This is a genomic window from Paenibacillus sp. ISL-20, from assembly GCF_018613005.1.
In the GTDB taxonomy this organism is placed as follows: domain Bacteria; phylum Bacillota; class Bacilli; order Paenibacillales; family Paenibacillaceae; genus Paenibacillus_AQ.
Window position 1 is genome coordinate 1 of record NZ_JAGGRD010000028.1, and the last position, 57,671, is coordinate 57,671.

Here is a 57,671-nt window from a genome sequence, read left to right on the forward strand (position 1 = left end):
GTTGTGGTGACTCCATTTTACGCGAATCTTCCATGGGCCGTTCTTTTTCTGTCGCACTTCATATTACAATCCGTCTAATAAAAAAGAATCATCCCTTATATGGAGGAAGATTCTGAATTAGCTGCATTTTATGAACGGTTCTCCAAAATCACAAGCCAAAAATTATTGCCATTGCTATTCAACTAACAAAGCCTTATCCCAGGCCTGTTTAAATTGAGAACCAAATCTTCGAATGGATTCTTTGTTGGCTGTTAACTGAAAATCCTGCTCAGATCCGTAAAATCGCAGCTGATAGATCCCTTTTCGTTCCATTGGTTCCCAACTCAGCTGGTATAAATGTTTTTCAAAAGACATAAATAAGCCATCTAATTTAAAACCATTTAAATACTCAAGCGGAAATTCAGCAGTTACCGAAACAAAATTCCGGATTGTCAAATTCGTCCACCCAAAATTCAAATCATACATGATTCGGTTAGCCTTATAAAACTTAAAATTAATCTGGCATCCTTCATCCTCACCAGGAATACGAGATATTAACGCGAACGCTGCCCGAGTTCTCTTCTCTTCGTGGTCACTTAGAGTTGCCATTTACGAACCTCCTTCGTTATCCACTTACCATATTTACCTAATCTACTTACTTTATATGAAAGCTGGCTAATAATCCACAAGCCCAATTTGATCAAATTCATTGATTGAACTGTTGAATGTCGGGGATGAAACAGAGATCACATTCATCCCTCACTATCTGCCCCCAATAACAAAAACCCCTCACGCCTTACGGCGCAAGGGATTCCTCTATTAATACATCGTAATGTACTGATCGCGTTCCCATTGGTGAACTTGCGTTCTATACATGTCCCATTCGATTTCTTTCAGCTCGTAGAAGTGAGCCAGCGCATGATCCCCGAGTGCATCGGAAATGACTTCGCTGCGGATCAACTCGTTAATAGCTTCTTTCAGGTTTGCTGGCAAGCTAGGGATGCCTTCCTCAATACGCTCTTCTTCCGTCATCACATAGATGTTGCGGTCGATTGGAGCCGGGAGCGACAGCTCACGCTTCACGCCGTCCAAACCTGCTTTCAGCATGACAGCCAGAGCCAGATACGGGTTAGCCGCCGGATCCGGGTTACGCACTTCAATACGCGTGCTAAGGCCACGGGATGCAGGAATTCGAATCATTGGGCTGCGATTACTTGCAGACCATGCTACGTAGCAAGGTGCTTCGTAACCAGGCACGAGACGCTTGTACGAGTTCACCGTTGGGTTCGTGATCGCAGCAAACGCGCGTGCATGCTTAAGAATACCCGCCATATAGTTACGCGCCGTTACGCTCAAGCCAAGCTCATCACTCTCGTCAACAAACGCGTTCTCGCTGCCTTTGAAGAGCGATTGGTTACAGTGCATACCGGAGCCGTTCACGCCGAATAGCGGTTTCGGCATAAATGTTGCAATCAGTCCATGCTGACGAGCGATCGTCTTAACTACCAATTTAAATGTTTGAATCTGGTCTGCTGCTTTGATCGCATCGGCATACTTGAAATCGATTTCGTGCTGACCAGGAGCAACCTCATGGTGAGAAGCTTCGATTTCAAAGCCCATCTCTTCCAGTGTCAGTACGATATCGCGGCGGCAGTTCTCGCCGAGATCCGTAGGCGCGAGGTCAAAGTATCCACCTTGGTCATTGAGCTCCATCGTCGGGTTGCCTTTTTCATCGGTTTTGAACAGGAAGAATTCAGGCTCGGGACCGACATTCATGGAAGTGAAGCCCATTTCTTCGGCTTCTTTCAGCGCTCTCTTCAGAATGCCGCGCGGATCTCCTGCAAACTGAGTGCCGTCAGGCATGTAGACATCACAGATCAAGCGTGCAACACGATCCTCTGATACCCAAGGGAAGATCATGAAGGTATCCAGGTCCGGGTACAGGTACATATCGGATTCTTCGATCCGTACATAACCTTCGATGGACGAACCGTCGAACATCATTTTATTATCAAGCGCTTTAGGCAGCTGGCTTACAGGAATCTCAACATTTTTAATCGTTCCAAGCAAATCTGTAAATTGCAAGCGGATAAATCGAACATTTTCTTCTTTGGCAATACGTAGAATGTCCTCTCTGGTATAACTCACTTTATCCTCTCCTTTTTAAATAAAAAAACTAGATTTTAATGAAGAATTACAGCATGGCAATCCTTATTTATTAAAAAACCGGGATAATTCCCCTTGAATCAATGAAACCTGACCCGGTCTTCTAGCGGTAATCAATTCCTGCTTCAGCAAACGTCGCAACTGGGACTCCGACATCTCACGGCGTCTGTTCTCGGTATCAGGAGTAATGACAGTAGCCTCTTCAGACTCTTTCGTGACAGGATTCATTACCTGCTTAATGCCGGCGATATTAACACCTTTTTCAATCAAAGCCTTAATCTCTAGCAGTCGCTCCACATCATTGAAGGAAAACAGGCGTTGGTTGCCCGACGTACGGGCTGGGACAATTAAGTTATGCTGCTCATAATAGCGAATTTGTCTGGCAGATAAATCCGTAAGCTTCATAACAATGCCTATCGGAAATAATGCCATATTCCTCCGAATCTCATCACCCATATCTCATCAACCTTCCAAGTGGTCTATTCTGATCCTATTGTACATTTCCTGATCAACCACGTCAACCGCATGTAAGGATAACTCACAACAATTTACGATCTTTCATGCTTTGGAGGGCCATAAGCACACCATATTTAACATGAGAGTAGGTCAAGCCGCCTTGCATGTACCCGATATAAGGTGATCGGATTGGCGCATCCGCGGATAATTCGAGGCTTCCTCCCTGGATGAACGTACCTGCCGCCATAATTACAGGATGTTCGTATCCAGGCATATCCCAAGGCTCAGGCACCACATGACTGTCGACTGCCGCAGCCCGCTGAATCCCTTGTACAAAAGCGATCAGATGATCCGCTCCGGTAAACGATACCGCCTGAATCAAATCGGTCCGCTCATCCTGCCAGCCCGGCTTGGTTGTGAACCCCACCGCCTCAAACATCGCGGCGGCATAAATGCTGCCCTTGACCGCTTGTCCAACCGCGGATGGTGCCAGGAATAATCCCTGATAGATGCCTCTGGTCGTTCCCAGCATAGCCCCCACTTCTCGTCCGATGCCGGGAGCAGTCAGCCGATAGGCTGCCTTATCCACATAGGCCGCTTTACCGCATATGTAGCCGCCGGTTTCGGCAATGCCGCCGCCAGGGTTTTTGATAAGCGACCCCGCCATCAGATCAACGCCAACCTCCGTCGGTTCCAATCGCTCCGTAAACTCACCGTAACAGTTATCAACGAAAATGATCAAATCCGGGCGAATGGACCGAATCCGGCTTACCATGTCACCAATCTGGGATACCGTGAACGAAGAACGCCAATCATATCCACGAGAACGCTGGATACCAATAACCTTGGTTGAAGACGTGATTGCCTTCTCTACCCGCTCCCAATCTACATCCCCTTGTTCTGTTAGCGCAACCTCCTGATAACCGATTCCAAAATCTCGAAGGGACCCGGTGCCGTCCCCGGGTTCGCCAATCACTTTATGGAGGGTGTCATACGGACGCCCCGAAATATACAACAGCTCATCTCCTGGTCTTAACACACCAAACAATGCGGTTGAGATCGTATGGGTACCGGAAGCAAAATGCGGCCTTACCAGGGCAGATTCGGCTCCAAATACGTCTGCGTAGACTTCATCCAGCACTTCACGGCCGCGATCATTGTATGCATACCCGGTGGAAGCCGCAAAATGAAAATCACTTACCTGAAACTTCTGGAAAGCATCGATCACCTTCCACTGATTAAAATCAACGATATTATCGATCTCCCGTAAACGATGCCCGATTTTGGACTCAATCTCACTGCTCAATTCAAGTATATCTTGCGAAAATCTTGCCATGACCAACTGCTCTCTCCTCTTTTACACATGATGTCTCACATCTTAACACATATTTTTATTTCATAGAACTCGCAATGCTTGAGCACCCTGAACACGCAATATAAGCCCCATACAGGGGCTTACACTACGATTCTTATTGAAACCTAAGATCCGTTCTGAACGTAATCATGAAGCAAATAACCCATTTTCTCATAATCCGCTTTATTGATTCGCACCTCGTAGAGGATATCATTCTCATCAAAAGACTGCTCCAGCACGTCTCCGACACGGTATACAACCGAGTTCAGGTCACCGCGGTCAGCCGGAATCCGGAACGTCACGTTCCCTCCGGAGAGCTGATCCTGAATCGCTTCACGAACCATTTCCAAATCCTGATCTTGATAAGCACTAATCTTTAATTGACCATCCCCGGTAGGCAGCATCTCCAGCTGAACCGGTTCACATGCGTCCTTCTTGTTAAACAGAACGATCTGCGGTTTATCCGCCGCCCCCAGATCCTGAAGTATGGATTGAACGACAGCCATCTGTTCGTCCCGCATCGGGGAAGAAGCATCTACGACATGAAGAATCAGATCGGCTTCGTTGGCTTCTTCCAGCGTCGCACGGAACGCAGCTACCAGATCATGAGGAAGGTTCTGTATAAATCCAACGGTATCCGTTAGCACAACTTCCTTGCCGCTAGGCAGCTCCAACACACGCGAAGTGGGGTCCAGCGTAGCAAATAATTGATCTTGGATATAAACATCTGCGGCCGTTAACCGGTTTAACAATGTTGACTTGCCGGCATTGGTATAACCGACTAGAGCAACCTGTACGGCACCGCTCTTCTTCCGCCGCTCCCGATGGAGCGTACGATGCCGAGTAACTTCATCCAGCTGCCGCTTCAGGTCGCTGATTCTGTCACGAATATGCCGGCGGTCGGTTTCGAGTTTACTTTCCCCTGGTCCACGTGTCCCGATCCCCGCCCCGAGCCTGGACAGATTCTTACCATGTCCCGACAACCGCGGGAGCAAATAAGTAAGCTGTGCTAACTCCACCTGGATAATCCCCTCACGGGTCTTCGCACGTTGAGCGAAAATATCCAGTATCAATTGAGTACGGTCGATAATTTTCACATCGAGTGATTCTTCCAGATTTCGTACTTGTGCGCCGGATAATTCCTGATCGAATATGGCTGTTGTTGCGCCCAACCCATCAATCGCCATGCGCAGCTCTTCGACCTTCCCTTTGCCGATAAACCACTTGGAATCCGGAACTTCGCGATTCTGCGTAATGACATCCAGCACCTCCACTCCAGCGGTTTCAGCTAGCTGAACCAGCTCCTGCAGCGAGTGTTCCGGATTAATTCCTGTACGTTTAACTGCATCCGTCACCAAACTGACCAAAACGGCTTTATCTTCGATCTCTGTCCGGGTATCATGCGTTATATTTGTCATATAGCCAACTCCTCTATCATTACGTCTCCTAATTTAACTAACCGCTGCTGCCTGCAATAAACATTATGATCCAAAGAAAGCAGCGTTACCCCTTCATTATGTTCGAAGACAAGCTTAAAATCATTGTATTTTTCCGTTTAACTTAAAGTCCTCCGGCCGCAGGGTCATAAGCTCAAGCTTGCCGGGGTTTCCGGTTACGTACTGATTTAGCAGCCGAACCGATTGATTCCTTATCGATTTCTCGATGACATTCCGTACATAACGCGCATTACTGAAGGCGTGCAGTCCGTGATCCTTCTCCATCTGCAGGTGTTCCTTGAGCTTGCTCAGCGACTGCGGCATCAAGATATAATCCCTCTCCTTTGCCATCAGCTCCGAAATCTGTATCAATTGATCCAGATTGTAATCCGGGAAGTCCATCTGGATTGGAAATCGGGAATACAGGCCGGGATTCGAATCCATAAAAAAATCAATCTCATCGCTATAGCCTGCCAGAATAAGAATGAACTGGTTTCTATGATCCTCCATCGCCTTAACCAGCGTATCGATCGCTTCCTTGCCAAAATCCTTCTCACCGCCGCGCGCCAAACTGTAAGCCTCGTCGATGAACAGAATTCCTCCAAGCGCTTTTTTGACCAGTTCTCTGGTCTTTTGTGCCGTGTGACCGATATATTCACCTACGAGATCCGCCCGTTCCACTTCGATCAGGTGACCCTTATTAAGCACGCCCATCTTCTGAAACAGCTTTGCCACGATACGGGCGACTGTGGTTTTCCCAGTTCCGGGATTTCCTTTAAAAATCATATGGTACACATGACCACCACTTAATAAGCCTGCCTCCGAACGCATCTGAGCCACTTGAAGCAGAGCATAGATTTCAAATACCAGGTCTTTGATTTGTTCGAGACCTACCAGTTGATCCAGCTCTTTCTGTATTTCCTGGAATAGACTGTGCTGGGAAACAGGGTTTGGCGAAGGGGCCGGTTCGCGTTCCGGAACCGCACTGCTGATGAGTGGAGGTTCCGCGCTGCGGAGCACGACATTAATCTGCCTGGATGGCCGTCCTTCAGATCGGCCGTTAGCGGCCGTTACACGCCCGTTCATTGCTCCTCACCTCTTTACCAAAGGGCTGACTATCTATTCCAATGTATTCTATTTACAGCCTGCTTATTAGAAGTTTCGTCCTCATAGGACACCCATGGCGATCAACAGCCGATCGGCCGTCCATTTCGTATAAGCCAGCACTTCTCTAGACTTGTGTTTAGCCATCGGCAAAACGGCAGATTCCGTCAGCGACATAGAAGGATGATCGTAACCAAGGGTTGTTGCAACCTCCATCGCTCTCGTCCCGTGATAGTCATGGGTTATTATAATGGCGGTGTTCCACCCATGCTCCTCCATAATCGCTTGGCTGAAGAGCAAATTCTCGTAAGTGCTCGTTGCTTCGTTCTCCAGGAAGATCCGTTCCTCCGGTACGCCCGCGTCAACCAAGAAATTTCGCATTCCTTCGGCTTCGGTATATGGATACCCCGGCTTATCGAGGCCGCCAGAAACGATGAAGGTATCAAAACGGCCTGCATGGTATTCAACTAGCGCATGCTCGAGCCGCTCGCGAAGCCCCGGACTTGGCTGATCTCCCCACATGGAAGCGCCCAGGATAATGCCGACATCCGCTTTCTCCGACGGACTGCTGACGGCACTTTCGATCTTCCAATATGCATAACCTGACCATAGCACTCCAAGAACAACGAGAGAGAGCAGGGTAATCATCCCTCGCCGATACCATGCTCTCTTCTTCGTGCCTGTTTGAGACAGACTCTTATGTATTTCCTGACGCATTATTTCTTCCTCCTGAACTCTCCATTATGAAATAACTGGTCGCGATGCTTCAGAGACATCATAAAGTAAGGGAATTCATGCGCGTCGATGGCCCGAAGCAGATTCCGTGCGGTTACCTTGGCCAGCCTGTAGTCATCCCGAGTAATGTCATTCCGCCCTAGGGCATCCTCAAGCTCATCTTCATCCAGCAAGAACACTTCACCATTCTTGACGACCACAACGTCCAAATACAGATCGTCAAACCAAGGGACACCCTGATCTGTTACCCCTTGTTTCTTGCAAATATCGATGTACCATTGAACAATATTTCGTTTGTCATCAAACATGGCGGTCACGATGAAATGGCTGTCCTTCGGATAATACTGCAGCCATGAATAGCCTTTGTCCGCGATTCGGTAAGTATGACGGCCATACGTCTTCCATAACGGTTCTTTCAGGCCATATATGGTATATAACGTGAGATACCCTGTAAACTGCTCACATTCCACATACCGGGAAGTGAAGTGCCGGCGGGTGATACGGCGCCAATTCGCCCGATCTCCGAATTTACGTTTCATGGAACTTTTCCTCCCCATTCGTATTCCCAGCTTACCACATTTGGGTATCACACTCAAAACAAAGAAGCCTCCGCAATCATGCGGAGGCTCTCAAGTTCATTATGGACTATCTTGGAACTCGTCAGAACCATCAACCGGATCTGACGGATCCACAATGGTTCCCGGTACCGTAGGAATATTGCCCGAATCAGTGTCGGTTCCTCCAGTGCCTGTGTCACCATGGTTAGATCCATCTCCTGAGTCATCAGATCCATTGCCAGGATTTTGACCATCTTGGCCATTCCCGGTTCCGTTTCCATTGTCAGGAGGGTTCGTTCCATTACCATTACCATTACCATTACCATTACCATTACCATTACCATTACCGTTACCATTACCATTGCCTGTGCCTTCACCATTCCCATTGCCTGTCTCGCCATTACCGTTGCCATTTCCGTTCCCGTTGCCATTCTCATTCCCAGGAGGGAACTCATTGCCTGCTCCGTTGTCACCTTCATCAACCGGAGGCGGTTCCTGGATGTCCCCCGGATCGGGTTCGAGATCCTCAGGTGGCAATTCCTCGGAAACGGCCACAATCTGCAGGATGTTCGAAGGTGCCGACTCCTGGCTCGTTGACGGGTCTATAGCGGTCACATAATAATCATAGGTCAATCCCTCCATTGCGCTCAAATCCTCTATGGATGTACCATTCAAGGCATCGAGAATCGGGGTGTATTCCGATTCCGACGTTTCCTTACGGTACACGCGGTATTGCACGTTGCCCTGAACCGGATTCCAGCTCAGTGATACGGTCTGAGTCTCCCCATTATAGGAGCCCGTCAAACCGCTGACTGCGGTTAACGTCGTTTCTTCAACAGGCGGCTTTACCGGCTCGGTACTCGGGAAGCTCTTCGCTTCATAGCCTTGAACCGCCTTCTCCATCACTTTGCCCCATAAGGAAGCTGAGATCGAACTGCTTCGTTTCAGCAGATGCTGCCGGTCTGGGTTATCATAACCCATCCACACAGCTGCGGTTAACTCCGGCGTATATCCGACAAACCATACGTCGCGGTTTGAGCTGACGCCTTTATAGCCGCTCTGCGTGGTTCCGGTCTTACCGGCTACCGGACGACTGATCCGGGCATTTCTACCCGTTCCGTCCTCTACAACGCGCTTCATCATGTCTGTCATTTGCGAAGCCGTCGAAGCGCTCATCACGCGCTTCCCTTTGCTGCCTTTGTTCTCATGCACAACCTTGCCTTTGTTATCTTTAATCTGCTTGATTGCAAAAGCCTCTTTGAATTCTCCGCCATTAGCAAAGGCGCTGAAAGCTTGTGCCATCTCGAATGTGTTCGTACCGGTATCCATGCCGCCGAGAGCCAGGGATAAGTTCGCATCGCCTTCGGTCATCTTGATGCCAAGACTCTGAGCGAACTCGAATCCGGTTTTTACGCCGATTTGGTTCAACAGCCATACGGCCGGAATGTTCTCGGAACGCTGAATCGCTTCCGGCATACCAATCGTCTCCGAATATCCGTGCAGGTTATTTGGGCAATAATTGGTGCCAAAACATTGCGATTTATTACTTAATCTGGAGTCCTTCGTAAACTTTCCGGATTCCAGCGCCGGTGCATACGATACAATCGGCTTCAAGGCGGATCCCGGCTGACGACGGCTGTCGGTAGCCCGGCTGAACCCTCCGCGCGTATATTCCCGTCCACCGGACATGGCTACGATCCCACCGGTTTCCTGGTTAATGATGACCATAGAACCTTCAACCGGCACGTCGTCTGGACCTTTTTCAAAGTTTTCCGGATTCTTGAACTCTTCTTCCATTGCCGTCTGGGCATTCACGTCCATCGTTGTGTAAATCTGATAACCGCCAATATTAACATCGTCCTCGGTGAGGCCCCATTTTTCTTCGGCTTCTTCCATTACATAGTCGATAAACGCTGTATATTTCTGTTGTCTCTCAGGCGGTGTATACGCATAGTCCACTTTCTTGGCTTTCGCCGCCTCTTCGGCCGTTATATAACCCTGCTGTTCCATCAAAGTCAATACCACCGCACGACGCTCTTTGGAGAGCTCAGGGTTCTTGAGCGGATTATATCGGGACGGTCCCTTCGGCATTGCCGCCAGTGTTGCTATTTCCCATATCTCCAGTTTTTTCAGATTCGATTTGCCGAAATAACGCTCGGATGCGGCTTTGATGCCGTAATAAGGTCCCCCGAAGTTAATCCGGTTCAAGTACATCTCAATAATTTCCTGTTTACTGTGTTTACGTTCAAGCGCCAGCGCGATCGACATTTCAGTCGCCTTCCGGAAGAATGTTTTATCCCTTGTCAGGAATATGTTCTTCGCCAGCTGCTGCGTGATCGTACTTCCGCCTTCGACCATGGAACGGGCCATGACATCCTTTACCGCTGCGCGGCCGATCGACCACATGTCTACGCCGTTGTGCTCCATGAACCGTTTATCTTCTGTTGCAATAAATGCTTGTACCAATAGCTCCGGTATATCCTCGTACTTCACAGGATCACTCTTCTGGAGGGACAGTTCGCCCATCAGCGTGCCATTACGGTCATATACCTTGGAAGTACCGTAAGCGGTCAGCTTATCCTGATTCTGCTCCAGCAGCTTTTCACCGCTGATCAAGATGAACAAATAACCTGCAAGCGCACAGAAGATCGCAATGACGGCCGTAAAAAACAATGCCCATGCAATTCGCTTTCCTTTGCCTTTTTTCTTCTTCGCATTCGGTTTCGTGGTTTTGGATGTCTTCGGGTTGTCTTTGTTTTTGTTCAACCGTGACATCTGATTATCTTTTCCAGCCATTTGTCCCCCTCCTTACTCCCTTGCGGGATCAAGCCTTCTGACTCAAGTCATGCCTCGGAAAGAAAAGAACAACCTTCTCAGGTTGCTCTCTGCACTCCTTATAAGCTAAACGAATTATAAGCCAAAAAGTTTCAAATTAATCATTTACGGTACGATTCTGCTCTTTATGAATCCATTCTAAAATCTATTGTTCGCTGCTGTTATCCTGCATCAGGGACACATTACGCTGCGGCATGAACGTGGAGATAGCATGCTTGTACACCATTTGCTGACGGCCGTCGCTGTCAATCACGATGGTAAAATTGTCAAAAGCTTTGATCGTTCCACGGATCTGAAAGCCGTTTGTAAGGTATACCGTGGCCGGGATGTTCTCTTTGCGCAGTTGGTTCAAGAACGTGTCTTGGATGTTAATGGACTTGTTCATTAGCCGTACCCCCAATGGTTCATTTAGATTGTTTTGAAAATATATTCAAGATTTCAGTGAAACTTTCCTGCTATTATAGCACGGATTTTTTGATAGTTCGCAGAAAAATTTCCCGAGTCGGTGACGTCTACCCACTCGATGTCCTTCATGTGGCGAAACCAAGATAGCTGCCGCTTAGCGAAACGGCGTGTATCGCGCTTAAGCAGCACGACGGCCTCCTCGTAGCTGAACTCCCCGCTAAGGTACGAAACGATTTCCTTGTAACCCAGCCCTTGCATGGATACAAGCCCCGGAGCGAACCCTTTGTTCATGAGCGCCGCCACCTCATCAACAAGTCCCTGGCTCAGCATAAGATCAATTCGCTCTTCAATACGGTTATATAGCATTTGCCTGTCCATTGTCAAACCGACCAAGCATAAGTCATAGGGAGATTCCTTGGTTTGAGGTGCCAGTTGGGTCGAAAGTGGGACGCCTGTCACATGAAATACTTCCATAGCACGAACGACCCGGCGTAGGTCATTAGGGTGAAGCCGCTCGGCCGTTTCAGGATCAATCTCGGCCAATTTTTGATGCAGAGCCTCGGCTCCATGCTCGTTGGCATAGCGGAACTGCTCTTCCCGAAAAACTTCATCCGCTCCCGTCTCGCTAAACTGATAGCCGTAACACACCGACTCCACGTAAAGCCCGGTTCCGCCAACAATAAAAGGAAGTTTCCCCCGCTGCGTGATCTCCGTAATGAGCCTCTGGCTCTGCTCCTGAAATTCGGCTACCGAATAGGGGTGATCGGGCTCGTGAATATCAATGAGATAGTGGGGAACACCTTCCATTTCCTCCACGGAAATTTTGGCCGTTCCGATATCCATGCCCCGGTATACCTGCATCGAATCGCCGGAGATAATCTCACACCCCAATTCCTTCGCGATTTCAATGCTCATTTTGGTTTTACCTACAGCTGTTGGTCCGATGAGAACGAGCAGTTTCGGTTTGGTTTCATCTGTCAATGGAAATCACTCCGTACGTTATTTTCGATTTTCCCCGTTCAGGCAATGTAAAGCCAAGCCGCTCAAACTCTCCACTGGATCGCGCTTCCTTCATCACGACGGTTTTGCGCGCGACCCTGACCGCTTCTCTCACACTTTCCATTTCCAGCGGCTCCCCATTTGCATAATGTCTTAGAGGATGGATCGAAGCCGATTCGGTGATCGGTTCACGGAACATCGGATCAAAATAAACAATGTCTACGCTCCGGTCCGGCAGCGACTTCAAATAATCCAGGTGATGGCTGTGCCTGACCTCGATTCGCCTCATCGCCTGATCACTGGCCTCCAAATGGCTTTCATAGGTCCGCAGCCCTTCTTTCAGCAGCGCATACAGGGGCAGTGAGCTCTCCAGGGCAGTGATCCGGCTGTTCACCCCGCCCTTGCCTGCGAATACCAGGGAGTCGGCTCCAAGCCCCGCCGTACAATCCAGCACGGAATCCCCTTCCTCCATACCGGAAGCCTCCAGCATGGGATCGGGTTTTCCGTTCAGCACGCGTTTCAATCGGACAAACCCCATACTCGGATGAAATTCCATGACCGCCCCGCCCGGTCCGCTTAGACGTACATGTCCGTTCAGTACGATCAGCACGTCATCGTCTCCGAACCTGCGGGCTAATTTCCGCAATGAATGACCGCCGCGCTGGACATAACGGCAGCCGATTTCCTGGGCTAAACTTCTCGCGCGCTCCACAATGTCCGGCGCTTCCGCTTCTCCAGTTGTTATAATCATGAAGGTCCTCCTTGCTGTTACATCACGCGCTTAAACATTTTCTCCAAATCATAAGCTGAGAACGAAACCACGATCGGTCGTCCATGCGGACATGTGTATGGCTGCCGGCAGGTGCCTAAACGCTGTATCAGCGTCATCGCCTCCTGCTCCGTCAGCTTCTGATTGGCTTTGATGGAAGCCTTGCAGGAACACATGATTGACGAGGTTTCTCTCAGCTTGGCGATATCGATATTACGTTCGCTCAGCACCCATTCAGCCATCTCTTCGATAATGGCCTTCTCGTCGCCCTTAGGGAACCAGAACGGATGGGAACGAACCAGGAAGGTATGGCCGCCAAAAAACTCCATATAAACGCCAACCTTCTCAAACCAATGCAGCCGTTCCTTCACCTTCTCCGATTCCGAGGGCGTGAATTCCAGCGTAATCGGCAGCAGCAGCTCCTGGGATGCGTCTGCCGGGTTGCCAAACTGTTCGTAGTAATACTCGTAGTTAATCCGCTCATGCGCGGCATGCTGATCAATCAGGTACAGCCCGGTATCATTCTGCGCTATGAGATAGGTGCCGTGATGCTGGCCGATAAGCGTAAGCTCCGGAAATGGCGGAATCTCGGGAGCCGGTCCTGAGGCCGCCTGCAGCCACTCCTTCGTTATGGCAGGAATTCCGGCATTCCCCCTGGTCTCATTGCGGTAATCACTGCGATAAGAAGAAGAAGCTGCCGTTTCACGCATTTGCGAGGTGGCAGCTGTTCCTGCTGCTCCGGCCCCATAAGTCTGCTTGATATTGGACTCAGACTGGGTGAAGACCTGCCCTTCCGGCCATGTCGACGCAGGCGGCGCATGGAGAGGCATGTTTCCACCAGTGGAAGGCTCGCCGCTTCCTGGGATCGCGCTATCCCGTTCATTACCGCTGCCGATCGCCGAGGCACGACCTTGCGCAGAAGAAAATTGCAGCTGTTCCTGGATATAGGCGTTGTCGCTTTTGCCAATATTTTGTTTGGCCGGGCGAGGAATTAGGATTTCCTGCTGCAGCACCTTGCGAATCTCTTCCTCCACAAAAGCGAACAGCTCCTGCTCTTTGCTGAACCGCACCTCCAGCTTGGATGGATGCACATTCACATCGATCAACGAGGGGTGCATGGACAGTTGAATGACAACGAGCGGAAACCGGTTGATCGGCAGCAGCGTATGATAACCTCTCAAAATCGCCTGCATTAAGCCGTAGTTCCGGACATACCGCCCGTTAATGATGAGCGACATGCCGTTACGGTTTGCCCGGGTATAATCCGGACGGCTGATATATCCGCTTAACGTATAATCCATATTCTCTGCTTCAAACGGCAGCATCGCTTTGGCCGATTGAGTACCGTATATGGCCGCAATGACCTGAAGGGGATCGCCGTTGCCCAGCGTCTGCAGCAGCGAGTTTCCATTGTGCTTGAGCGTAAAGGCAATATCCGGCCGGGAGAGGGCCAGACGATACAGATAGTCGGATATGTGCCCCAGCTCCGTTTGGATTGTTTTCATATATTTCAGCCTTGCCGGCGTATTGAAGAACAATTCCTTCACGAGGAAATCCGTTCCTCTGGGTGCGGCCGTCTCTTCGTTCACGCGCAGATGACCGCCTTCGATCTCGATCACACGTCCGCGCCCATCCTGAGCATTGGAGGTAACCAGCCGCACCTTGGATACAGCCGCAATGGATGGCAGGGCTTCGCCCCTGAATCCAAGACTGGTGATTTGGAACAAATCGCGGCCTTCAGCGATTTTGCTTGTTGCATGACGATAAAAAGCCGTCTCGCAATCCTCCGGATCAATGCCGGCACCGTTATCCGTTACGCGAATGCTGTCCAGTCCGCCTTCTTCAACCGTTACGTCAATCTTGGTGCTCCCGGCATCAATGGCGTTCTCAACTAGCTCCTTCACAACGGAGGCAGGTCGCTCCACCACCTCACCGGCAGCAATCTGGTTTGCAATATGCTCGTCCAAAATCCGAATAATCCCCATCATTCCTACCTCCGTTTCATTTCATTCCTATGCTAAATCACATATCCTTTGCTTGAAGCTTCAGGTCATTCAGGAACTGCATGGCCTGAAGCGGCGTCATATTCATCACGTCCGCGCCCTTAACAGCATCAATGAGGCTCTTGATTGCAGGATCTTGAGAGGCTTCCTGCGGCATCGGGTGCTGATCCTTACCAGGCTTAGCACTCGATTCAGGCACTTCCTCCTCGCCAAAAATGGAGAGCTGTACCACGCCGCCTTTCTGGTCAGCACCGCCCAAGCCTTCAGTATACAGCGTTGTATCTTCTCGATGCTCATACACAGCTTCCGGTCCGCTTCGTCTTTCATCGGACGGAGGTGCGGCAGTTGGCTGCTCGCGCTGCATCACAGCCCCTTGCTCTGATGCCACCGCGGCCAGCGAAGCCATCTCCAGGCCCTGCAGCAGCCCATAGGCGCGGTCAATGATACTGCCGGGCAAGCCGGCCAATCTCGCGCAGTAAATGCCGTAGCTGCTGTCGGCCGCCCCAGGGATCAGCTTACGGAGGAAATGCACTTTATCTCCGCTTTCCTGAACCGCCATGGAATAGTTTTTGAGACCGCCAAGGCTTTCTTGAAGATGAGCAAGCTCATGGAAATGCGTCGAAACCAATGCCTTGCAGCCGATATGATCATGCACATACTCAATCACGGCTTGCGCGATTGCCATGCCTTCACTCGTCGACGTACCGCGTCCAAGCTCATCAATGATGATCAGGCTGCGGGGCGTTGCTTTTTCCGTCATGACCTGGATATCCGCCATCTCCACCATGAAGGTACTCTGGCCGCCGATCAGATCGTCGGCCGCCCCGATGCGGGTAAAGATACGATCGACCAGCGGGATAACCGCACGCTCTGCCGGGACAAAACAGCCCATCTGGGCCAAAATCGATAATAAGGCAACCTGGCGCATGTACGTGCTTTTTCCAGCCATATTCGGACCGGTAATAAGCAGGATCGAGGAGCCGTCCTTGCGCAAATCCGTTCCGTTCGCGATAAACGATGAATCCTTCATGACGGCTTCCACGACAGGATGACGACCGCCTTCAACGATATAATCATAACCTTCGCTCAGTTCCGGCTTCACGAACCGGTATTCCGCACTGACCGCAGCCAACGATTGGTAGACGTCAATCTCGGCAATCCGCTCAGCGAGCTTCTGCAGCCTGCTCACTTGGGTATTCAGCTTGTCCCTGAGCTCGGTAAAGAGGGCGTACTCCAAGTCCACCATCTTCTCCTGCGCCTCCAGGATCAGACCTTCCTTCTCCTTCAGCTCGGGTGTGACATAACGCTCCGCGTTCGCCAGCGTCTGCTTGCGTTCGTACCGGCCTTCCGGTAGGGACGACAGATTGGACTTGGTCACCTCGATATAATAGCCAAACACCTTGTTGTAGCCGATCTTCAGCGACTTGATCCCCGTAGCCGCGCGTTCCTTCGCTTCCAGCTCCGCGATCCATCGTTTGCCGCTGGTGCTCGCTTCACGAAATTCATCCAGCCGCTCGTGATAGCCCGGCTTGATGATGCCTCCGTCACGCACGGACACCGGCGGTTCATCAACAATCGCATTCTCGATCAGTTCACACAAATCGTCACAAATATCCGTATCCGCTGCCACCCGGCGGAGCGTCTCGGAAGCCGACTGGGCACACAGCTCTTTCAGGGAAGGAATTTGTCTTAATGACAACTTGAGCGCGTTCAAATCCCGTCCGTTCGCGCTGCCGAACGCAATCCGACCGACCAACCGTTCCAGATCGTATATCTCTTTAAGCGCCATCCGCAGATCTTCACGCAATATGTACTGGTTATACAAATGCTCGACAGCCTCCAGCCGCTCTTCAATCCGGCTCCTAGACAGCAGCGGTTTATCGATTCTCCGCCGCAGGAGTCTGGCTCCCATCGAGGTTTCCGTGCGATCCAGAAGCCACAGGAGCGAACCTTTCTTTGAACGCTCACGAACTGTCTCAACCAGCTCCAGGTTGCGTCTGGTGAATGGATCCAGAACCATGTATTGTCCCGGTTCATAGGAAGCAATCTGTGTCAGCTGTCCCAGTGACCGCTTCTGCGTCTCGCTTAAATACGAGATCAGCAGGGATATGCAGGCTCTTCGCTCCTCTTCCAGGCGGGCCCAGGCCGGTTCTCCGAATTGGGTACGAACCAATGCGTCCTCCCTACGATCCCATGCCGTATAAACGATGTTGCGGCTGCCTGGAAGAGCCTGAGATGAAATGATATCAAGAAGCGCTGTGTCCCCTATGATCTCGGAAGGTTCATAGAGACCAATCTCATCCCTCAGCCATTCCTCCGAAGATGGGACCGATGTCACATAAAGCTCGCCGGTTGACAGATCGCATGCCGATAAAGACATCAAGCCACCGGCTTCCGTCACACACACCATGTAATTGTTCGATTTGTCGTGCATGACTTTGCCGTCCATGATGGTCCCCGGCGTGACGACCCGGACGATTTCCCGCCGCACCATGCCTTTGGTGACCGAAGCATCCTCCATCTGTTCGCAGATGGCGACTTTGTACCCTTTCTCTATCAACCGCTGGATATAACCCTCCGCTGAATGATAAGGCACTCCGCACATCGGGATTTTCTCTGCACCGCCGCCTTCGCGGCCGGTCAGCGTAATCTCCAATTCCTTCGATGCGAGGATCGCATCATCAAAAAACATTTCGTAAAAATCGCCTAAGCGGAAAAAAAGAAACGCATCGCGCGCTTGTTCTTTGACCTTCAAATATTGTTCAATCATCGGCGTATATTTAGCCATGACGTACCTCCATTACCTTCTAGCTTGACCTCCATTATAACAGAAATTGACCGCAAGGCATCACGGCTTGAGTGGAATATTCCACAGCGGCCTGATATCTCTGCTCTCATCCCATGTACGCCCCGCCTCCATGTGCGCAAGAGCCAGTTCGATTTCACGAGCAAAGTCCGAATATTCCGGCAGTGCTGACAAATCCCTGTACCAGCCTGCAATACATTCTTGAAGCACGGACTTGTCACCTTCGTAATAGGCGCGATGGTAACGTTCCGTATTGAATGGCCTCGCTAGCAAGCGGTCGCTGTACCGAGCTGCCAGATAGGCAACATAGAGTGACACCTTCGCGACAAGCGGCGAAACGAGAAAGCTGGGAAGCGTACGGTATTCAAACCCGCCATACGGCTGTCTCCGAAAATCCCCCAGATAACCATAACGGGGCCTGCGAAGATGCCCCTTGGGGTCTTCCAGCAGCGCCAGCGGCAGAGCCAGATAATTATCCAGGGTCTGAAGAAGAGACAGGGAGAGCGGTACTCCGCTGAAATGAATATGGCCGCCTAACGGGAACTCACCATAAGGCAGAGCTCCTGCCCTCCATGTTAGTGAATGATCGGTAATCAGGCTCTGGGCTTGACGCAGAGCTCTTTGCATTTCAATCATTAACTCCTTCGGCTTTGCTCTCGGTAACGGCCTCAGCTCGGCAATGGGGTAAATGACCTCACCCCGATAACGAACGGCGTCACTACCGACCGATCCGCCACGCTCCATAAATTCGGATGCATACACAATGTCTCCGTTATCCTTCATCAGCACAAATTCGGGATCCATCCCCATGAGTAGCTGCGGAGTCAAAGGAAACTCACTGTCTTCGTTATGCGCGTGAAAACCTGCCGCCTGTTGGCCTTTGGCACTCATGACGGTTTTATTCCGGCCCGCTTTCATGCGGACATCCTCGACTAAGTATCTTCGCCCGGGCCGAGCCGTGATGATGACCTCTCCTTCATCCACACCCAGCGTATACAGTGATCGCAGGGCCGCTTTCTCCAATCTCCGATGCAGGCCATCTTCATACCTCCCGTTCTCGGGATCGGGCTCAAATATCACTTCGCTGCCGCCAAGGTGATAAGAGCGGATCGAGACTGCGGACAACTGCTTGACATGAACCGCGTACCTGGCTGTGAAATGCTTCTCCTCAACTGAACTCAAGCCCAGAGAGCACGGTATCCCGGATCTGACCAGACGTGCTTGCGCGAGGAGCACAGCGGCTCCCTTCAATGGTACATATTCTTTTACAGCAGCTGGTTCTACTTTAATTTGAGCCATCTCCTAATCCCCCTGTAAAAAAAAATAAAAAAGAGGGCATCCGCCCTCCGCAAAGCTGCCCTCACTGCATATGCTAAGATTAGAATCATTCCTACAGGAGGGTTATCTTACAGTTCATCCTCCAGACCTTCGTAATCAAGGTCTTGGTAATCATCGACTTCGTCTCCCAGGACGTAATCAAATTCTTTGTCTTCGTAGTCGCCATGGTGATGGCTGCATACTTTGACGACAACCTTGGTTTCGGCAATTAGCTCCACCGCGTACTCTCTCTCTACCCGCAGAATAACACTCGTGCCATTCGAGGATACGCTGGCCTCAACACAGCTCGGCTCCTGTGTCGCTTCAGCCGACACTTCCACCGTGGATGCACGATGCTTCGGATCCAGATAAGAAAGAGGCACGCGTTCTACATACGATACCGTTTCTTTCGCCACATCGGTCTGTGAATTTTTGTCATAGGAATACCAGATGTTAACATCGTAAGTACCAATAACTTCAATTCCGTCTCCGGCGGCAACCGCCTCATATTGATGGTTTATAATCCAAGCCCCCAAAATACTGGTCGGATTATTAGGCGGAGTCACGGTATGTGTTACGGTAGAGAATTTACGACCCTTGCCGCAGATCGCCTTCGTGATGATTTCTCTACATTGGTGTTTATGACTCAATGACATCTTCGAACCTCCTCCATACAATCATTCCATACATGTGTATGCAAGACATGGGCGAATGTTGAATGAAGTGGTCCAAATAAATTCATATGATGCTAAAAATATCAGATTTTTTTTTGCGAATCTCTGAGCTATACGGCCGAATCCGCGCGCTTCTGCGGTTTTTTCGCCGTGGGTGCCTTATACTTCTTTGAAATATTCAAATAGTATTCCAGCTCATGGCATAACTGCAGGATGGCGGACCGGACCTCGAATTCTTCGCGGGTCGTCGGCAGTTCCATCTCCTTGAACCTGTCCTCCAGCTCAATCAGCAGTCCTTCGGACTTGCCCGTATATCCTTCGGCAATGACATCCTTGCTTAACTGATCGAATATTTCCGCCGTCAGCAGGCCGTGAGGAAGCCGCTCGTACACTTGGGATATTTGATGCATCATGCTCTGGATATTCTCCATCTGTTCCTTCCGCATATAAAAATAGATGTTCCAGGAGCCGTCCGGATGAATCATCTGATTCTCTGATGCCCGCTTCGCTTCCTCAATTCCTCTTTCAATCTGCCGGTTAGCCTCAATTAACTCTTTACCGTCCCATATATGTTCGGGATCGCGAAGCGTAAGCGAGAAATGATGGAAAATGACAGAGAAGAGCCCGTCCACCTTCCGGCGAATCTCCATCATCGCTCCCTCGCTGTTCGGCATATAAACCAAGTTCACAAGCATGGCCGATCCGAGACCGATAATCAACAGTTCAATTTGGGTTAGCAAAATGTCCATTCCGATCTCTTTCCCCTGAAACACCCGAAACACCACGACCGAGCTGGTTACAATGCCTTCCTTAAAGTTCGCCTTTGAAATCGCGGGAAATGCAAGCAATATGTATAGAGCCAATACCCAATAATGAAATCCTAGGAAATAAAATAGAATACACGCCAGGACCAAACCCAGCAATGACGCGAACAATCTGGACGAGATGGAGCGCACACTCCGTTTTCGCGTGACGTCAACGCCGAGTATTGCAAGAAGACCGGCGGACGTAGCCCCCGGTATGTTCAAGGCATCTGTAATTAAGATGGCAAGCAGGCTTGCCGCAGCCGTTTTGATGACACGAAATCCCATGTGATGAAGAGCCTCCAGGCGAGTTGATGATGACTATATATGTTACCTTTCATGTGACTACATATTATAAGGTATCTTCATCCTAGCTTATTTTAATGCCATAAACAACCATGCCTGGGTGGCCTAGACCATTAGATTTTCCAATTAGTGTGACCTTTTTGATTGTTGAGTATTCCAAGTTGTTGTTACCATAGTTCAACGTAGCGAGTTTATTCGAATTCACGAAATGGTAGAGGAGTTATTCATGATGAAAAGAATCGTAACACTAAGCACACGCAAACTGATGGACACTGCAAAACACGGCGGATGCGGCGCATGCCAGACATCTTGCCAATCTGCTTGCAAGACTTCCTGCGGCGTAGCTAATCAGCGTTGTGAGAACGCAATGAACAAATAACAAATGGGCAAAGAAACTCACCGCCGTCCTTACAAGGACGGCGAAGTTGTTTCTGCTGAATAGCCGCCTGCAATTTGTAATAAAAAGGAGCTTGATTCGCAGTATGATTCATCAATATCAACTGAACGGATACAACATCGTAATCGACACCTATAGTGGCTCTGTACATGTTGTTGATGACCTGGCATATGAAGTTATTGCGCTTTATGAACATGAGACACCCGAACAAATCCTGGCGTTCATGATGGAAAAACAATATTCAGAAGAGAGCATTCAGGAGACAATCTCAGCGGTCGAGGAACTTATTAAGAATGAGCAGCTTTTTACAGAGGATGCCTACGAGGACCTTTCTAATCATTTAAAAACACGTAAAACGTATGTAAAGGCGCTCTGTCTCAATGTCGCACATACCTGCAATCTGTCGTGCGAGTATTGCTTTGCCAGCCAAGGGAAATACAATGGTGATCGAGCAATTATGAGCGTAGAGGTTGGGCAAAGAGCTATCGATTATCTACTCGAAAATTCTGGCCATCACCGAAACCTTGATATGGACTTTTTCGGCGGGGAACCGCTTATGGCTTGGAAAGTCGTCAAAGAGATTGTAAAATACGCACGAAGCAAAGAGAAGGAATGGAAGAAAAAATTCCGCTTCACCTTCACCACGAACGGCATGCTGCTCAACGATGAAGTTACCGAGTTTTTAAATCAGGAAATGTACAATGTCGTCTTGAGCTTGGATGGAAGAAAAGAGGTACATGATCGGCTGCGCACAACCGTTACCGGTAAGGGCAGCTATGATTCTATCGTGCCGAAGTTCAAGGAATTCATCCAGAAGCGCGGAGATCAAGAATACTATGTACGGGGAACGTATACGCGGAACAATGTCGACTTCACCAACGACATCTTCCATATCGCAGATCTGGGTTTTGACAAAATCTCGATGGAGCCGGTCATCTGTGATCCACGGGAACCTTATGCGCTTACCGAGAAGGATCTCCCGGAGATATACAATCAGTACGAAATTCTCGCCAAGGAAATGATTGAGCGCAGCAAACATGGCAAAGGGTTTACCTTCTATCATTACATGCTTGATCTCTCAGAGGGACCGTGCATTCAGAAGCGGATCACGGGCTGTGGATCAGGCACAGAATATCTCGCTGTCACACCATGGGGCGAACTGTTCCCTTGCCACCAGTTTGTCGGGGATGAAGCGTACAGCATGGGCAACATCTGGGATGGCATCACGCGGCCTGAGCTGCAATGCCAATTCCAAGAGAGCAACTGCTACACGAAGCCGGAGTGTAAGGGGTGCTGGGCTAAACTCTACTGCAGTGGCGGCTGCCCTGCCAATGCTTTGCATGCGACGGGTTCCATCAAAGGAATTTACGAGTTTAGTTGTGACGTGTTCCGCAAACGGATCGAATGCTCGATGATGGCCAAGGTCGCCGAGTCAATCCGAGCGATGGAAGAGAGTGAAGTGTAGATGAATGAAAGAGGGGCCTCGCCCCTCTTTGCTATTTCAAATTTAGTACATCCTTCTAGTCGACTGCTATGAGCATTTTCCGCATCCTTAGATGCTATGAATAAATTCTCGTTAGACATAACGTACAAGTGTCCATTGAATATGAAAAGCCGGATTCCTTAGAGAGGAAAACCGGCTTTTTGGATAACTATTAAATAGTACTTAGTGTCTACTTCCGTTAAAATGTTGGTGGAACCCCTTATAAGAGATCCAGGATTTTGTCAAAGACTTGCTTTTCCGTAACCGTATTATGCCCTGACACACAAAGTTCCATATCCATTTCTTTATACTTTAAAAGCGTCTTGATATAGTCATCTTTTTCACCATAGAGGCTTGGAACCAGCTCCTCCATCGAGTCACCGATATTATCGCCTACATGAATGACCTTTTCCCATTCATCCATAATGCTGATGGAGTCCGCGGTATGCCCGGGTGTATACATGATTCTTATTTGGTCATCGGGAAAGTAGATCTCTTGTTCGAAAGTTAGATCGGGAAGAAGTTTTTCGGCTTCACCGTCAACAAAATGCCCGTATTTCTGCATCATCTCTTCCCAATGTATCTCGATCATGTCCCTGCAGTTCGTGTGAGATATAATCGTGCAGTTTCGAAACGAGCTGTTTCCCCAGATGTGATCCCAATGGTAATGGGTGTTGATGACGATGACGGGCTTGGTATCATGCTTTATGTATTCTTTGACAGGCTCCATGCTCACAGAGCCCAAGCCTGTATCGATGATGTAATTGTACCGATTGCCGAGAATAAGCTGAACATTTAAATCCCAACCAGCAGGCTGCCGATACGTAAACAGAATATTTCTATTCCTGATTTTTTTTATTTCCATTTCTATTTCCTCTTTCTCCAATTGTTGATGTTTACAGCTTATGCACCATCTTGTAATTCCCGGGCTCCGCCCGGAAACCGATAAGATCACGGTTAATTCGAAGCATCGGGATGTTCATGGAATCGTTATGCGTTCTCAAATAAGGGACTCCGCATGCACGTGCTGTTTGAATGCCGAGCAGCTTTAAGGCAAGCGCGATGCGGCGGCCCCGGTACTCCGGCAGAACGCCTGTATATTCATGATACATCGCCTGCGTCTGCTCGTTCTGTTGCAATGTGACGACACCGATGTAGCGGTCGCCGTCCTTGGCGATATGGATCCATTCCGGGCGCACTCTGCTGTGTCCAACGCTCCATTTCTTCCATTCTTCAAACCAAGGGAAATCGCCGGAAAAACCCGGTATATCCGGCTGCGTGACCTTGTACAGCTCATAGAGCTTTCTTTCCCCGTCTTCTCCCGGCTCATCGGCTAATGTAATGAACTGAATTCCGGCCCGCTCTGCCTCTTCAACCGCAACAAACAGGTTGTCGTCGTCAAACGATGCCAGATCCAAAACGGATTCGAAGATATGGCGCTCCTGTATGTAACCGCGACGTTCGGCAAAAGCTGCCGACGAAGCGTCCGTTTCTCTCAAAATAACGGTCAGATGAGAGGCTTTAACCTCTGCCGCCCATTGGTGAAGCGTATCGTACATCGCCTTGCCTACCCCGTTCCCGCGGCTTTCCGGGTGTACGACAAGGGTGAGGAATAATTCACCCGGCTCCGTCCAAGGTGCCCTCCAAGCGATAGCGTAAGCAACAACTTGCCCCGACTCATCTTCCGCTACCCATTTGGGACGATCCCATCCTGTCAGTTCGCCCTTCTCATTGTAATCCAGCTTTCCCGGAGGGATTTGGTCCTCCTCTTCCTTCAAAAGTTCTGCCGTTATCGGTTCCGGCCAAACCGTATTGAGCAGCGACGCAACCGCAGCATAATCGTCGGGCTCTCTCATCTTTCGAATTATAAATTTCATCGCTTTCATTTCCTCCAAGTTCTCCTAACCCATCCCAAAGACATTATCACATACCCCGAGGCTTCTTTCAGGGTAAAATATGGATTTATTGAAAAATTCACAGCCGATTTCCTAGCCAAATAAGTTAAGAAGTTCTTCAATTAGCACAGATAAATTCTTCTCCGCATAAATCTGGTGGGTAAGAGGAGTACATATGCATACCATGCCGGGTGCACATAAAAAAGAACGAATCCCTATGGTGTGGAATTCGTTCTTTCATGCTTTAATTTATTTTAACTTCAACGGGTTGCAAAACCTCACTTGGCCCTTTTTTTAGAGTCAACATGAAGATAAGGGAAATACAATATAAGGCGGCTAAGTAGATCATGACGACCGTCATATCATAACTTTGAAGAATATAGCCGACAAAGATTGGCGAAAACCCTCCAATGGCTCTACCGAAGTTAAAAATCGTATTTGTCGCCGTACTTCGAATTTGCACAGGATAGAAGCTGCTAATTAAAGCTCCATACCCAGCAAACATGCCATTCGAGAAGAAACCGACAATCGCGCCACCGATTAAAATGGCAACACTTCCAGCAGCATAGGAGTATAAAAACACAGCACATGCAGAGGCAAGCAAGAAGATGCCAAAAGCACGCTTTGCACCAAATCGGTCCATAAACAGGCCGAACGCTAGCATCCCAATAATCATGCCAACCGCTGTACTAATGGTCCAAAGAGCAGAACTTGAAACGGATAAACCTTGAGATTTCTGTAGCATGGATGGCAGCCAAATCATCAAACCATTGTAGCCGGCAATTTGCACCGTTGCCATAATAATCAATGAAATTGTTGTCAGCGATGTTCTAGGCGTTTCAAATAGTTGAGCCAGCTTGCCTTTTTCATGTTGTTTGTTGGTTTCTTTATTTTTTTGGGCAGCCAGCCACTCTGGAGATTCTTCAAGGTTCTTTCGCACAATAACGGCGAAAATGACAGGTACCACTCCAACAAAGAATAAAGCTCTCCATCCCAAGAACGGAAGAATGACAGCACTTAGCAACGCTGCTAAAATAACTCCGTACTGTGCACCTACACTCACATACGAGGAAGCTCTTCCTTGTTTGTTTTTCGGCCAAGCCTCAGCAACGAGAGCCATACCAATTCCATATTCACCCCCTGCGCCAAGACCTGCGATAAATCTGAAAATATATACTTGTTCAATATTCGCTGCTAATCCCGTTAAAGCCGTTCCAATTGCAAACAACAAGACGGTATTCGCAAACACCTTTACCCGCCCAAACTTATCAGCTAAAATCCCAAAAATAGTACCGCCTAGCAGCATGCCGATATTCGTTATGGAAGAAATCAGTCCACCCGTTGCGAAGTCAATGTTAAATTCTGAAATAATCATTGTCATTGCAAAGGAAACAAACATAATGTCCATTCCTTCCAACGTTAAACCAGCTACTGAAGCTACTACTGTCTTCTTACGATAATCCATTCTAGCGTTCCTCCAAATTCTTGATGATAAAACTCTCTTTTAGCGTGTTTGAGGGAATGGATTACACAAGACTTTTCCATTCTCTTTTGAAGCCTCACAGGACTCCCTTTAAAAGAGGTACTTAAGCAAAATAAAAAGCCCTTCTTGCACAGAGGGCAAAAGGGCATGCGAAGACATAGATATTATTAGCCTAAAAATATCACGTAGCCCTTTTCAGCCTCTCTGGACTGTATTAAAGGAAAATTTATTTCGTGATACATACTAGCAAAATAGTGCAGAACATGTCAACCTCCAAACTTTCCAATTGTACACAATAACTCTCTTAAACAGTATCCCCCAACCAAGACCATTAACGCCGCTTTTTTGCATTTCCCTTTCTCATGGTGGGCAAGATAAAGGAGTTCATAATCTTTACCTGTAAGAAATTGTGCAAGATTCTCAGCTTGTTGAATACCCAGTTCAGTTAGCCTCGCATCAGGATCCTTTCTATATATACCACCATTTGATACATAGCTGTAGCTACAACGGCGATAATGAGCAGACTCGACAACACAAGCGTGAAATTGAATACCTGAAAGCCGTACATAATCAAGTAACCGAGACCCGATTTGGCGACCAGGAATTCCCCGACGATAACGCCGACCCACGCCATGCCCACGTTGACCTTAAGCGTTGACACGATCGTCGGATAGGAAGCCGGCAAAATAACTCGCTGAAACACCTGGCGCTTGGTTCCGCCAAAGGTCCGGACGACCTTGATCAGATTGGAATCCACCTCATGAAAACTGTTGTAAACAACAAGCGTGGTCACGATGACCGTGATGGATAACGTAGTGACGACAATAGCGGTAAAACCCGCGCCAAACATCACGATAAATATGGGTCCCAGCGCCACTTTCGGCATACTGTTGAACACAACCATGTAGGGATCCAGAACCTTGTTAAGAAACGGTGACCACCAGATAAATACGGCCAGCAGCGTGCCTACCAGCGTGCCGAGCAGGAATCCGACAACCGTCTCTCCTACCGTGACCCCCAAGTGCCCCCATAACTCGCCGCTGATCATATTCCCCCATATGTTGGCAAAAATTTTGGTCGGATAGCTGAAGAGCAGCACGTCTATCCATTTGAATCTGCCTGCCGCTTCCCACCAGATAAAGAATAGCAGCAGCAAGCTAAGCTGGACGGTCAGCACGCGTGTGCGCATGCTTTTCTTTCGCTTCATATGCTGAACATAAATATCCTGGAGCCAGCCCTTCGAAGAAGAAGCAGAAGGCTCATCCCTTGTTGTCATAAGCTTCACTCCTTCCCGATCGTTTGCATTTCGCCCCAGATCTCATGAAACAATTCGTTGAACCCTGGCTCCTTACGAGCATAAAAAGGCTGCACCCGGCGTATGTTCTCGGGAATATTGAACATGCGGTGAACCCTCCCCGGGTTGCGGTTCAGGAGAATGACACGATCACTCATCGCAATCGCTTCAGACAAATCATGGGTGACCAGAATGGCGGTTTTCCCCCGCTCCTTCAAGGTCTCCACGATCAGATCCTCAAGTTGCAGCTTCGTCTGATAATCCAGTGCGGAGAAAGGTTCATCCAGCAGCAGCAGGCCCGGGTCTGTCGCCAAGGTCCTTACGAGTGCAACCCGTTGTCTCATTCCGCCTGACAGCTGGGCGGGATAGAGATTACCGCTGTCCGCAAGACCCATCTCCTTGAGCAAACTCTGTACCACGCCTCGGCTTTCCGGATTCAATCGCTCCGTCAGTTCCAAGCCGATCAAGGCGTTATCCATAATGGTGCGCCAAGGAAATAAATAGTCCTGCTGCAGCATGTACCCAACTTCCGGCGACGGTCCGTTTACCGGTTTGCCGTTCACGTAGGCGACTCCTTTGGATGGCTGCAGCAAGCCGGCAATGACAGACAAGATGGTGGTCTTGCCGCAGCCGCTAGGCCCAACCAGGCTGATGAACTCCCCCGGTTCCACCTTCAATTGAATTCCTTCCACAGCCAGAGAGGCTTCCCGATCCGTGACATATGCGTGAGCGATATCGTTCAATTCAACTACCGGTACCATTGGTGCTCTCTCCTTTCGTTCTATGGATTAGGAGTACTTCATTATTTAGCTTGTTTCGCTTTCTCGGCAAAGCTGTTGTTGACAATTGTGTCAGGCGCAACCCGTTCTTTCAGTTCCCCGGCTTGCTCCATCACGTCCAGCAGATTGTTCCATTCCGCCTCGTCCACGATCGGATCAGTTGCATAGCTGCCTTGCTCCTTGTAGCGTTTAACGGAGGACACCACGATGTCGCGGTCGCTATCCTTGAAATAAGGCATGATCGCATCCGCGATGTCTTCCGGGCTGCTTGCATGCACCCATTGCTGTGCCTTGTAAAGGGCATTCGTAAACTTCTGCACCGTTGCATCGTTTTTGTCGATATAGCTCTGCTTTGTCATGAATACGGTATATGGCAAACGTCCGCTTTCTACGCCAAAGGACGCGACCACCTTGCCCCGGCCTTCTGTTTCAAATATGGATGCCTGCGGCTCAAAGAGCTGAACAAATTCACCTGTACCGGATGCATAGGCAGAGGCGATATTCGCAAAATCGATATTTTGAATCAGCTCCAGATCCGCGTGCGGATCGATTCCTTTTTTATTCAAGGTAAACTCGCCTGCCATCTGCGGCATTCCGCCTTTACGCTGACCGAGGAATACTTTACCCTTCAGGTTGTTCCAGTCAAAAGCACCCGATCCGTCTCTTGCCATCAGAAATGTCCCGTCCGTCTGCGTCACCTGTCCGAAGTTAATGACCGGATCTTCAGAGCCCTGTTGATACACATAAATCGAAGTTTCCGAGCCGACAAGTGCCACATCGATGGCTCCCGACAACAGGGCCGTCATCGTTTTGTCTCCGCCAGGGGTCGTCTGCAGCTCGACATCAAGCCCCTCTACCTTGAAAAATCCTTTTTCCAATGCGACATACTGCGGCGCATAGAAGATCGAGCGCGTCACTTCGCCAATCTTGACTTTCGTAGCCGATCCGCCGCCACCGCACCCGGCAAGCGCCACTCCGCAAACAAGCAGCATGGTTAACGCCAGCCCCCACCATTTTTGACGCTTCATCGTAACCCTCCATTCCCCATTGACCCAATGTTTCTTTTCAGCATATGCATGTGCCTGCCCAAAGGTTAAACACCTGATAGAGTGTGCTGGCGGATGTGGAATGACATTATGGACTGTCCTACCTACAAAAAAAACGCAGCCACTTGGGCTGCGTTTGTCGTTTATAGTGATAATTAAAGTTTGTAAATCTCTTTATACTTCTCTTCGAGATAATCGGCCAGATAGTCCGGATTCAGTTCTTCTCCGGTGACGCGTACGATAATCTCGGACGGCTTCTCGCTCTTTCCGTACTTGTAAACCTTGTCCGTCAGCCATTCCTTGATCGGAGCCAGGTTCCCCTCTTCGATGAGCTGGTCGAGGTTCGGCAGTTCTTTGCGCATCGTATGAAGCATCTGAGCCGCATACATGTTGCCGAGGGAATACGAAGCAAAATATCCAAAATCTCCGCCGGACCAGTGAACGTCCTGCAGAACACCCATTCCGTCGTTCGGCGGCATAATGCCGAGGTATTCTTTATACTTCGCGTTCCAGGTCTCTGGAAGATCCTTCACCGCCAACCCTTCGTTAAAGAGCATTTTCTCAATCTCATAACGAATGATGATGTGCAGGTTATAAGTAAGCTCATCCGCCTCAATTCGAATCAGAGAGTTCTCTACCTTATTCGCGGCCAAATAGAAATCCTCGATGTCCACGTCCTGCAATTGTTCAGGGAAATGCTGCTGCAGATCCGCGAAATAACGGCGCCAGAATGGACGGCTGCGACCAATCATATTTTCCCACAGACGCGATTGAGATTCATGGATGCCCATCGAGGTACCACCGGAGAGCGGCGTACCTGCAAGCTCCTTATCGATATTTTGCTCGTAAAGGGCATGCCCTCCCTCATGCAAAGAGCTGAATACCGCACTTAACACATCATCCGGAAGATACATGGTCGTAATGCGCACATCTCCCGGGTTCAGGCCCGTCGCAAACGGGTGCACGCTCTCGTCCAAACGTCCCGCTTCAAAGTCGTAGCCCATTTGCTCCAGCAGGAACAAGCTGAATTTCTCCTGCTGTTCTTTCGGAAACAGCTGTTTCAAGAAGTCCGTTTTCGGCTTGAAGGGCGATTCCTGGATCGCATGAACTAGCGGTACCAGACGCGCTTTCAGACGGTCGAAGATGGCATCCACCTTTTCCACCGTTAAATCCGGCTCGTACATGTCAAGGAGTGTGTCGTATCTGGTATTTTTCACGCCCCAATATTCAATAAACTCTTGCTTGAACGCAACAATCTTCGTTAAGTAAGGTTTGAAACCTTCAAAATCGCTGTTCTTCTTCGCTTCCTCCCACTTCGTTTCCGATTGGGCGGCGAGAATGGAATACTCCCGGAAGCGTTCAGGCGGGATGGATTTGCTCTGATCGTACACCTTGCGGGCTTCCGCAATCATGCGGCGTTTGCGATCATCCAGCTGTTCTGCCTGTTTCGGCTCCGCAAAAAATGATAACAGCTGACCCATCTCTTCCGATATTTGCAGCTTAAATGCCTCTGTGGATAGAACCCCGATCGTTTCCGAACGAATTTCGGTTCCCTTGCGTGGAGCACCCGTCCGTAAATCCCAATGAAGTAGGCCAATAGCTTCGTAATAACTCATGATTTTGCGAACCAATCGATCAAATTGTTCCCATTTTGGTAAATGTTGTACTGCCATTCCGGCACACCTTCTTTTTTTATAATAGGATTCTTCTATACTCTATTGATGATACTTTTTACAAGGTATATAATCAACTTCCAGAAAGAATAAATAACAATATACATATAAAGGAGTGATGCCGTGATAATTCAACTCACCCCGCAAGCAGAGCTGAAGCTGATGGACAAACTTGGGGAAAAGCCGGGCACAATCAGGCTGATCTATGACACGGAGGGATGCGGATGTGCCGTCAACGGCGTCCCGGGCCTGCGTATTGTAGATGACCCGACGATGGAAGATATCGCTGTCGAGACAGGCAGCCCGGTGCCGTTTATCGTGAACCGCAAGCAGGCCGTTTTTTTCGAAGAGAAGATGAGGCTCGACGCCGACCCAGCCACCTACTCCTTCCGGCTGGACAGCAGCGGACAGAACTACGGCACCAATATTCAAGTATTAGATGCCAGAGCATAAGTACAACAAATAAATTATAGATACAAAGGAGAGAAAATCGATGGAAAAACACCTTAACAGCATACTGGAACACAATCGCAGCTTTGTAGAGAATAAAGAGTACGAATCCTACCTGACAGGGCGTTTTCCTGAGAAGAAACTCGTCATTATCACTTGTATGGATACACGATTGGTCGAACTGCTCCCTAAAGCGATGAATTTCAAGAATGGCGATGTCAAAATCATTAAAAACGCCGGCGCGATCATTTCACAGCCCTTCGGAAGTGTTATGCGAAGCGTCATGGTTGCACTTTACGAGCTGCACGCCGAAGAAGTCATCGTAGTGGGTCACTACGAATGCGGCATGGCTTCCTTGAACGCCGATGATATGATCCAGCATATGAGAGACCGCGGCATATCCGATGAAGTGTTATCCACACTGGAAAACTCCGGCATCCGGTTATCCAGATGGCTTCGCGGTTTCGATAACATTACGGACGGCGTAAAAAATACGGTAAGCCTGATCAAAAACCACCCTCTTCTTCCTCCAAACGTACCCGTTCATGGTATGGTCATCGACCCTAACACCGGCGCGCTGGATCTGGTCGTAGAAGGTTACGAGAACGAATAAATCAATCAAAGTCAAATGGAAGCACAAGCGCTTACGCGTTTGTGCTTTTTTAGTCACAATTTTGCCAAAAGCAGAGAGAAAGCCCCCTCCCCCGGTTGTCAAACCATACAGTTTCAGTGTACACTTTTTAACAACCGGACCGATAGGCGAATGACCATCCACGCTTTAGCGTCCACGATATGCGTTTCAAAGGGAGTTATGTCCATGAATACGTTGTCATACGGCTTGTTAGGATTACTAGCAAGAAAAGAATCATCAGGGTATGATTTGATGCTTCGAATACAGCCCTTTTGGCAAGCCAAACACAGTCAAATCTATCCCTTGCTGTCCAGCATGGAGGAGAAACAGCTATTGTCCTCGCAATGGGTCCAGCAAAGTGATAAACCGGACAAGAAAATCTATGCGATTACAGAAAAAGGCATGCAGAAGCTGCGTGAATGGATGTACCAACCTATCGCGCCTGCAGTCACCAAGGATGAGCTTTCTCTTCGGACCTTTTGCCTGTGGCTGACGGAGATCGGCATCGCCGTCGATATTTTCGAGGACCGCAGAATTGGGTATCTGGAGAAAAAACGTTATTATGAGCAGATTTTAGAAGGAATTCCGGAGGATACCCGCGAAATTGGAAGCAAGGCTTTCAGCAATTATGTACTCGCTACCAAAGGGTTAATGATGGCTGAAACCGAGCTGAGTTGGTGTGATTGGGTACTGGAATTACTAAGACAGCAACAGCGCGCAGGCAGCTCAAAGCATGGTCGTACAAATTTTGAAACCTTATCGTGACTCGTCCGTATTACTCTTTATTACTCTAAATTTACTGGGAGGTTCGACAGAACACGATGAAAAAAGTATTGACTATTCTTGTAGCGATTACATTGTTTTTTGTAGCACTGACACCTGATTCGGCAGATGCCCGCAGAGGCGGCGGAGGTTTCAAATCAGGGACCAAGACATACAACAGCACTCCGAAAAAGAATAATAACAATAATGTTCAACAATCAAACAACCGTTCCAATACTACAGGGGCGGCCGGCAGCACGGCAAAACGCGGATTCTTCAGCGGCGGCAGCTTGATGAAAGGACTTATGATCGGTGGTCTGGCTGGTTTGCTCTTCGGCAGTATGTTCGGGGGTATGGGCTTCATGGGCGAAATCATGGGACTGCTCATTAACCTGATCGCAATTTGGGCTTTGATTATGATCGTTATGGCTGTTGTACGCTCCGTGAAGAATCGTCGTAAACAAAACGAACCTCGCGATAACAACAATAATAACAACAATCGGTACTAATCCATGATTTTGAGCATGGACGAAATCGTCAATGCAGTCTGCCTTCATCAGGCGGAGCGCAGAGGCGTCAAACCAACCGATGTATCGCTTGAGCTTAGCTGGGATGAAGATACCGGATATACAGGTGAAGTATGGGTCAGCGGTAGGAATCAATATTTGATTGAGGCTAACCTCATCGAAGCCATTCTCCGCTACCTGTACTCCGAGTACAATATCCGCGCTTACAGCGAACAAGTACGACTTGAGCTGGAAGACGAAATTATCGCCATCGTTCAGCAATAACGTTATGAATCGATAAAGCAGCCGCTTCGCTACTATGCGAAGCGGCTGCTCTTTGATTACAAACAATGGGATCAGTTCGTACACCGCACAAAGGTTCCGTCCAAGAAAAGCGCTTTAACCATATCGGCGCCCCTCTCCTATTTCTCATACGAGCCATACGCCATCATTAGCTTGGCTTCACAGTGCCCGTGCCTGCGTTCGTTCTAACCCGAGTTAGACGTTTCCAGCTCTTTCCGCTTGCTCTCCTTATGCCATTCCTCATACTGTCCACCAATCTGAAGGAAGGATTCATTAATCATGTCCGTCATTTCTTGGATTTCGCCCTTGGTATACTTCAAATGGGTGTTTACATTATCCACCTTGTATTTTAGCAGAAGCTTGATATGGGCTATGGTATGAATGGTATCCTCCAGGGTCCAGAAGATCACTTCATCGGCATCCTTCGTCCTCTTGCTGAGCATCTGCACGCCTCTTTCATACATAGCGAGCTCATAGTCCTGCTCTCCAACCCGAACAACCGGACTCAAATCACCTATATAACCTTCTTCAAAAGGTAGAGTGGCCACTCTCTCGTATTCAGAATCATCCATGGAAGTCTTATGAAGCAGATGAAGGATTCGATCAATCATTTCTTGTTTTGTAAGCATAATGGACATCTCTTCCCCCTCAGGAGCCGCGTAAATGACGCAGGATTGTTTACGGTTTTACCAAGACAAGGGCTCTCGGTTCTTCCAGAATATCCAGCGGTTGGTTTCACAAATCGGGGCTGTGCCAATACTATATTCATCCCGGGCGCCGCTTGTCAGGTTAATCCGGTGCAGCATGCCGCCGTAGGTGCCAACCAGCAGGAAATTCTCATCCGGCGTCGCGATCAGCCCGAAAATTGTACTTCCCACAAAGTGACGCCATATTTCTTTACCCTCATAATTGATATAGCGGAGGTATCCATAGGCATCGCCGAGAATACCTCCCTCCTTCAGCGCGACACCGGCATACACGCGCATTTCTTCATTAATCGGCAGTCCTTCTGCAAAGGTTCCCGTTTCTACAGCATGCAACGGTACGGATATCGTATCCCCATTGTAAAAATGGCAAGCATTGAACCACACAGAACGACCATCCTGCAAGAACAGGCTATAGTGTGGATAACTGGAATGCGGCTCTATTCTGTACAACCGCTTCCCTTCCAGGTCCATCAGCAGATGCTCGCTGGACTGGCTGCCATATGCCAGCCACCTGCCATCCCGCGAGACAGCGCAGTGCGCCATGTCGATTCTGGTATCTTCAAGCTCATCTTCTCGAAGCTCCCCGGCGTCCGGATGCATTAATTGCACCTTCGAGTCTTCCAGCAGATAAATGCCATACGCGCAAACGAGCAGAACCTGCCGCCCATCATCGAACGGAATGATACAATCGAGAATATCATAAGGTCTCTCTTCATCAGCCAATGATTCAAGCTCTTTGAGATCGGCCTTCAGGCGGCTGCAAATATCCTGCCATGTAAACTTCCCAACCTCTTGCCCGTTCAAGGAAGTATCCGGCGAAAATATCGTCCGAACCCCATTCTCATCGGCTACTGCCAAGTACTGTCCATCTGCGGAGCTTCCTGCACAGCCGATTCCCGTTAACTCGGTTATGCTATCATTACCGACGACATATGCGCACCGTCGCTCCCATGAAGCTCCCGTTTGCAGCAGCACATGGCCGTCTTCCCATACATATAGGGGCTTCACCGCCTGCGTTTCCTCCTTGAACTCTCCTGTCAAAGGCCAGGACGCGGGGGGCAGCTCTTCACGAAGCAGAGTCGTTTCACCGGCTTCATTGGCGGAAGCGATCATCTTAACCACCTCTTGAGCCATAGCCGGGCGCCGATCCTCTTCGATCGCCGGCGGTTCCTCCTCCCAATGGGTCTCCATCCCTATGCGTACATATTCATTAACGTCGGCGGCATAACGTTTGCCTTCCGCACGCCACTCTTCCGCCATTTTCCGGTCCAACCAGCTCATTCGTGGTCCTCCCTGTTTGTACTTATGTATATCGGTTTGTAGTGGAAAGCTTCTTCAACGATTTCCTCTGGCGTCAGATCTTTTTCCGGCCAAAAAATCAAATTGCTAATGTCGGGGTGAGGAACATTCCGCTGCAGCAATTCGATCCATTCCTCCACCTCTTCTTCGCTACCATCCCCATTATACAGTCTTGTCACCAGATCAACGATTTGCGCTTTTGTTAATTCGTTCATGTATGGCTCCTTTCTTGTCATCGATCCAACGCCGAATAAATTCCTTCTCAGACTTATTCAACCGTTTAAGTGAATTTCCAAAAAAAATACAGATACTTAGAATGAAGTTGTTTTAGCTTCTCTATTTCGCCAATCCATGACGTAAGCATTGATTACATACTTGGCCAGACTGACATTGCAAAGCGTAATCACAGCAATAAAGAAAAGTAACACCAAGAATATTGATGGGGGTTATTTCTCATTATAAACATATCAACGCTGTTCGTGGTGCGACTTTGCTTATTCCAACAAAGATGAGCATCATATCGAATGCTCGGATTATCCCCCCCCCCCGTTGCAGGGGAATTTCAAGTGTAGTTAGAAACAGAAAAAGCCGAGTCTAGTAGACCGGCCTTTTTTGCGTTTTGCATTTATTCAAATGCTAATAATTGTTCAATTTTTTGCCTACAGCTTTGGTTTCAACAGGCACGGTTATTTCTAATTCCTTAATATATTCCTTCTTAAACCCGTTTTTTGTGTTGCTGATATAAGGCTTTATGGTTATTGCCTTCGGGATGTGTGTAAACGGCTCATACATTGATTTTGAATAGATGCCGTATTTCTTCGGGTCCTTAGAGCTGCCTCTGGCACCGATTGGTTTCATGGAAATACCTTGATCATCCACCAGTTCATATTCCATATTCAGAAAACCTGTAGTCAAATATTTTTTAGGAACAAGATTTAGGTCAGCCTTTACATTGATAACTACTTCAGTCGTAATGGGAGTAAGTCCAATTTTTTCGATCGTTAACTTCAGATTGTCATGCGTTTTCGATAAACCCGGGTCCTCGACATAAAAGGTATTCGATGTGTTCTTAACGACAGGCACGTTGAAATTGAAAGGTTCTTTGATTCCTTTAATTATCAATGTTACAGACAAATGGAACGTATCGGGGAATGGGGCGTTTTCCTCGGCGTAACTCGAATCATCCGTAAAGATCAGTACAGAATCTTTTTCTCCTGTAGCGCTCATTCCAGCGGGTAGAGGCTCTCCTTGATATTCCATGTAATAATGTTCAATCCCCCGAGATGAATAAAAATGACCCTCAGGCCTTATGGGTTCATACAAAGGCTCTTCGAAGTTCTTGCTCGATTCACGGGTGGCCACCATTGCTACCCGTACTCCGTCATATATGACATTTGTAATTTTCATGGTAACGCCATCATGCGTATCCTGGATGTCGACCGGCGTAACGAACCCCTGACTTTCAGCAGTCTGCAAGCCGGCATCCTGATTTTGAAATATACTGCCGATCAAGGGGATTTGCCGGAGAGATTGGGCAAGGGCTGGTGAAATGAGTCCGGACGCGATGATGGACGAACCCAGAACGGAAACAGTCAGAACGGATAACAAAGCGATTTTAACTCCCCGGCCTCTCTCTCTCCTTATATAACGGCGTCTTGCAGGCATCTCCATATTGACGATGGTATGGTACGTCTCGTCGATCCGTTTTCGAACCATTTCGGGCATTTGACTTTGTTCCTTCCGTTTCAAGGTTTCCATTTCGACTTCAAAACGCTCCATAATTCAACTTCCTTTCCCGAGATTGATCTAACGATGCAAGAAGGATATTGCGAGCCCGATACAGGCGATTTTTTACGGCGTTTACCGATATGTCCAGGATATGTGCGACATCCTTGATTGGGATATCCTGTAGATAGTGCAGTACGACGACAATTCGAAGGGATTCATCCAGCTGATCAACTGCTTCGCGCAAATCGATTTTTTCATACTCTTTGACATCGGAAGATAGGACATGTATGTCTGCCATCGTTTGGGTACGAGCTCTCTGTCGTAATATCTCGTTGCATTGGTTGATCAGTATGCGACATATCCACGTTTTGAAATAAGCAGGTTTTTTCAAGCCATATATGGCTTTGTAGGCTTTCAGCATCGTTTCCTGAATCGCATCCGCACAATCCTCGTCTTGTCTGAGCATTGAGCGGGCAATGGAATAGAGGGTTGATTCTACTCCTTGCAAGAGTCGAATAAACGCTTCACGGTCACCCGCTTGGGCCGATACGACCTCTTGCTCCATTTCTGATAACAATTGAACCTCGCCTCTTTCTTCTATGATTTTTTCAGTTTGCTTATATTTATTAGATCGCGAATCTAGACCAAAGGTTAGATTCTAATTACACGGGTTTTCATGTTGCGAAGGGATTGCAGGAATACATGACATTACAGTAGTAAATTAAGTAAATGTGGCCCTTTTTGATATAATTTAAATTTTGTCAGCATTGGGGCCGCCTATGGATGTGACCTTATCCCGGAAGGAACTGAGCTGCTATACAACAGAGAACGCGACAAGAACAATGATTGTTAGCTGGTTCAAACAAAATAAATAAAGAGCTCGATTGAAATGATGAGATCGCCTTGTCGTTTGCTTCACACTCTGGGACAGGGTAATTTTTTATGATATGTCCATTCGTCCCGTCTATATTAGGTATCATTGACCTGTGCTGTGAGATTGTCGATAATAGTAGATAGTAGAATAAATTCACTATCTTCAAGGGATTGGAGCTATGTAATGAAATATCATAATCTGGAAGAATGCATCATAGATCTGGAGAAACATGGCCATTTGGTTCGTATACATGAAGAGGTTGATCCACATTTGGAAATGGCATCCATACATATGAAGGTCTATGCCGCAGGCGGCCCGGCGCTGTTATTTGAAAATGTTAAAGGTTCAGGGTTCCGCGCGGTCTCCAACCTGTTCGGTACGATCGAGCGTAGCAAATTCATTTTTCGGGAAACCTTCGAATCCACACAAGACGTGATCGCGCTGCGCAACGATCCGATGAAGGCGCTCAAAAATCCGTTCAAATATATCGGGACGGGATTAGCAGCTAAAACCGCGTTACCTATCAAAAAAATGGGGGCATTGCCACCCGGATTTCAGGAAATCCAAATTTCCGATATGCCGCTCATTAAGCACTGGAAGGATGATGGCGGTGCTTTTGTCACGCTGCCTCAAGTCTATTCGGAAGATCCGGAGAAGCCGGGTGTCATGAATTCCAATCTGGGCATGTACCGGGTGCAGCTTACAGGCAACGAATATGAAATAAACAAGCAAGTCGGCATCCATTACCAGATCCACCGGGGCATCGGCATCCATCAAGCGAAGGCCAATAAATTGGGGCAGCCGCTTAAAGTCAGCTGTTTCATCGGGGGTCCCCCTGCGCATACGATTTCAGCGGTTATGCCGCTGCCGGAAGGCATGAGCGAGCTAACCTTTGCCGGCTTGCTGTCGGGACGCCATTTCCGGTACAGCTATGTTGACGGCTACTGCATTAGCCACGATGCGGATTTCGTCATTACAGGGGAAATCTATCCGGGTGAAACCAAGCCGGAAGGTCCTTTTGGTGATCATCTGGGCTATTACAGCCTTGTCCATCCGTTTCCCGTCATGCGAGTGCACAAGGTCTATGCCAAACAACAGGCGATCTATCCATTTACGGTCGTTGGAAGACCTCCACAGGAAGATACGTCCTTCGGCGAACTGATTCATGAGCTGACTGGCGGGGCCATCCGGCAAGAAATCCCCGGTGTCAAAGAGGTTCATGCGGTGGACGCTGCTGGGGTACACCCCTTGCTCTTTGCCATCGGCAGCGAACGCTATACCCCTTATCAACAAGTGAAACAGCCGGCTGAGCTTCTCACGATTGCCAATCGGATATTGGGCACGGGCCAATTGAGTTTAGCCAAGTATCTGTTCATAGCGGCCGAGGAGAACCAAACCTTAGACACGCATCAGATCGAGGATTTCTTGGCCTATATATTGGAACGAATCGATCTGCACCGGGATATCCATTTTCAGACCAATACTACGATCGATACACTTGATTATTCCGGGACCGGGCTTAACACCGGGAGCAAGGTCGTATTCGCGGCGGTCGGGGATAAAAAAAGGGATTTGTGCCAAGAGGTGCCTGAAGCCTTGACGGATCTGCCCGGATACTCGCCAGCCAAATGGATCATGCCCGGCATTGTCGCGATCCAGGGAGCCCCTATTACGAGTTATGCCGAAGTGCGGCAGGAAATGGAGCGTCTAAACGAGGCGATCCGTGCGAGAGGTTCCATCTCCTCCTGTCCAATGATCATTCTGTGCGATGACAGTGAATTCATGAGTGCGACAGTGAGTAATTTCCTGTGGGCAACCTTTACGCGCAGCAATCCTTCCCATGACATTCACGGCGTGAACAGCCGCTATGAACACAAGCATTGGGGCTGTGATACGGTTATTATCGATGCCCGAACAAAACCGCATCAGGCTCCGCCATTAATACCGGATGAAGAGGTTGAACGCAGCATCAAGCGTTTATTTGCGGACGGAGGCAGTTTAAGTCGGATTCAGTTACGTTAAACCCAAACGAGCTTTTAGAGTTCTTCTAGCAGCCGCCTATAGGATGAAATAAAAAAGGGCTGGGCCTTAGTCATATTGACTTTGGGATCAGCCTTTGTTTTTCTTATACGGGACGTTATATGGATAATAGTTGGTTCATCATGCGCAATCTATTAAAAGCGTCCTATGTCAGCACCCTCAGCACATCCTCTATCTTTTTCCCATGAGAGATCACCCCATAATTCATCCAGGTCAGAAAATCAACCTCATACACGCAGCCACTCCTAACTGCCGGAAGTGATCGCCATTCTGGGGCATCGAGCAAACAACGTTCCTCGCCTTCCCAGGAAGAATGACGCTTGTCAAACGTAATAAACAGATGATCGACATCCAGCAGCTTCAGATATTTCCTGGACAGGATCGCATTCCGGGCATCCCTGGACAACTGCTGAACAAGTGGATGCGGGGTCAAACCCAGATCCCCGTACAGGATTGGCCCCGTATACCCGTGATACGGACCCGAATATAAACTGATTCCAAGCGCCGATATACGAAGACAGGCCACGGTTTGGGCATGGACAGAGCGCTTAAGGAGTTCCCTGGCTTCACTAGCTTTATATTCGTATTGTGAGATGACATCCTGCACTCGGTCCTTCCTACCCAGCAGGTCCGCCGATTTACGCAGTGTCATGCGCCAATCCTCACTCGCATGCGGGAACTCATACGTTGGAGCTAGCCGTCCCAAGCCGTCGTCAGACATCCAGCGCCTGAACCCCCTATCCATCATAATTAAGTCCGGCTTGTGACGAGCAAGTTCATCGATATCCTCCTGCTCAATATCAATTACAGGGACATCATGCAGACCAAGGTAATCCTGTCTCCCCCATCTGTAGTGAGCGCATTGCACGACCGGTGTTATGCCGAGGGCTACCAGAAAATCTTCAAGGAATGGCGCAAATACCCGCATCTTCTCCTGATGACGTTGACGGCGATATTGTCCGGGAGAAATCCCCACGGTTTGTTTGAATCGACGATTAAAATAATATTCGTTGTTAAAACCAACAAATTGTGCAATATCCAGCAGCCGATCATCTGTCGCCAGCAGCAACTGTTTTGCCCGGTCAATCCGGACCCCGTTCAGATAATCAAGGGGGTACTTGGTCGTGATCTTTTTAAAAATCCGAGTATATTGCCAGCGTGCAACGTTCGCAAGCTCTGCCAACTGCTCCACAGTCCAATTATTTCGATAGTGCTCTTGTAGATGTTGAATCGATTTCTCAACAGCCTGGCGCATATTCGTATGGTGAGCAGCGTTCTGATTCTGCCGATATAAAAACAGCATGAACGCCTGAAAACGCACATGAATGTCGAAGGATTCTAACTCGCTATAGTTATCGCGCTGCCGATAAATGCCCTCCAGGTATTCAATACATTGAGAGAACGGGAGACATGACCATTCGGCCTGATGCTGGTACGGAGCAAATTGAGGGGTTCGTACAGGCAGTGCCTGTCCAGAGGGAGTTCCCTCCATCCTCCAAAGTTCATAGGTTAACAGATAGAAACCCATGCCGTCCGTTTCTGAATGAATACTTGCTGTTGAGCCGGGGGTTATGTGATAACTTCGACCTTGCCGCATGTGAAACTCCGTTTCCTCCAAGTGCAGTCGCCCCGTGCCGGCCGTCAAAATCAGCAGTGTGTGCTCGTTGTCAACCAGAATTTCTTGCTGCCAACCCATAGATTGCGTATGAAGCTGAATATCCTTCAACACATAAAATAAAGAAGTTCGGTTAATCGAGCTGGTTTCCACCTTCATTTCATCTACCCCTACCCGAGAATCTATTCATACATAGTGCAAAGAAACAGAAAGCTCGTCAACGCCGTTGACAGCTTCCTGTTTCTATTCCAATCCGGAGATCATCTCCTTATTGGACAAACCACTTCAAGAGATCGTCGGCTTTCATCATATTGGCTGTGACAGCACCCGATTGCCAATGAGTTCTGTCCGCCCTGTATACATGTCTATTTTTAACAGCGGGAACCGACTTCCAAAGCGGGCTGCCGAATACTTGCATCGCTTCTTGATTCTCCTCCGAGTCCCAATTGCCGTTGGATGGAAAAATAATGATATGATCAGCATCCAGCTCAGGGATTTTCTCTTCGGATAGTATGGCATGAAATTCCGTCATATCTCTCGCAAACGGATGCGGAGTCAAGCCCATTTCTTTGTAGATATTGCCGGTATACCGGTTATCAATGCCAAAAAGGGCAAGCGTTTTATCCCCAACATTTAACCGGAGCACGGCTACTGTCTCATCACCAACAGCCTGTTCCAGTTTTTCCTTGGTATCAGCCATCTTCTTGGTGTATTCGTTATGTACATGCTTGGCCTCTTCAGGAATGCCAAGAACATCACCAATCGTCTCAAGAATTTCTGCTGGGCTCTGCAGGATGGACTCTGGCAGCCGATACGTAGGAGCTATTTTGGAATAAAGCTCATATTTTGCAGAATCTGCTGCTCCGTCGACAATGATCAAATCCGGACTTGCCTCCAGCAGCGATTCTATACTTCCCGTTATATCAAAGGTCGGGACTTCCAGCCCCAAGTAATCCTGTTTCCCCCAGCTTGGATGATACCACTGTACAACAGGTGTAACTCCTAGAGCCAGCAGATAGTCCTCCAGATAGATCCCTACTACCCTCTTCGGATTTACTGGTATTTCGACCTCACCGAACTCATCCTTCATCATTTTGGTATCAACAGCCCCTTGTTTTGTCTCGTCCTGAGCGACCTGCTCCCCCACCTTTTCCGTGAATTGCCCGGAAGGTGCTGCACCCTCCTTGTCCTGCGGTGTTCCGCATCCAGCCAGAGCAATCACCAGTACAAGTAATGCTATCATCCATCGGGTATTCTTAGGATATGACCTTACCATAAATCGTTTCTCCCCTTGCCTGTTGTTAAAAGGTACGAAAGAGATTTTTTTGTTTATACTGATTATGATAATCATTCTCATTTCGTTCAGGAACATTGTATCTCACACCATGTGATCAAACAATACATTTTCTCAAATCATTTCTTATACAAACGCGAAATAAGAGCTCCCTGTCAGGAGCCCGCTTCTCTTCCTAAATAAATCTCAATATAATGATTACTATATCTACCTGGGAGGAAGAACATGTTTCCAATACTAGAGACTAACCGTTTAACGCTGCGGGAAATCCAACATCAGGACGCTGAGGCTATCTATAGCTGCTTCTCGAATGATGAGGTCACTCGATATTACGGACAAGACACGTTGACTACCCTCGAGCAGGCTCATCAAATCGTTGAGCTCTTCGCAAACAACTACAAGGAGAAACGCGGGATTCGATGGGGTATCGAAAGGAAAGATGCGCAAGGTCTCATTGGCACGATTGGGTATAACGTATGGTCTCCGCGGCATAAGAGGGCCGAAATCGGATATGAATTACATCCTGAATTCTGGGAGCAAGGTTATGTAAGCGAAGCTGCTTCCGCCGTCATCGCATATGGTTTCCTGGAGCTTGGCCTGACGCGCATCGGTGCCGTTGTTTTTATCGAGAACCAGGCGTCCCACGCGCTGCTGACTAAACTCGGTTTTGAAGCGGAAGGTATCCTACGCCAATATATATATCAAAATGGCGTCGCACACGATACGCGGGTGTACTCATTATTAAAAAACTAGCCACATTCGCGTTTGGGGTTCTGCATAAACCTCTCTAGTTTCATTCATCCGGGGATTCCTTGGCATCCAGAAACGGTTTGTTCACAAAATAATACATAAAGCCCATCAAGAGCACGCCGCCAACCAAATTTCCAATCGTTACCGGGATCAGGTTATGCAGTACGCCCTCCAGTGAAATCGTACCGGGATGATTCAGCACGAGCGCAATGGCAAAGGTGCACATATTCGCAACACTGTGCTCATATCCGGAAATGAAGAAACAGAATACAAACAGCATCATGGCAAACATTTTGGCCCCGTCGCCCTTCAATGACATCGGGATGAAAAAGGCAAGGCATACGAGCCAGTTGCACAGAATTGCCCTGAAAAACAGCTGCACTGTCGGGGTGGTCATTTTGTGCTCAACCACATCGAGCAGAAATCCGTTCACTGATGAATCCATAAATAGTCCCGTCAAGAATATCAGCAGCGCAAACGTGCACGCCCCCAAGATATTCCCTGCGTAGCTGAAGACCCACAGCTTGACGACCTCCAGCCACCTTAGTTTCTTGCGCAGAGCGGCATACGTGTAGTAGAACGTGTTCCCCGTAAACAAGTCCCCTCCCCCATACGCGATCAGAATGATTGCCGCGCCAAACGTAATGGCGGCCATCGGGTAAGTCAGAGGGGAATGCTCCAGATAAAAGAAGTTGCCTGTCTTAAACGCAACAATGACGCCAAAGCCGATAAACATGCTGGCGAGCATGGAGCGGGCGATGTAACGAAGATGGCTTTGTTTGAAGATTTTGTGTTTTTTGAGAGCAAGCTGCTCCACCTTGAGTAATGATTCGGTTTCCATAATTCCTCCTGAAAAAGTCGGTTCTATATAGATTACACGATTTTTCCAATAATTCATATCACCTCATGCATCATTACCCCATTTTCCCCGACGAAACATTCATGGAGGGCTGAAATCGATTTCGCGTCCCGGTATCAAATCTGATATTTCATCTTCACAGAATCGTAACCCAATGCCGCTTAGCTTCCACTATCATGGGAAGATAAGTCTGGCACACTTGTTTGATGCACAGCGCATGTGGTAATTAGTTGTTACAAAGGAGAGGATACAACATGAACTTGAAACAACCAGCAAAAAAAGCAATCATCACCTTGACTATGGCAGGAGTCCTCGGCGTAAGTGCTATCGGCGTAAATCATGCTGTTTTTCCGCTGCAGCAGGCAGAAGCTGCCACGGCAGCAAATGCCGGTGATTATGCTTCCGAGCACGCGCTCAAGACACTCAACAGCTTCTATAAACCTGCATTAAAGGGACAATTCCCTGGTGCCGTCAGCGGTTTAACAATCGGCAAAAGCACGAAGCAGGACGTGTACAAAGCCATTGGCGAGCCTTCCGTGCCAGGCAAGGATGCCGATGCCTTCGATGTATATGGGGCCAACATGGGGAATCCGGGTTATGCCTTTTCCTATAAACTGAACAAAATCCGCGAGATGCGATACTTTGGCACGAACGTGGAACGACAGACGAACATCGGCGGCATCACGATGAAAATGCTGAAGCAGAACTGGTTTGCACCGAATGCCACCACCACTTTCAAAACCGGAAAAATCAAGCAAACCAAGCTCACGTATAACCGTGGAGATTACAAATTGGAGTTCATCTTTAACAGCAGCACAGAGCTTGACCATATTAATCTGCTGAAAAAATAACCGTGATTAGAAACTCTTATTTCACCCAATTACGGTTAATATGTAAAGAAAACATCAGAAAAGCCCGGTCTCTTAGAGAGCCGGGCTTTTCTGATTCATGTGCCAATACGTTACAGCAAATACTGAAACAACATATCATCCAGCCACTCCTGGCTGTATTCCATCCGCTTAAATCCGGCAGCCAGCATATCGACCTGTTTCTGTAACACATGGGACTCATCGGTCCCTTCCCGATAGCGGCTCAAAAAATGCAGAAATACATCAACCATACGCAAGCGCATGAGAACCGGAATCGCGGCAATCTCCTCTGCGCTCAGCCGAACGCGGTTGGCAAATCCTTCGCAAAACTGTCTTATGACCTCTCTCTCGTCCGCGATTCCCAAAAATCCCGAGATGACAACCGCAGGCTCCATCGCTCTTACATCCCTCGTGCAAAATTCAAAATCAAGCAAAGCGGTGACCGTGTGGGTGTGCTCTGCGTCTACCAGCAGGTTCGAAAGGTTCAGATCGCCATGAACCAGCTGCTGCGGCAGATTTTTTAGAGATTCTAGCCTGCTGCAAATATCGGCGTATGCTTCTATTAGTATATGAAGTGCCTCTCCTTGATCCTTGAACTCCAATGGCGGCTGCTTGCAAAAATCTAGAATGAATGCTTCGCTGCATGCAGGATAAGACTGAAGCAGCTCGTAATAAGGCGGATACACTGGCCTCATTCCGATTGAACAAGCCGCAAGGGCATTTACCAGTTCCCCCGTCTTCTCCCCGAAAGAATACGCTGCTTGAGTGCTGCCTTCTTCCGGACGTTCTCCTTCAATATATGCAAATAGGCAAGCATAACGATCACTCCCATCCTGAACCTGAACCATCCTATCGCCAGACACGGAAGGAAGAGGAGCGGGAATCTTAAAGCTCAGCGGAACCCGCTGCAGCGATTCCAGAACGGCAAACTCAAATTCGATTCTTGCCTTATCTCGATGTGTATTATAAATGCGCATGACCGAGCTGTGCTGCTCGTTATGGATAAAATGGGTCGTATTGTTCCAGCCTGTAGGACCATCAACTAGTTCACCGTTCCACTCTGGCCAGTGCGCTTGCAGAAGAAGCTGAATCATGTTTATACCTCTCTTACCTTTTCAATCATAAGTTATATAAAGTTATATCGAATGGTTCATCATTTTGGTGCAGCTTCTTCCGCTTTCGCCACAATGACCTTTACGCCAAGCTCCTGGATCCGATCCATAACCTCCTGATCTGCCTTCTGATCGGTAATTAACACATCCAGATCTTCGACGGCGCCAGCTCTGGCAAAGCCATCCTGTCCGAGAATCCGATGCGTTGCCATGCCAATTCTGCGGCGGGATACGGCAGAGACCGCGCGTCCAAAAGCGGCAACTTCAGGAGTAGCCATGTATATTCCCTCATCGGAAATACCGCCTCCACTAACGAAACTGATATCAAATTTAAATTGACGAATAAATTCGTTAGCAAGCACGTCTGTGATATTTCCGGAAGGTTTCACCCGTCCACCAATCAAATAGGTGTCAATCCATTCGCGTTCGCGCAGAGCTTCTGCTACACGCATACAGTTGGTCACAATTGTCAAAGGCATTTGCTCCGGAAGATGCTTCAGCAGTAAATAGGTAAGCGAGCTGCTGCCAATGAATAACGTATCTTTTTCTCGGACGTATGAAACGGCTAATTGAGCAATGGCGTTCTCTTCCGGGGAGCCTTCACTATACCGCTGTTCCGGAGCCACGGGCGGCTGCCTGACTTTCATGGAAGGAATTGCGCCTCCGTGCGTTTTCTGGAGTAAACCTTGCTCCTCCATCATTGTCAAATCCCGACGAATCGAATCAATCGATATTTCAAATCGCTCGGCCAAGTCCTTGGCAATCACCCGTTTATCTTGATGCAGCAAAGCAAGAATTTTCTGACGACGTTCCTCGGCAAACATTCCTGATTGATCTTGCACCATATATTCCCCTCCTGAACATTCATTTTTTCCACTTAACACCTCGATTATATTCATTTTTATTCCGTTTTGCAATATTTTTATGAAGTTTTATTCATTTATACGCGTTTTAAAGCGTGCACTTTCCGTTTAATACTCCATAATACAGTACAATCGATGGCATATTCTACGTTCTGTCCCTCACAACACGGAAACCGCAATTCCCCGTTGAGCTGTCCGGAGTGTTCCCGCTGCGTGCCGCGACTCGGTACCGGTTGCAATAGGATCTGTGACACAGGTACGAACCGCCGCGCATCGACCTTCTGCCGGTAGACTCACCAAAGAACGGATGGATGGCCGAGGTCACTTGATGATAGGACGGGCTGAACCAATCGCCGCACCATTCCCATACGTTGCCGGACATGTTATATAGTCCGTAACCATTCGGTTTATAGGCATCCACCGGCGCTGTACCGATGTATCCGTCGCTTGCGTTATTTTTAACTGGAAATTTACCCTGCCATATGTTGCATTGATGTTCTCCGTCCTGTTTCAGCAGATCTCCCCATGGATAGGTCCTTCCCTCCAAACCGCCGCGCGCCGCATACTCCCATTCCGCTTCTGTGGGAAGGCGCACGCCGGCCCAATGGCAGTAAACAACCGCATCGTTCCAGGATATATGTACAACCGGATGGTCCATCCGGTCTTCGATGCTCGAATCCGCTCCCTCGGGTGCAGCCCAGTATGCACCCTCGACCACCAGCCACCAAGGCACTTCTTGCGGAACTTGTGCAACACTTGCCTTGGTTTCCTCCGAAGCCAGCAGTTCAAATACAAACGACCATCCAAAATGCTCCGCTTCCGTGACATAACCGGTTGCTTCCACAAAGCGTTGAAACTGTTCATTCGTAACGGCATACGGTGAGATCTCAAATCCGGAAACGGTTACGCTGCGAGCCGGCCCCTCGCCGTCACGCGGAAAGCCTTCTTGCGAATTCGTGCCCATCGTAAACGTCCCTCCAGGGATCGTGATCATGTTGGCATGGAGCTCAGGATGAGACTGGTCTTGATATTGGCCTTCTCTTATACTGCCTTGATGATCCTTCTGATCGGCTTCTCCCAACTGCACTTTCGCTCTTACGCCAGCGCAACAAGAATGTAGTTCTCCCATGCTCGGTTCCTCCTATACTTAACCAGTCCTATGCTTGATACAGAGAACAGGACAACCACTACCGGAGCGGTTATCCTGCTTCACTTAACTATGATATTATACGAATTCCTGCGGGTGGCGGCGCATCAATTCCGGAACGGCTTCCCCGCGGCCTGTGTTCTTCAAACGTTCGATATACCGGGGCAGATGACCTTTGGCATGGTAAGGTCCTCCCTCCTTCATGACCGTCCACAACGGGTCCACGTCATACGGCATCGTTGACATCATATGATCATGCCATTCATTCAGAAGGTATACGGCCTCTCTGCAAAGATCCGGTCTTTGGGCTGCCCGATTGTCCTGCTCGTGGATATCCTCGGTGATATGGAACAGCATTTCTTTGTCAAACAGATGATAGCCGTCATGATATGTTCGAATGTAGAGCCATTCTCCAAACCGCACGCTTCGCTGACAGACATGGGCGCATTGAGAGACCACCAAATACTCCCTGCCGCTGCCTTTTCCGCTTCGCAGGCTCTCCGCATAACTGATGCCATCCCAGCTTCGAACCGGTGCAACGTTCAAATATTCCGCCATCGTAGGCAGAAGATCCAGATGATAGTGCAGATTGCGATCCGATATCCCTTTCATGATGCCAGGTCCCCGGATAATCATCGGGATGCGGCAGGTTCCCTGATCCGCTGTGCCATGTTCACCATAAATCCCAAGCTCTCCCATGTTCTCGCCATGATCCGCTGTAATGATAACGATCAGATCATCCATTACTCCCTTGTTCTCCAGCAATTCAAAAATGGCGCCGATGTGCTCGTCCATATGCCGAATGCCGCAATCATAGCCATCCACCATCGTCCGCAAATCCTCCATCGTCCTGATCTCTCCGGGATGACGCGGAAAATCAGGGGAAACTTCACTATTATACATGTTAATTTCGTTCACCCCATGCGGGCCAACCTTCTTCTGATGCTCCTGAAGCACCTCTTCGGTAATCCAATCGGGAAGCGGCTCATGTTCGAAAGGATTTCCCAGCGACTGGGGTGCGCGATATGGTGTGTGCGGATCCCAGAAGTTCACATAGAGCATCCAGTTATCTTCATCGGCATTACGATCCAGCCAATCCAGCACGACTGGAGATACTTCTTCTGCCGACTCCAAGCCGCCCTTACCTGTATTATACATTTCATTGAAGCCCGCGTAGAAGGTCCAGGCGGAATGTCGTTCTCCAAACGGACTGATCAAGGCGGTTTTCATGCCGGCCCGGCGGAATATAGCGGGAAAACTCTCCGACCCCAGCTTGTCGCGGAAGTCCCTGGTCATGCCTTCATGCCGGACATCAGCAGCCGTGCCTCCATGACCCACAACACCGTTATGAATGCCAAACTTCCCCGTCATTAATGCGGTTCTTGAAGGAAAACATGGAGCATCCGAGGTATAGTAATTGTCAAAACGCACGCCTTCCGCCGCGATTCGGTCAATATTCGGCGACGTATTCCGATGATAGCCATAACAGCCTAAATGATCCGGTCTAGTCGAATCCAAATCCAGTAATAATACTCTCATATCGTCATCGTTTCCTTCCTCTTGTCGAATTCACTTACCCTGCCCCAGAACCTCATGTCAGCGTTTACAATAATCCTGCAATTGTCTGAAATTATAGGCTACTCATCTATGCGCAGTCGATGTACATTTCATAAATAAGTTGTACGATTCTATTTCATTTTCAATTAGGAAGATTATTAAAAGCTATGAACAGCTACTCATCAGAAGTATTATTGTGCTAGGCTATAGGTATAAAATCACTGCGGGGGGTTGTCCTATGATCCAATTGATGAGCGTAAATTTTGATGATTACATTCCGAATTGGCGGACACAGTTGGAGACGATTGAGTACAATGTCCTGGTTGTGGTAAGAGAAGGCAAAGTGAAATATGAGATCAACGGAGAAGAAATCATTGCCGAAAAAGAAGACGTGCTCTTTATTCCCCGATCGACGCGCCGCAGCGGCAGCAACTGGAATGGTATTCCCCATCAGAAACATACCATTCTCTTTACATTGGATCATCAAGGTTCCACAGGCATTCCATTCTTGGATTCGGGCCGATGCATGAAATTCAACCTATCCCATATCCAATATGCCTACCATCGTTGTGAGCGCTTGTACGAGGAAATGCGGGGAGGCAAAAGCTACCGCACTATGATCTGTCAGGGCATCATGCAGGAGCTCATCGGCACGCTGGCCCGAGAACTTGAGAAAACCGAGCTGGCACCCAGCAAACGAAACTACGCGGATACCATCAAATCGTTTCTGTTGGAGCATTACCGCGAACCGATCGAAATCGATGGATTAGCGAAGCTAATCCATCGCTCTCCGAGCTATGCTGCAGCCCTCTTCAAAGAGGTGTACGGTCTTTCACCGATTCGGTATATGCATCAGCTGCGCGTGCTCGAATCGTGCAGCCTGCTGCTACATTCAGACATGACGATCGCTCATATCGCCCACTATTTGGGTTATTATGACACGTCCTATTTTTATCGGATGTTTAAAAAATACACCGGCTTGTCGCCCTCCGACTATGTGCAGAAAGGCGATCGGTCAGATGTTTCCATGCTGCTCCCCTGATTCCCCGCTGGCTTTCTATTCCGTTGTTGGCGGTTTCTGGCCTGCAAACTGAATGACATGGGACAAGCCTTGATGCCCCTGGCCCTCATGCCGAACGACCTCTCCCATAAAAAAGTGGACAATCCGCCAATCCGCAAAGGACTCGAGGAAATCCTCAGGTACGTATAAAAATTGCTGATCTTGCGGCCCCCCGCTGCGATAAGGAATCTGGTACGGTGAATACACTTCGGTGAGGAAATATCCTCCCGGCTTCACCGCTGTCTTCACGCCTTCTAAAGTCCTCGTTCTCAATTCCTTGGGAAAATGTCCAAACACGCAAATAATCTCATCCCATTGATCCTGCTTCCACTGCGCTTCGTGCAGATCCACAAGCTCGGTGCGAATCTGCACACCGCTTGCTTCCGCCAGTCGATTGGCTTTGTTCAGGCCGGATTCCGCGTAATCCCATACGGTTACGTTCATGCCTTCCCGGGCCAGGAACACCGCATTCCGTCCTTCTCCCTCTGCGATAGCCAGTGCGTTGCCCGTTAAACCTAATTTCTTATGCATGTCGGCGATAAATACATTCGGGTCTGTTCCAAATACGTAATCGTTCCCCTGAAACCGTTCATTCCATGGATTCATCGTTTGAGCACCTCATTTTTTGACATCATTATGGTTCTGTACGGGCTAAAACCCAACTCCACAACACCATATTACCATTCCTATCAGATAAATGCAGTGTAACTCCTCAAGCCCCGTATTTCTTCTTGTAATGACTCAGGGTCAGGAGCGGCCATATGTACCGGTAGCTGTGATAAAGCGTATAGAAGTTGCCCGGAAGGCGCACAGCCTTTAGACCCGTCAGCGCTGCCCAGGTACCGTAAATGTAACAAATCCCCCATCTCCCATACCGTGACCCGTCTTGATGCTGCCGCTGCATAAAGAAGTCAGTCAGCTTCATGAATTCCACATCTACCGTGCTCCGTACACTGCCCATTCTAACGTACCTCCATCAAACGCCATGATGAACATTATATGAACACCGGGAGGAGGAAATGATGTGCTGCGAGTCATCGCGTGCGCTTTTCCATAAATACACCAAAAAGGCCCCCGAATGGTTCGGGAATAGCCTCTTCGTATGTGATATATAGTGGATTTACCAGGGCAGCCAGGATGCTCCCCGGAGTCGGCGATCATAGGATGTCCAGCCATATTTTGATAGCCGTTGCCAGGATCAGCACAGCCAAAATGATCTGCAGGATTTTCGTGTTCATCTTCTTGCCTGCGGCTGCTCCAAGAGGAGAAGCGATCAGACTGGCAATAACCATAATTAGCGCGGGGATATACTCCACTTGTCCCGTGGTCAGCTTGCCCACCGTTGAGCCGATGGATGAGATAAAGGTGATCGCAAGCGAGGTTGCAATCGTCATCCGGGTCGGTATTTTTAATACAACCAGCATAATCGGAACGAGCAGAAAGGCGCCAGCCGCTCCGACGATACCGGCTCCGATTCCGACCGCAAGCGCCAGCACAGCGGCGAGCCACTTATTGAACTTGACCTGGTCCAGCGGGATATCGTCCACGCCTTTGTTAGGAATGAACATCATAACGGCTGCAATAAGTGCCAGTATTCCGTAGATGAGATTGATGCCGCCTTCACTCATCATCTTGGAGCCGAAGCCGCCGATAAAGCTGCCCAGCAATATGGCTGACCCCATATAGACAATGAGCGTCTTGTTCAGATATCCGCCCTTACGGTACGCCCAAACGCCGCCGATCGTGGCAAAGAATACCTGTACGGCGCTTATGCCCGATACTTCATGTGCCGTGAATGCCGCAAGACCGAACAGCGGCGGGATGTACAGCAGCATCGGGTATTTGATAATCGAGCCGCCAATCCCAACCATTCCGGAAATATATGAGCCAATGAATCCGATTAAAAATATCGTGATAATGAAGGTTATATTCAGTTCCACCCTGTTGCCCCCTTACTTCTTTAGAAAAGGGAACCCATACTGGTTCCCCTTCTCTTTATAATCTGTGTTGTTCCAGGCTCCATCTTGTTCTGACTTCTGAACTGAGCATCCTTCATGCATTTTTTGTTAATCCATCTATAAAGAACGGATGGCCTGGTCAGAATTAACGAACCGCGCACCGGTTCGGTCCGATCTCCATCTCGCGCTGCTGGTCCGTGTCAGGATTCAATTTCCCCATGTTCGTTTGACGGATTTCCTGATAGCTATTAGGCTGTGGCGGCAGATTCTCCGTTACGATCGTTCGGAATTCTGCTTCATCGGTTATATTCAGACCATGGTTCTCCCGGTAAAGTTCCCCCAGCTTCTTCGCAACTGTTCCGTCCTCATTCAGTTCTTCCATGATCATAAAATGGGCTGGCAGCACGATGAGATCATCCGATAATTCGGTATAACGGGCATAAAGCGTCTCCCGCAAATCGCTAACCCAATCCTGTGCAAGACCTGCCAGGTCCGGGCGACCAATGGAATCGATAAACAAAATATCGCCTGTCAGCAGGTACTGATCATCGATAACAAACGAAGTGGAACCGATGGTATGACCAGGGGAATGGAGCGCCTCAATGCGGATTCTGGTGCCGCCAATGATCACCTCGTTTCCATCCTCCAGCGGTTCGTACTTATACACAACCTCGCCGGCATCCTTCGGCGGAAGCCAGTAAACTGCACCTGTCTGCTCGGCAATCATTCGACCACCGGAAATATGGTCCGCATGCAGATGGGTATCAAACACATGTTTGATTTCTACATCAATGCTCTCAGCAAATTCAAGATAAACCTCCGTCATGCGGGTTGCGTCAAACAATGCTGCTTCCCCGTTCGATACCGCCATATAAGACAAGCAGCCTTTTCCTATTCGGACGAACTGATAAAGCGCGCCGCCGTCAGCCAAGTTGCCGACTTTCAGTGGTACAAGGTGTTCACTCCAGGCTTTCATTCCGCCTTTCAAGTACGCGACATTCCGGCCGTGCTCGGCCAGCATCTCAGCCACCATCACCGATGAACCTTCCTTGGCGCATACTACGAGTATTTCTTGATCGGACGGAATCCGATCCAGAATATCTTCCACCCCGTCAATCAAATCAAAGTAAGGGACATTCAAATGCTGCAATCGTTCGCCTTCAATCTTCCAATCCTCGAAATCCGATGGGTTCCGTACGTCCAATATGAACAGGCTCTCTTTCTGAATCGCCTTCATGGCCACCTCTTGTGCTTGCATTTCTCTTACTGTCATGTTGTTATTCCTCCTCATTAGTTCAGTAATCATCTATAAATGCTTCAACCTGCGTTTTAAAGCTCGGAATCACGCAGCATGCTTTAACAGGCGGGCTTTTTAACCATTTGATCAATCGTTCAAGCTCTTCGTTTGTCCACCCCAACCGCTCATGCCCGGCACGACGTTCACAATGCCTGTAAAGCCGTTAGCTGCAAGCTTTTGAGCTGCCATGTCACTGCGGGTTCCGGTACGACAGATGACGTAGATCTCATCCTGTTTGTTCAGCTCATCCATACGTTTATCCAGTTCACCAAGCGGCATGGATACCGCATTCGGAATATGCTCAAAGGCAAATTCCGCCGCTTCCCTCACATCCAGAACAACGATTGGTGCACCGGACTGCAGTTTCTCCTCCAGCTGTGCATGATCCGCTACATGCGGATAGGTTCGTTCTGCCGTTTCTTCTCCGGAAGCTTTGCGCAAATAGTGCTTCAGAACATCCCCCTCTTCAATCGTTCCGAGATATTGATGTCCTGTGCTTTCAGCCCATGCCTTCATGTCGGCCTTGGACCCTTTGTCGGTTGCCTCAACCTCCAGCACTTGACCCGCTTCCAGATCCTTCATCACCTTTTTCGTGCGGACGATGGGCATCGGGCATGCCAGCCCTTTTGCGTCAAGCTTTACATTGGATTCAATTACTGTCATATAACATCGAACCTCCATCTTAATATTTTTCATATACCACCAGGGGTATATTTTATTTCAAAAAAAAGGTGCATCAAACACACCTATCCTTCTCAACGTGAACACAGCTACTCTGTTTTGCCTTCCCATGCAAGCATGCCGCCTGTCATGTTGACGACTTGATAGCCTTGACCCTCCAAGTATTCCGTTGCCCGGCCGCTGCGGCCACCGGATCGGCAAACCATGACATATTCTTTGGATGGATCAAGATCCTGCTTGCGGAATTCAATCAAACCCAGCTGAATGTGGATGGCGCCCGGAATTTTCCCTTCTGCGACTTCTTCCGTTTCTCGTACATCGATAATATTCATAGTAACCCCAGCATTCAGCTTCTGCTCAACTGCTTTTGGAGAAATCTCTCTCATGCTGATAAACAACTCCCTCTTACAAATTTAGGACCAGGCACTCATGCCGCCTTTGACATTGGTCACCTTCTCAAAACCTGACTTCCTCAATGATTTACTGGCTTTATTGCTTCGCATACCACTCTGGCAGATCAATACCACTTCCTGATCCTTGGAAAGCGAATCGCTGCTCTTCAGAAGCTGATCCAGCGGAATATTTCGAAAACCCCGAATGTGATTTCCCTTGAATTCACTCGGTGTACGGACATCAATGAATTGTTTGTTTGTGTCCTTCAGCTCATGCTTCAGCTGTGACGCGGTAATTTGTCTGACTCCCTTGGTCGGGAGAATTCTCCATACGAAAAACAGGACAATGAGTGCAATGAACATGATATTGAGTATATCCATCTTGAATTCCTCTCTTTATAGAGGCAAAATCGCCTCTACTCCATTAGATAAACAAGTTCACATTGCCATCCTGGGCATCACCCAAATATGCCGCAACACCCGCGTACTCAATGCCGTCAAGCAATTCTTCCTTTTGCAAACCTAACAGATCCATCGTCATGGTGCATGCGACCAGCTTTACGTCTTGCTCCTGTGCCATCTCAATCAATTGCGGCAGCGGAACGGCATTGTGCTTCTTAATCACACCCTTAATCATTTTGGGACCCATTCCGGCAAAATTCATGTTGGAGAGTCCCATTTTATCGGACCCGCGCGGCATCATTTCCCCGAACATGTTCTCCATAAAACTCTTTTTCTTAGGCAGCAGCACATCCTCTTCCTTACGCAGTGCGTTCAACCCCCAGAAGGTGTGGAATATCGTTACCTCATGGTCATACGCGGCTGCGCCGTTTGCGATGATGTAGGCAGCCATGGCTTTGTCATAATCTCCGCTAAATAAAACGATCGTTGTCTTTTTTGGTTCTGTCACGTTATGATCTCCCCCTGTGAAATGATTAATGAAATTCGGACATCCACCTTACCCTTACCCCCATGGGTATGATGGAACTTAAAAAAATTTAACCCTTTTTAATCCAAAATTTTAACACACCGCCGTCCTCTTGATGATCCAGCAATTCATTGCCTGTCGACTTGGCCCATGCGGCCAGATCGCTCTTCGCGCCTTGATCGGTCGTATGAATCTCAAGCACTTGACCTGGTTCCATATCCTTCATCTCTTTCTTCGTTTTCACGATTGGCATAGGACATGCCAAGCCTTTTGCATCCAATACTTTATCCGCGTTCATTAAAATTCCTCCTTAAGAAGTATGAAAAAATATATTATTAAATACCCACAGGGGTATACTAAATGATATTGAATGTCGTGTCAATCATGTTGTAGTTTCCATCTTGATATGGATCAAAGCGTTAGGTCCTTCGATTATCTGCTTCTTACGAGCAGATTTACCGCTTCTACCACAAGCTTCTCTGTGTCCTGCCCGCTCTCTTTGGCTTTCTGTACGCACTCGACAAGGTTTGAGCTGACTACGACGCCTATCGTGCGATCTATTGCCGTCCGTGTTGCCGAAAGCTGGGTGATCACGTCCTTGCAATCCTTGTTCTCCTCCATCATCTTCAGGATGCCGCGCAGCTGACCTTCGATGCGTTTCACCCGATTCTTCATCTGATCATTGTAATCCATCTCGAATCCCTCCTGTCCATATACTTTGTTATTATATTTAACCTAGAATCCATATTGTTTTACATGATATTAATATATACCCCATAGGGTATATTGTCAAGTGTGTGATGCCACATATCCATAACGACTAGTCTGTTCACCACTTGTTTTATCCTGTTTGATATTTGTCACACACAGCATGGCTGCTATATGTTATGATACCCCATAGGGTATACAAATTCAATTCATAATATACGCCAATTCAGGGAGGAATAGACCATGAGCAAAAAAATCGTCATTGTCGGCGGCGTAGCTGGAGGGGCCTCGGCAGCAGCCAGACTACGGAGATTGGATGAGAGCTCTACCATTATTTTAGTAGAACGCGGTGAATATATTTCGTTTGCCAACTGCGGCCTGCCCTATTATATAGGAGAAACTATACAGGATCGCAATAAACTAATGGTTCAAACCGTACCCGGCCTCAGCAGCCGATATCAGCTGGATATACGGAATCTAAGTGAAGTTACGTCCATTCAGCGTGATGAGAAGATGGTTACGATTAA

At 48.6% G+C, this 57,671-nt stretch carries 57 protein-coding genes and 1 pseudogene (1 of these 58 running past the window's edge); 12 read left to right on the forward strand and 46 right to left on the reverse strand.

Annotated features, from left to right (window positions below; all coding sequences use genetic code 11):
* Nucleotides 1–174: 174 nt before the first annotated feature.
* From J7E85_RS17740 to J7E85_RS17820, 17 genes are all read right to left on the reverse strand, one after another.
* Complete coding sequence (locus J7E85_RS17740; RefSeq protein WP_215159997.1) at nt 175–588, reverse strand: hypothetical protein; 414 nt, start codon at nt 586–588, stop codon at nt 175–177.
* Nucleotides 589–798: 210 nt separating this feature from the next.
* A complete protein-coding gene (gene glnA / locus J7E85_RS17745; protein ID WP_215159999.1) occupies nt 799–2,127 on the reverse strand; it encodes a type I glutamate--ammonia ligase in 1,329 nt (442 codons plus the stop codon).
* A 63-nt stretch (nt 2,128–2,190) separates the two neighbouring features.
* Nucleotides 2,191–2,601: a MerR family transcriptional regulator gene (locus tag J7E85_RS17750; protein WP_076321140.1), complete on the reverse strand. Its 411-nt coding sequence runs from the start codon at nt 2,599–2,601 to the stop codon at nt 2,191–2,193.
* Nucleotides 2,602–2,683: 82 nt separating this feature from the next.
* Nucleotides 2,684–3,937 (reverse strand): methionine gamma-lyase family protein, encoded by a 1,254-nt coding sequence (locus tag J7E85_RS17755; RefSeq protein WP_215160000.1) that lies wholly within the window; start codon nt 3,935–3,937, stop codon nt 2,684–2,686.
* 143 nt (nt 3,938–4,080) lie between these two features.
* Nucleotides 4,081–5,373 carry a GTPase HflX gene (gene hflX, locus J7E85_RS17760; RefSeq protein WP_215160002.1) on the reverse strand — a complete coding sequence of 431 codons (1,293 nt, stop codon included), beginning with the start codon at nt 5,371–5,373 and terminating at the stop codon, nt 4,081–4,083.
* Between the two features lie 120 nt (nt 5,374–5,493).
* Complete coding sequence (locus J7E85_RS17765) at nt 5,494–6,477, reverse strand: AAA family ATPase (RefSeq protein ID WP_215160004.1); 984 nt, start codon at nt 6,475–6,477, stop codon at nt 5,494–5,496.
* Nucleotides 6,478–6,558: 81 nt separating this feature from the next.
* Entirely contained in the window at nt 6,559–7,212 is a 654-nt protein-coding gene (locus J7E85_RS17770; protein ID WP_215160006.1) for a YdcF family protein, read from the reverse strand.
* Nucleotides 7,212–7,769 carry a ribonuclease FAU-1 family protein gene (locus J7E85_RS17775; protein WP_071218240.1) on the reverse strand — a complete coding sequence of 186 codons (558 nt, stop codon included), beginning with the start codon at nt 7,767–7,769 and terminating at the stop codon, nt 7,212–7,214. Before J7E85_RS17775 ends, J7E85_RS17770 begins: the two co-directional genes overlap by 1 nt.
* Before the next feature lie 99 nt (nt 7,770–7,868).
* A complete protein-coding gene (locus J7E85_RS17780) occupies nt 7,869–10,583 on the reverse strand; it encodes a transglycosylase domain-containing protein (RefSeq protein ID WP_215160008.1) in 2,715 nt (904 codons plus the stop codon).
* A gap of 184 nt (nt 10,584–10,767) precedes the next feature.
* A complete protein-coding gene (gene hfq, locus J7E85_RS17785; RefSeq protein ID WP_076321134.1) occupies nt 10,768–11,007 on the reverse strand; it encodes an RNA chaperone Hfq in 240 nt (79 codons plus the stop codon).
* A gap of 53 nt (nt 11,008–11,060) precedes the next feature.
* Nucleotides 11,061–12,008, reverse strand: coding sequence for a tRNA (adenosine(37)-N6)-dimethylallyltransferase MiaA (gene miaA / locus J7E85_RS17790; RefSeq protein WP_215160011.1), 948 nt, complete (start codon nt 12,006–12,008; stop codon nt 11,061–11,063).
* Nucleotides 11,998–12,777: a class I SAM-dependent methyltransferase gene (locus J7E85_RS17795; RefSeq protein ID WP_215160013.1), complete on the reverse strand. Its 780-nt coding sequence runs from the start codon at nt 12,775–12,777 to the stop codon at nt 11,998–12,000. The genes miaA and J7E85_RS17795 overlap by 11 nt, the downstream gene beginning before the upstream one ends.
* 17 nt (nt 12,778–12,794) lie before the next feature.
* Nucleotides 12,795–14,780: a DNA mismatch repair endonuclease MutL gene (gene mutL / locus J7E85_RS17800; RefSeq protein WP_215160145.1), complete on the reverse strand. Its 1,986-nt coding sequence runs from the start codon at nt 14,778–14,780 to the stop codon at nt 12,795–12,797.
* Nucleotides 14,781–14,817: 37 nt separating this feature from the next.
* Nucleotides 14,818–17,586 carry a DNA mismatch repair protein MutS gene (gene mutS / locus J7E85_RS17805; RefSeq protein ID WP_215160015.1) on the reverse strand — a complete coding sequence of 923 codons (2,769 nt, stop codon included), beginning with the start codon at nt 17,584–17,586 and terminating at the stop codon, nt 14,818–14,820.
* 60 nt (nt 17,587–17,646) lie between these two features.
* Nucleotides 17,647–18,903: a putative amidoligase domain-containing protein gene (locus tag J7E85_RS17810; RefSeq protein ID WP_215160017.1), complete on the reverse strand. Its 1,257-nt coding sequence runs from the start codon at nt 18,901–18,903 to the stop codon at nt 17,647–17,649.
* A 107-nt stretch (nt 18,904–19,010) separates the two neighbouring features.
* Entirely contained in the window at nt 19,011–19,577 is a 567-nt protein-coding gene (locus tag J7E85_RS17815; RefSeq protein WP_215160019.1) for an outer spore coat protein CotE, read from the reverse strand.
* Nucleotides 19,578–19,705: 128 nt separating this feature from the next.
* Nucleotides 19,706–20,686 (reverse strand): aromatic acid exporter family protein, encoded by a 981-nt coding sequence (locus J7E85_RS17820; RefSeq protein WP_215160021.1) that lies wholly within the window; start codon nt 20,684–20,686, stop codon nt 19,706–19,708.
* Nucleotides 20,687–20,933: 247 nt separating this feature from the next.
* Between J7E85_RS17820 and scfA the strand changes: the two genes are divergently transcribed.
* Together scfA and scfB are read left to right on the forward strand one after the other, a co-directional pair.
* Nucleotides 20,934–21,083, forward strand: coding sequence for a six-cysteine ranthipeptide SCIFF (gene scfA / locus J7E85_RS17825; RefSeq protein WP_076321126.1), 150 nt, complete (start codon nt 20,934–20,936; stop codon nt 21,081–21,083).
* 103 nt (nt 21,084–21,186) lie between these two features.
* Nucleotides 21,187–22,566 carry a thioether cross-link-forming SCIFF peptide maturase gene (gene scfB / locus J7E85_RS17830; protein WP_215160022.1) on the forward strand — a complete coding sequence of 460 codons (1,380 nt, stop codon included), beginning with the start codon at nt 21,187–21,189 and terminating at the stop codon, nt 22,564–22,566.
* A 238-nt stretch (nt 22,567–22,804) separates the two neighbouring features.
* On the opposite strand, the gene J7E85_RS17835 is transcribed toward scfB, so the two are convergent.
* The 7 genes from J7E85_RS17835 to J7E85_RS17865 form a co-directional block, all read right to left on the reverse strand.
* Nucleotides 22,805–23,449 carry an MBL fold metallo-hydrolase gene (locus tag J7E85_RS17835; protein WP_215160025.1) on the reverse strand — a complete coding sequence of 215 codons (645 nt, stop codon included), beginning with the start codon at nt 23,447–23,449 and terminating at the stop codon, nt 22,805–22,807.
* A gap of 31 nt (nt 23,450–23,480) precedes the next feature.
* Complete coding sequence (locus J7E85_RS17840) at nt 23,481–24,461, reverse strand: GNAT family N-acetyltransferase (protein WP_215160027.1); 981 nt, start codon at nt 24,459–24,461, stop codon at nt 23,481–23,483.
* A gap of 262 nt (nt 24,462–24,723) precedes the next feature.
* A complete protein-coding gene (locus J7E85_RS17845) occupies nt 24,724–25,944 on the reverse strand; it encodes an MFS transporter (protein ID WP_215160029.1) in 1,221 nt (406 codons plus the stop codon).
* A gap of 463 nt (nt 25,945–26,407) precedes the next feature.
* Complete coding sequence (locus tag J7E85_RS17850) at nt 26,408–27,238, reverse strand: ABC transporter permease (RefSeq protein WP_215160031.1); 831 nt, start codon at nt 27,236–27,238, stop codon at nt 26,408–26,410.
* 5 nt (nt 27,239–27,243) lie between these two features.
* Complete coding sequence (locus J7E85_RS17855; protein WP_076321120.1) at nt 27,244–28,017, reverse strand: ABC transporter ATP-binding protein; 774 nt, start codon at nt 28,015–28,017, stop codon at nt 27,244–27,246.
* A gap of 41 nt (nt 28,018–28,058) precedes the next feature.
* Nucleotides 28,059–29,063, reverse strand: a complete 1,005-nt coding sequence (locus tag J7E85_RS17860) for an ABC transporter substrate-binding protein (RefSeq protein WP_215160032.1) — start codon at nt 29,061–29,063, stop codon at nt 28,059–28,061.
* 173 nt (nt 29,064–29,236) lie between these two features.
* Complete coding sequence (locus J7E85_RS17865; protein ID WP_215160034.1) at nt 29,237–30,754, reverse strand: carboxypeptidase M32; 1,518 nt, start codon at nt 30,752–30,754, stop codon at nt 29,237–29,239.
* A 123-nt stretch (nt 30,755–30,877) separates the two neighbouring features.
* Here J7E85_RS17865 and J7E85_RS17870 point away from each other — a divergent pair, with 123 nt between their 5' ends.
* From J7E85_RS17870 to J7E85_RS17890, 5 genes are all read left to right on the forward strand, one after another.
* Nucleotides 30,878–31,207 carry an iron-sulfur cluster biosynthesis family protein gene (locus tag J7E85_RS17870; protein WP_215160036.1) on the forward strand — a complete coding sequence of 110 codons (330 nt, stop codon included), beginning with the start codon at nt 30,878–30,880 and terminating at the stop codon, nt 31,205–31,207.
* Between the two features lie 40 nt (nt 31,208–31,247).
* Entirely contained in the window at nt 31,248–31,817 is a 570-nt protein-coding gene (locus J7E85_RS17875; RefSeq protein ID WP_215160038.1) for a beta-class carbonic anhydrase, read from the forward strand.
* A 204-nt stretch (nt 31,818–32,021) separates the two neighbouring features.
* Complete coding sequence (locus J7E85_RS17880; protein ID WP_215160040.1) at nt 32,022–32,600, forward strand: PadR family transcriptional regulator; 579 nt, start codon at nt 32,022–32,024, stop codon at nt 32,598–32,600.
* Between the two features lie 56 nt (nt 32,601–32,656).
* Entirely contained in the window at nt 32,657–33,106 is a 450-nt protein-coding gene (locus J7E85_RS17885) for a hypothetical protein (protein WP_215160042.1), read from the forward strand.
* 3 nt (nt 33,107–33,109) lie between these two features.
* Nucleotides 33,110–33,388, forward strand: coding sequence for a YxcD family protein (locus J7E85_RS17890; RefSeq protein WP_076321113.1), 279 nt, complete (start codon nt 33,110–33,112; stop codon nt 33,386–33,388).
* A gap of 203 nt (nt 33,389–33,591) precedes the next feature.
* On the opposite strand, the gene J7E85_RS17895 is transcribed toward J7E85_RS17890, so the two are convergent.
* From J7E85_RS17895 to J7E85_RS17915, 5 genes are all read right to left on the reverse strand, one after another.
* Entirely contained in the window at nt 33,592–34,044 is a 453-nt protein-coding gene (locus J7E85_RS17895) for an immunity 63 family protein (RefSeq protein WP_215160044.1), read from the reverse strand.
* Nucleotides 34,045–34,092: 48 nt separating this feature from the next.
* Nucleotides 34,093–35,394, reverse strand: coding sequence for a TolB-like translocation protein (locus J7E85_RS17900; RefSeq protein ID WP_215160046.1), 1,302 nt, complete (start codon nt 35,392–35,394; stop codon nt 34,093–34,095).
* Nucleotides 35,391–35,627 (reverse strand): bacteriocin immunity protein, encoded by a 237-nt coding sequence (locus tag J7E85_RS17905; protein WP_215160047.1) that lies wholly within the window; start codon nt 35,625–35,627, stop codon nt 35,391–35,393. The genes J7E85_RS17900 and J7E85_RS17905 overlap by 4 nt, the downstream gene beginning before the upstream one ends.
* A 421-nt stretch (nt 35,628–36,048) precedes the next feature.
* Nucleotides 36,049–37,191: a DUF4179 domain-containing protein gene (locus J7E85_RS17910; RefSeq protein ID WP_215160050.1), complete on the reverse strand. Its 1,143-nt coding sequence runs from the start codon at nt 37,189–37,191 to the stop codon at nt 36,049–36,051.
* Nucleotides 37,178–37,717 (reverse strand): RNA polymerase sigma factor, encoded by a 540-nt coding sequence (locus tag J7E85_RS17915; protein WP_306434165.1) that lies wholly within the window; start codon nt 37,715–37,717, stop codon nt 37,178–37,180. Before J7E85_RS17915 ends, J7E85_RS17910 begins: the two co-directional genes overlap by 14 nt.
* Nucleotides 37,718–38,197: 480 nt before the next feature.
* Here J7E85_RS17915 and J7E85_RS17920 point away from each other — a divergent pair, with 480 nt between their 5' ends.
* On the forward strand, nt 38,198–40,036 hold the full coding sequence (locus tag J7E85_RS17920) for a UbiD family decarboxylase (RefSeq protein WP_215160052.1): 1,839 nt from the start codon (nt 38,198–38,200) through the stop codon (nt 40,034–40,036).
* Between the two features lie 163 nt (nt 40,037–40,199).
* On the opposite strand, the gene J7E85_RS17925 is transcribed toward J7E85_RS17920, so the two are convergent.
* Entirely contained in the window at nt 40,200–41,828 is a 1,629-nt protein-coding gene (locus tag J7E85_RS17925) for a helix-turn-helix domain-containing protein (protein ID WP_215160054.1), read from the reverse strand.
* 109 nt (nt 41,829–41,937) lie between these two features.
* Nucleotides 41,938–42,912: an ABC transporter substrate-binding protein gene (locus J7E85_RS17930; protein WP_251035816.1), complete on the reverse strand. Its 975-nt coding sequence runs from the start codon at nt 42,910–42,912 to the stop codon at nt 41,938–41,940.
* A 276-nt stretch (nt 42,913–43,188) separates the two neighbouring features.
* Here J7E85_RS17930 and J7E85_RS17935 point away from each other — a divergent pair, with 276 nt between their 5' ends.
* A complete protein-coding gene (locus J7E85_RS17935; protein ID WP_215160058.1) occupies nt 43,189–43,716 on the forward strand; it encodes a GNAT family N-acetyltransferase in 528 nt (175 codons plus the stop codon).
* Between the two features lie 40 nt (nt 43,717–43,756).
* Here J7E85_RS17935 and J7E85_RS17940 read toward each other — a convergent pair whose 3' ends face one another.
* On the reverse strand, nt 43,757–44,554 hold the full coding sequence (locus J7E85_RS17940; RefSeq protein ID WP_215160060.1) for a formate/nitrite transporter family protein: 798 nt from the start codon (nt 44,552–44,554) through the stop codon (nt 43,757–43,759).
* 272 nt (nt 44,555–44,826) lie between these two features.
* Here J7E85_RS17940 and J7E85_RS17945 point away from each other — a divergent pair, with 272 nt between their 5' ends.
* Complete coding sequence (locus J7E85_RS17945) at nt 44,827–45,423, forward strand: YjgB family protein (RefSeq protein WP_215160063.1); 597 nt, start codon at nt 44,827–44,829, stop codon at nt 45,421–45,423.
* Between the two features lie 110 nt (nt 45,424–45,533).
* On the opposite strand, the gene J7E85_RS17950 is transcribed toward J7E85_RS17945, so the two are convergent.
* The 4 genes from J7E85_RS17950 to J7E85_RS17965 all read right to left on the reverse strand — a co-directional run bounded on the left by J7E85_RS17950 (nt 45,534) and on the right by J7E85_RS17965 (nt 50,102).
* Complete coding sequence (locus tag J7E85_RS17950; RefSeq protein WP_215160065.1) at nt 45,534–46,535, reverse strand: phosphotransferase; 1,002 nt, start codon at nt 46,533–46,535, stop codon at nt 45,534–45,536.
* A 59-nt stretch (nt 46,536–46,594) separates the two neighbouring features.
* Complete coding sequence (locus tag J7E85_RS17955) at nt 46,595–47,377, reverse strand: DeoR/GlpR family DNA-binding transcription regulator (RefSeq protein ID WP_215160147.1); 783 nt, start codon at nt 47,375–47,377, stop codon at nt 46,595–46,597.
* 184 nt (nt 47,378–47,561) lie between these two features.
* Nucleotides 47,562–48,545, reverse strand: a complete 984-nt coding sequence (locus J7E85_RS17960) for a formylglycine-generating enzyme family protein (protein ID WP_215160067.1) — start codon at nt 48,543–48,545, stop codon at nt 47,562–47,564.
* Nucleotides 48,546–48,641: 96 nt separating this feature from the next.
* Complete coding sequence (locus J7E85_RS17965) at nt 48,642–50,102, reverse strand: sulfatase family protein (protein ID WP_215160069.1); 1,461 nt, start codon at nt 50,100–50,102, stop codon at nt 48,642–48,644.
* 256 nt (nt 50,103–50,358) lie between these two features.
* Between J7E85_RS17965 and J7E85_RS17970 the strand changes: the two genes are divergently transcribed.
* Nucleotides 50,359–51,162, forward strand: a complete 804-nt coding sequence (locus J7E85_RS17970; protein WP_215160072.1) for a helix-turn-helix domain-containing protein — start codon at nt 50,359–50,361, stop codon at nt 51,160–51,162.
* A gap of 15 nt (nt 51,163–51,177) precedes the next feature.
* Here J7E85_RS17970 and J7E85_RS17975 read toward each other — a convergent pair whose 3' ends face one another.
* The 10 genes and pseudogenes from J7E85_RS17975 to J7E85_RS18020 all read right to left on the reverse strand — a co-directional run bounded on the left by J7E85_RS17975 (nt 51,178) and on the right by J7E85_RS18020 (nt 57,129).
* Entirely contained in the window at nt 51,178–51,786 is a 609-nt protein-coding gene (locus J7E85_RS17975) for a class I SAM-dependent methyltransferase (RefSeq protein WP_215160073.1), read from the reverse strand.
* 106 nt (nt 51,787–51,892) lie between these two features.
* Nucleotides 51,893–52,096 (reverse strand): annotated as a pseudogene (locus J7E85_RS17980) (squalene--hopene cyclase); the annotation flags it as partial.
* A 241-nt stretch (nt 52,097–52,337) separates the two neighbouring features.
* The gene (locus J7E85_RS17985) at nt 52,338–53,114 is read right to left on the reverse strand and encodes a sulfite exporter TauE/SafE family protein (RefSeq protein WP_215160149.1); all 777 of its coding nucleotides are present in this window, start codon (nt 53,112–53,114) and stop codon (nt 52,338–52,340) included.
* A gap of 169 nt (nt 53,115–53,283) precedes the next feature.
* Nucleotides 53,284–54,411, reverse strand: a complete 1,128-nt coding sequence (locus tag J7E85_RS17990; RefSeq protein WP_215160075.1) for an MBL fold metallo-hydrolase — start codon at nt 54,409–54,411, stop codon at nt 53,284–53,286.
* Nucleotides 54,412–54,522: 111 nt separating this feature from the next.
* The gene (locus tag J7E85_RS17995; protein ID WP_215160077.1) at nt 54,523–55,098 is read right to left on the reverse strand and encodes a sulfurtransferase TusA family protein; all 576 of its coding nucleotides are present in this window, start codon (nt 55,096–55,098) and stop codon (nt 54,523–54,525) included.
* 107 nt (nt 55,099–55,205) lie between these two features.
* Complete coding sequence (locus J7E85_RS18000; protein ID WP_215160079.1) at nt 55,206–55,502, reverse strand: rhodanese-like domain-containing protein; 297 nt, start codon at nt 55,500–55,502, stop codon at nt 55,206–55,208.
* 27 nt (nt 55,503–55,529) lie between these two features.
* Nucleotides 55,530–55,889, reverse strand: a complete 360-nt coding sequence (locus J7E85_RS18005) for a rhodanese-like domain-containing protein (protein ID WP_215160081.1) — start codon at nt 55,887–55,889, stop codon at nt 55,530–55,532.
* Nucleotides 55,890–55,932: 43 nt separating this feature from the next.
* A complete protein-coding gene (locus J7E85_RS18010; protein WP_215160083.1) occupies nt 55,933–56,418 on the reverse strand; it encodes a DsrE/DsrF/DrsH-like family protein in 486 nt (161 codons plus the stop codon).
* Nucleotides 56,419–56,506: 88 nt separating this feature from the next.
* Complete coding sequence (locus J7E85_RS18015) at nt 56,507–56,734, reverse strand: sulfurtransferase TusA family protein (protein WP_098743179.1); 228 nt, start codon at nt 56,732–56,734, stop codon at nt 56,507–56,509.
* Nucleotides 56,735–56,868: 134 nt separating this feature from the next.
* A complete protein-coding gene (locus tag J7E85_RS18020) occupies nt 56,869–57,129 on the reverse strand; it encodes a metal-sensitive transcriptional regulator (RefSeq protein WP_215160085.1) in 261 nt (86 codons plus the stop codon).
* Between the two features lie 258 nt (nt 57,130–57,387).
* Between J7E85_RS18020 and J7E85_RS18025 the strand changes: the two genes are divergently transcribed.
* Nucleotides 57,388–57,671: the beginning of a CoA-disulfide reductase gene (locus J7E85_RS18025; RefSeq protein WP_215160087.1), read on the forward strand. 1,369 nt of this gene lie beyond the right edge of the window; only the first 284 of its 1,653 coding nucleotides appear in the window; it begins with the start codon at nt 57,388–57,390; the stop codon falls past the right edge of the window.

Excerpts from the sequence above, each read along its gene's own strand:
- hflX (WP_215160002.1), bottom strand. The coding sequence starts at position 5,373 with ATGACAAATATAACGCATGATACCCGGACAGAGATCGAAGATAAAGCC.
- J7E85_RS17975 (WP_215160073.1), bottom strand. The coding sequence starts at position 51,786 with ATGAATCCATGGAATGAACGGTTTCAGGGGAACGATTACGTATTTGGA.
- J7E85_RS17905 (WP_215160047.1), bottom strand. The coding sequence starts at position 35,627 with ATGAACGAATTAACAAAAGCGCAAATCGTTGATCTGGTGACAAGACTG.
- J7E85_RS17780 (WP_215160008.1), bottom strand. The coding sequence starts at position 10,583 with ATGGCTGGAAAAGATAATCAGATGTCACGGTTGAACAAAAACAAAGAC.
- J7E85_RS17850 (WP_215160031.1), bottom strand. The coding sequence starts at position 27,238 with ATGACAACAAGGGATGAGCCTTCTGCTTCTTCTTCGAAGGGCTGGCTC.
- J7E85_RS17955 (WP_215160147.1), bottom strand. The coding sequence starts at position 47,377 with ATGTTTGCCGAGGAACGTCGTCAGAAAATTCTTGCTTTGCTGCATCAA.
- hfq (WP_076321134.1), bottom strand. The coding sequence starts at position 11,007 with ATGAACAAGTCCATTAACATCCAAGACACGTTCTTGAACCAACTGCGC.
- J7E85_RS18020 (WP_215160085.1), bottom strand. The coding sequence starts at position 57,129 with ATGGATTACAATGATCAGATGAAGAATCGGGTGAAACGCATCGAAGGT.
- J7E85_RS17795 (WP_215160013.1), bottom strand. The coding sequence starts at position 12,777 with ATGATTATAACAACTGGAGAAGCGGAAGCGCCGGACATTGTGGAGCGC.
- J7E85_RS17860 (WP_215160032.1), bottom strand. The coding sequence starts at position 29,063 with ATGAAGCGTCAAAAATGGTGGGGGCTGGCGTTAACCATGCTGCTTGTT.
- scfB (WP_215160022.1), top strand. The coding sequence starts at position 21,187 with ATGATTCATCAATATCAACTGAACGGATACAACATCGTAATCGACACC.
- J7E85_RS17885 (WP_215160042.1), top strand. The coding sequence starts at position 32,657 with ATGAAAAAAGTATTGACTATTCTTGTAGCGATTACATTGTTTTTTGTA.
- J7E85_RS17910 (WP_215160050.1), bottom strand. The coding sequence starts at position 37,191 with ATGGAGCGTTTTGAAGTCGAAATGGAAACCTTGAAACGGAAGGAACAA.
- J7E85_RS17855 (WP_076321120.1), bottom strand. The coding sequence starts at position 28,017 with ATGGTACCGGTAGTTGAATTGAACGATATCGCTCACGCATATGTCACG.
- J7E85_RS17820 (WP_215160021.1), bottom strand. The coding sequence starts at position 20,686 with ATGGGATTTCGTGTCATCAAAACGGCTGCGGCAAGCCTGCTTGCCATC.
- J7E85_RS17755 (WP_215160000.1), bottom strand. The coding sequence starts at position 3,937 with ATGGCAAGATTTTCGCAAGATATACTTGAATTGAGCAGTGAGATTGAG.
- J7E85_RS17770 (WP_215160006.1), bottom strand. The coding sequence starts at position 7,212 with ATGCGTCAGGAAATACATAAGAGTCTGTCTCAAACAGGCACGAAGAAG.
- J7E85_RS17890 (WP_076321113.1), top strand. The coding sequence starts at position 33,110 with ATGATTTTGAGCATGGACGAAATCGTCAATGCAGTCTGCCTTCATCAG.
- J7E85_RS17945 (WP_215160063.1), top strand. The coding sequence starts at position 44,827 with ATGAACTTGAAACAACCAGCAAAAAAAGCAATCATCACCTTGACTATG.
- J7E85_RS17775 (WP_071218240.1), bottom strand. The coding sequence starts at position 7,769 with ATGAAACGTAAATTCGGAGATCGGGCGAATTGGCGCCGTATCACCCGC.
- J7E85_RS17940 (WP_215160060.1), bottom strand. The coding sequence starts at position 44,554 with ATGGAAACCGAATCATTACTCAAGGTGGAGCAGCTTGCTCTCAAAAAA.
- J7E85_RS17895 (WP_215160044.1), bottom strand. The coding sequence starts at position 34,044 with ATGTCCATTATGCTTACAAAACAAGAAATGATTGATCGAATCCTTCAT.
- J7E85_RS17900 (WP_215160046.1), bottom strand. The coding sequence starts at position 35,394 with ATGAGCTGGTTGGACCGGAAAATGGCGGAAGAGTGGCGTGCGGAAGGC.
- J7E85_RS17880 (WP_215160040.1), top strand. The coding sequence starts at position 32,022 with ATGAATACGTTGTCATACGGCTTGTTAGGATTACTAGCAAGAAAAGAA.
- J7E85_RS17950 (WP_215160065.1), bottom strand. The coding sequence starts at position 46,535 with ATGATTCAGCTTCTTCTGCAAGCGCACTGGCCAGAGTGGAACGGTGAA.
- J7E85_RS17740 (WP_215159997.1), bottom strand. The coding sequence starts at position 588 with ATGGCAACTCTAAGTGACCACGAAGAGAAGAGAACTCGGGCAGCGTTC.
- mutL (WP_215160145.1), bottom strand. The coding sequence starts at position 14,780 with ATGGGGATTATTCGGATTTTGGACGAGCATATTGCAAACCAGATTGCT.
- J7E85_RS17965 (WP_215160069.1), bottom strand. The coding sequence starts at position 50,102 with ATGAGAGTATTATTACTGGATTTGGATTCGACTAGACCGGATCATTTA.
- J7E85_RS17990 (WP_215160075.1), bottom strand. The coding sequence starts at position 54,411 with ATGACAGTAAGAGAAATGCAAGCACAAGAGGTGGCCATGAAGGCGATT.
- J7E85_RS17865 (WP_215160034.1), bottom strand. The coding sequence starts at position 30,754 with ATGGCAGTACAACATTTACCAAAATGGGAACAATTTGATCGATTGGTT.
- J7E85_RS17840 (WP_215160027.1), bottom strand. The coding sequence starts at position 24,461 with ATGAAATTTATAATTCGAAAGATGAGAGAGCCCGACGATTATGCTGCG.
- scfA (WP_076321126.1), top strand. The coding sequence starts at position 20,934 with ATGAAAAGAATCGTAACACTAAGCACACGCAAACTGATGGACACTGCA.
- J7E85_RS17835 (WP_215160025.1), bottom strand. The coding sequence starts at position 23,449 with ATGGAAATAAAAAAAATCAGGAATAGAAATATTCTGTTTACGTATCGG.
- J7E85_RS17920 (WP_215160052.1), top strand. The coding sequence starts at position 38,198 with ATGAAATATCATAATCTGGAAGAATGCATCATAGATCTGGAGAAACAT.
- J7E85_RS17810 (WP_215160017.1), bottom strand. The coding sequence starts at position 18,903 with ATGGCTCAAATTAAAGTAGAACCAGCTGCTGTAAAAGAATATGTACCA.
- J7E85_RS17925 (WP_215160054.1), bottom strand. The coding sequence starts at position 41,828 with ATGAAGGTGGAAACCAGCTCGATTAACCGAACTTCTTTATTTTATGTG.
- J7E85_RS17750 (WP_076321140.1), bottom strand. The coding sequence starts at position 2,601 with ATGGGTGATGAGATTCGGAGGAATATGGCATTATTTCCGATAGGCATT.
- J7E85_RS17995 (WP_215160077.1), bottom strand. The coding sequence starts at position 55,098 with ATGACAGTAATTGAATCCAATGTAAAGCTTGACGCAAAAGGGCTGGCA.
- J7E85_RS18000 (WP_215160079.1), bottom strand. The coding sequence starts at position 55,502 with ATGAGAGAGATTTCTCCAAAAGCAGTTGAGCAGAAGCTGAATGCTGGG.
- J7E85_RS17875 (WP_215160038.1), top strand. The coding sequence starts at position 31,248 with ATGGAAAAACACCTTAACAGCATACTGGAACACAATCGCAGCTTTGTA.
- mutS (WP_215160015.1), bottom strand. The coding sequence starts at position 17,586 with ATGGCTAAATATACGCCGATGATTGAACAATATTTGAAGGTCAAAGAA.
- J7E85_RS17930 (WP_251035816.1), bottom strand. The coding sequence starts at position 42,912 with ATGATAGCATTACTTGTACTGGTGATTGCTCTGGCTGGATGCGGAACA.
- J7E85_RS17815 (WP_215160019.1), bottom strand. The coding sequence starts at position 19,577 with ATGTCATTGAGTCATAAACACCAATGTAGAGAAATCATCACGAAGGCG.
- J7E85_RS17960 (WP_215160067.1), bottom strand. The coding sequence starts at position 48,545 with ATGGGAGAACTACATTCTTGTTGCGCTGGCGTAAGAGCGAAAGTGCAG.
- J7E85_RS17935 (WP_215160058.1), top strand. The coding sequence starts at position 43,189 with ATGTTTCCAATACTAGAGACTAACCGTTTAACGCTGCGGGAAATCCAA.
- J7E85_RS17970 (WP_215160072.1), top strand. The coding sequence starts at position 50,359 with ATGATCCAATTGATGAGCGTAAATTTTGATGATTACATTCCGAATTGG.
- J7E85_RS18015 (WP_098743179.1), bottom strand. The coding sequence starts at position 56,734 with ATGAACGCGGATAAAGTATTGGATGCAAAAGGCTTGGCATGTCCTATG.
- J7E85_RS18005 (WP_215160081.1), bottom strand. The coding sequence starts at position 55,889 with ATGGATATACTCAATATCATGTTCATTGCACTCATTGTCCTGTTTTTC.
- J7E85_RS17845 (WP_215160029.1), bottom strand. The coding sequence starts at position 25,944 with ATGGATTATCGTAAGAAGACAGTAGTAGCTTCAGTAGCTGGTTTAACG.
- J7E85_RS17765 (WP_215160004.1), bottom strand. The coding sequence starts at position 6,477 with ATGAACGGGCGTGTAACGGCCGCTAACGGCCGATCTGAAGGACGGCCA.